This window comes from Rhodococcus sp. P4_C10 (assembly GCF_056402135.1).
In genome coordinates this window covers 1-56,978 of sequence record NZ_JBFUHZ010000015.1, presented here as the reverse complement: position 1 = coordinate 56,978, position 56,978 = coordinate 1, and the positions used below count along the sequence as shown (strand labels likewise).

At 69.9% G+C, this 56,978-nt stretch carries 52 protein-coding genes, 2 tRNA genes and 1 pseudogene (1 of these 55 running past the window's edge); 17 read left to right on the top strand and 38 right to left on the bottom strand.

What is annotated here, in order from left to right:
• The 3 genes from AC1DWC_RS12720 to AC1DWC_RS12710 all read right to left on the bottom strand — a co-directional run.
• Positions 1–757 carry the 5' portion of a vWA domain-containing protein gene (locus tag AC1DWC_RS12720; protein WP_477908503.1) on the bottom strand. The gene continues 686 nt to the left of window position 1, outside the view, so the window shows 757 of its 1,443 coding nt (coding positions 1–757); it begins with the start codon at positions 755–757; its stop codon lies beyond the left edge, outside the window.
• Between the two features lie 14 nt (positions 758–771).
• Positions 772–1,656: an AAA family ATPase gene (locus AC1DWC_RS12715; protein WP_425439075.1), complete on the bottom strand. Its 885-nt coding sequence runs from the start codon at positions 1,654–1,656 to the stop codon at positions 772–774.
• A gap of 63 nt (positions 1,657–1,719) precedes the next feature.
• Positions 1,720–2,994 (bottom strand): glutamate-5-semialdehyde dehydrogenase, encoded by a 1,275-nt coding sequence (locus tag AC1DWC_RS12710; protein WP_477908501.1) that lies wholly within the window; start codon positions 2,992–2,994, stop codon positions 1,720–1,722.
• 72 nt (positions 2,995–3,066) lie between these two features.
• Between AC1DWC_RS12710 and AC1DWC_RS12705 the strand changes: the two genes are divergently transcribed.
• Complete coding sequence (locus tag AC1DWC_RS12705; protein WP_477908499.1) at positions 3,067–4,467, top strand: amino acid permease; 1,401 nt, start codon at positions 3,067–3,069, stop codon at positions 4,465–4,467.
• A 31-nt stretch (positions 4,468–4,498) separates the two neighbouring features.
• Here the strand turns inward: AC1DWC_RS12705 and folE are convergent, their stop codons facing one another.
• A complete protein-coding gene (folE, locus tag AC1DWC_RS12700; protein ID WP_477908523.1) occupies positions 4,499–5,044 on the bottom strand; it encodes a GTP cyclohydrolase I FolE in 546 nt (181 codons plus the stop codon).
• 193 nt (positions 5,045–5,237) lie between these two features.
• Here folE and AC1DWC_RS12695 point away from each other — a divergent pair, with 193 nt between their 5' ends.
• Positions 5,238–6,185: a ribokinase gene (locus AC1DWC_RS12695; RefSeq protein ID WP_477908497.1), complete on the top strand. Its 948-nt coding sequence runs from the start codon at positions 5,238–5,240 to the stop codon at positions 6,183–6,185.
• Between the two features lie 56 nt (positions 6,186–6,241).
• Here AC1DWC_RS12695 and AC1DWC_RS12690 read toward each other — a convergent pair whose 3' ends face one another.
• Positions 6,242–6,430, bottom strand: a complete 189-nt coding sequence (locus AC1DWC_RS12690) for a DUF1918 domain-containing protein (protein WP_072845023.1) — start codon at positions 6,428–6,430, stop codon at positions 6,242–6,244.
• Positions 6,431–6,611: 181 nt separating this feature from the next.
• On the opposite strand from AC1DWC_RS12690, the gene AC1DWC_RS12685 reads away from it, so the two are divergent.
• Complete coding sequence (locus tag AC1DWC_RS12685) at positions 6,612–8,402, top strand: AMP-dependent synthetase/ligase (protein WP_477908495.1); 1,791 nt, start codon at positions 6,612–6,614, stop codon at positions 8,400–8,402.
• Between the two features lie 122 nt (positions 8,403–8,524).
• Here the strand turns inward: AC1DWC_RS12685 and AC1DWC_RS12680 are convergent, their stop codons facing one another.
• The 3 genes from AC1DWC_RS12680 to AC1DWC_RS12670 form a co-directional block, all read right to left on the bottom strand.
• On the bottom strand, positions 8,525–9,967 hold the full coding sequence (locus tag AC1DWC_RS12680; protein ID WP_477908493.1) for an FAD-dependent oxidoreductase: 1,443 nt from the start codon (positions 9,965–9,967) through the stop codon (positions 8,525–8,527).
• Positions 9,968–10,109: 142 nt separating this feature from the next.
• Positions 10,110–10,346: a hypothetical protein gene (locus AC1DWC_RS12675; RefSeq protein ID WP_477908491.1), complete on the bottom strand. Its 237-nt coding sequence runs from the start codon at positions 10,344–10,346 to the stop codon at positions 10,110–10,112.
• Entirely contained in the window at positions 10,336–10,530 is a 195-nt protein-coding gene (locus tag AC1DWC_RS12670) for a hypothetical protein (RefSeq protein WP_477908489.1), read from the bottom strand. Before AC1DWC_RS12670 ends, AC1DWC_RS12675 begins: the two co-directional genes overlap by 11 nt.
• Positions 10,531–10,775: 245 nt before the next feature.
• Between AC1DWC_RS12670 and AC1DWC_RS12665 the strand changes: the two genes are divergently transcribed.
• The 6 genes from AC1DWC_RS12665 to AC1DWC_RS12640 all read left to right on the top strand — a co-directional run bounded on the left by AC1DWC_RS12665 (position 10,776) and on the right by AC1DWC_RS12640 (position 16,541).
• The gene (locus AC1DWC_RS12665; protein ID WP_477908487.1) at positions 10,776–12,896 is read left to right on the top strand and encodes a RecQ family ATP-dependent DNA helicase; all 2,121 of its coding nucleotides are present in this window, start codon (positions 10,776–10,778) and stop codon (positions 12,894–12,896) included.
• Between the two features lie 312 nt (positions 12,897–13,208).
• On the top strand, positions 13,209–13,691 hold the full coding sequence (gene ectA, locus AC1DWC_RS12660) for a diaminobutyrate acetyltransferase (protein WP_477908521.1): 483 nt from the start codon (positions 13,209–13,211) through the stop codon (positions 13,689–13,691).
• Entirely contained in the window at positions 13,688–14,950 is a 1,263-nt protein-coding gene (ectB, locus tag AC1DWC_RS12655; protein ID WP_477908485.1) for a diaminobutyrate--2-oxoglutarate transaminase, read from the top strand. Before ectA ends, ectB begins: the two co-directional genes overlap by 4 nt.
• A gap of 19 nt (positions 14,951–14,969) precedes the next feature.
• Entirely contained in the window at positions 14,970–15,374 is a 405-nt protein-coding gene (locus AC1DWC_RS12650; protein WP_477838139.1) for an ectoine synthase, read from the top strand.
• A 138-nt stretch (positions 15,375–15,512) separates the two neighbouring features.
• Positions 15,513–16,355, top strand: coding sequence for an NAD-dependent protein deacetylase (locus AC1DWC_RS12645; RefSeq protein ID WP_477908483.1), 843 nt, complete (start codon positions 15,513–15,515; stop codon positions 16,353–16,355).
• A gap of 9 nt (positions 16,356–16,364) precedes the next feature.
• Entirely contained in the window at positions 16,365–16,541 is a 177-nt protein-coding gene (locus AC1DWC_RS12640) for a hypothetical protein (protein ID WP_477908481.1), read from the top strand.
• Here AC1DWC_RS12640 and proB read toward each other — a convergent pair.
• From proB to AC1DWC_RS12590, 10 genes are all read right to left on the bottom strand, one after another.
• Positions 16,538–17,656 (bottom strand): glutamate 5-kinase, encoded by a 1,119-nt coding sequence (gene proB / locus AC1DWC_RS12635; RefSeq protein WP_072844957.1) that lies wholly within the window; start codon positions 17,654–17,656, stop codon positions 16,538–16,540. The two genes, AC1DWC_RS12640 and proB, sit on opposite strands and share 4 nt — an antisense overlap.
• Positions 17,653–19,113 (bottom strand): GTPase ObgE, encoded by a 1,461-nt coding sequence (gene obgE / locus AC1DWC_RS12630; RefSeq protein ID WP_477838142.1) that lies wholly within the window; start codon positions 19,111–19,113, stop codon positions 17,653–17,655. The genes proB and obgE overlap by 4 nt, the downstream gene beginning before the upstream one ends.
• A gap of 129 nt (positions 19,114–19,242) precedes the next feature.
• The gene (gene rpmA / locus AC1DWC_RS12625; RefSeq protein WP_005248077.1) at positions 19,243–19,506 is read right to left on the bottom strand and encodes a 50S ribosomal protein L27; all 264 of its coding nucleotides are present in this window, start codon (positions 19,504–19,506) and stop codon (positions 19,243–19,245) included.
• A gap of 38 nt (positions 19,507–19,544) precedes the next feature.
• Positions 19,545–19,859: a 50S ribosomal protein L21 gene (gene rplU, locus AC1DWC_RS12620; RefSeq protein WP_477838143.1), complete on the bottom strand. Its 315-nt coding sequence runs from the start codon at positions 19,857–19,859 to the stop codon at positions 19,545–19,547.
• Positions 19,860–20,060: 201 nt separating this feature from the next.
• Positions 20,061–23,333, bottom strand: coding sequence for a translation initiation factor IF-2 N-terminal domain-containing protein (locus AC1DWC_RS12615; RefSeq protein ID WP_477908479.1), 3,273 nt, complete (start codon positions 23,331–23,333; stop codon positions 20,061–20,063).
• Positions 23,334–23,840: 507 nt separating this feature from the next.
• Positions 23,841–24,260, bottom strand: coding sequence for a nucleoside-diphosphate kinase (ndk, locus tag AC1DWC_RS12610; RefSeq protein ID WP_072844953.1), 420 nt, complete (start codon positions 24,258–24,260; stop codon positions 23,841–23,843).
• A gap of 18 nt (positions 24,261–24,278) precedes the next feature.
• The gene (locus tag AC1DWC_RS12605; protein WP_477908477.1) at positions 24,279–24,743 is read right to left on the bottom strand and encodes a DUF4233 domain-containing protein; all 465 of its coding nucleotides are present in this window, start codon (positions 24,741–24,743) and stop codon (positions 24,279–24,281) included.
• Entirely contained in the window at positions 24,740–26,149 is a 1,410-nt protein-coding gene (gene folC, locus AC1DWC_RS12600; RefSeq protein ID WP_477908519.1) for a bifunctional tetrahydrofolate synthase/dihydrofolate synthase, read from the bottom strand. The genes AC1DWC_RS12605 and folC overlap by 4 nt, the downstream gene beginning before the upstream one ends.
• Positions 26,150–26,151: 2 nt before the next feature.
• Entirely contained in the window at positions 26,152–28,827 is a 2,676-nt protein-coding gene (locus AC1DWC_RS12595; protein WP_477908475.1) for a valine--tRNA ligase, read from the bottom strand.
• Between the two features lie 184 nt (positions 28,828–29,011).
• Positions 29,012–29,170 (bottom strand): hypothetical protein, encoded by a 159-nt coding sequence (locus AC1DWC_RS12590; protein WP_477908473.1) that lies wholly within the window; start codon positions 29,168–29,170, stop codon positions 29,012–29,014.
• Positions 29,171–29,191: 21 nt separating this feature from the next.
• Between AC1DWC_RS12590 and AC1DWC_RS12585 the strand changes: the two genes are divergently transcribed.
• From AC1DWC_RS12585 to AC1DWC_RS12570, 4 genes are all read left to right on the top strand, one after another.
• On the top strand, positions 29,192–29,485 hold the full coding sequence (locus tag AC1DWC_RS12585; protein WP_477908471.1) for a hypothetical protein: 294 nt from the start codon (positions 29,192–29,194) through the stop codon (positions 29,483–29,485).
• Positions 29,380–30,600: an amidase gene (locus AC1DWC_RS12580; protein ID WP_477908469.1), complete on the top strand. Its 1,221-nt coding sequence runs from the start codon at positions 29,380–29,382 to the stop codon at positions 30,598–30,600. Before AC1DWC_RS12585 ends, AC1DWC_RS12580 begins: the two co-directional genes overlap by 106 nt.
• Positions 30,601–30,678: 78 nt before the next feature.
• Complete coding sequence (locus AC1DWC_RS12575) at positions 30,679–31,680, top strand: synaptic vesicle VAT-1 family membrane protein (protein ID WP_477908467.1); 1,002 nt, start codon at positions 30,679–30,681, stop codon at positions 31,678–31,680.
• Positions 31,677–32,360 carry a methyltransferase domain-containing protein gene (locus AC1DWC_RS12570; RefSeq protein ID WP_477908465.1) on the top strand — a complete coding sequence of 228 codons (684 nt, stop codon included), beginning with the start codon at positions 31,677–31,679 and terminating at the stop codon, positions 32,358–32,360. The genes AC1DWC_RS12575 and AC1DWC_RS12570 overlap by 4 nt, the downstream gene beginning before the upstream one ends.
• Before the next feature lie 28 nt (positions 32,361–32,388).
• On the opposite strand, the gene AC1DWC_RS12565 is transcribed toward AC1DWC_RS12570, so the two are convergent.
• Positions 32,389–33,396 carry an iron-siderophore ABC transporter substrate-binding protein gene (locus AC1DWC_RS12565; RefSeq protein ID WP_477908463.1) on the bottom strand — a complete coding sequence of 336 codons (1,008 nt, stop codon included), beginning with the start codon at positions 33,394–33,396 and terminating at the stop codon, positions 32,389–32,391.
• A gap of 126 nt (positions 33,397–33,522) precedes the next feature.
• Between AC1DWC_RS12565 and AC1DWC_RS12560 the strand changes: the two genes are divergently transcribed.
• The gene (locus tag AC1DWC_RS12560; protein ID WP_477908461.1) at positions 33,523–35,835 is read left to right on the top strand and encodes an FdhF/YdeP family oxidoreductase; all 2,313 of its coding nucleotides are present in this window, start codon (positions 33,523–33,525) and stop codon (positions 35,833–35,835) included.
• A complete protein-coding gene (gene fdhD / locus AC1DWC_RS12555) occupies positions 35,835–36,659 on the top strand; it encodes a formate dehydrogenase accessory sulfurtransferase FdhD (RefSeq protein WP_477908517.1) in 825 nt (274 codons plus the stop codon). The genes AC1DWC_RS12560 and fdhD overlap by 1 nt, the downstream gene beginning before the upstream one ends.
• Positions 36,660–36,739: 80 nt before the next feature.
• Here the strand turns inward: fdhD and AC1DWC_RS12550 are convergent, their stop codons facing one another.
• Positions 36,740–37,399: a hemerythrin domain-containing protein gene (locus AC1DWC_RS12550; RefSeq protein WP_477908459.1), complete on the bottom strand. Its 660-nt coding sequence runs from the start codon at positions 37,397–37,399 to the stop codon at positions 36,740–36,742.
• A 279-nt stretch (positions 37,400–37,678) separates the two neighbouring features.
• On the opposite strand from AC1DWC_RS12550, the gene AC1DWC_RS12545 reads away from it, so the two are divergent.
• Complete coding sequence (locus tag AC1DWC_RS12545; protein ID WP_477908457.1) at positions 37,679–38,317, top strand: TetR family transcriptional regulator; 639 nt, start codon at positions 37,679–37,681, stop codon at positions 38,315–38,317.
• 104 nt (positions 38,318–38,421) lie between these two features.
• Here the strand turns inward: AC1DWC_RS12545 and AC1DWC_RS12540 are convergent, their stop codons facing one another.
• The 18 genes and pseudogenes from AC1DWC_RS12540 to AC1DWC_RS12455 all read right to left on the bottom strand — a co-directional run bounded on the left by AC1DWC_RS12540 (position 38,422) and on the right by AC1DWC_RS12455 (position 56,339).
• Complete coding sequence (locus tag AC1DWC_RS12540) at positions 38,422–39,054, bottom strand: MBL fold metallo-hydrolase (protein ID WP_477908455.1); 633 nt, start codon at positions 39,052–39,054, stop codon at positions 38,422–38,424.
• A complete protein-coding gene (locus AC1DWC_RS12535; protein ID WP_072844941.1) occupies positions 39,051–40,139 on the bottom strand; it encodes an S-(hydroxymethyl)mycothiol dehydrogenase in 1,089 nt (362 codons plus the stop codon). The genes AC1DWC_RS12540 and AC1DWC_RS12535 overlap by 4 nt, the downstream gene beginning before the upstream one ends.
• A 155-nt stretch (positions 40,140–40,294) precedes the next feature.
• Positions 40,295–41,485: a helix-turn-helix transcriptional regulator gene (locus AC1DWC_RS12530; protein ID WP_477908515.1), complete on the bottom strand. Its 1,191-nt coding sequence runs from the start codon at positions 41,483–41,485 to the stop codon at positions 40,295–40,297.
• A 138-nt stretch (positions 41,486–41,623) separates the two neighbouring features.
• Positions 41,624–43,087: an aldehyde dehydrogenase family protein gene (locus AC1DWC_RS12525; RefSeq protein ID WP_477908453.1), complete on the bottom strand. Its 1,464-nt coding sequence runs from the start codon at positions 43,085–43,087 to the stop codon at positions 41,624–41,626.
• Between the two features lie 11 nt (positions 43,088–43,098).
• Positions 43,099–43,746, bottom strand: a complete 648-nt coding sequence (locus tag AC1DWC_RS12520; RefSeq protein WP_477908451.1) for an HD domain-containing protein — start codon at positions 43,744–43,746, stop codon at positions 43,099–43,101.
• A 39-nt stretch (positions 43,747–43,785) separates the two neighbouring features.
• Positions 43,786–45,054, bottom strand: coding sequence for an NAD(P)/FAD-dependent oxidoreductase (locus AC1DWC_RS12515; RefSeq protein WP_477908449.1), 1,269 nt, complete (start codon positions 45,052–45,054; stop codon positions 43,786–43,788).
• 2 nt (positions 45,055–45,056) lie between these two features.
• Positions 45,057–45,377, bottom strand: coding sequence for a 2Fe-2S iron-sulfur cluster-binding protein (locus AC1DWC_RS12510; protein WP_477841379.1), 321 nt, complete (start codon positions 45,375–45,377; stop codon positions 45,057–45,059).
• Between the two features lie 13 nt (positions 45,378–45,390).
• A complete protein-coding gene (locus AC1DWC_RS12505; protein WP_477908447.1) occupies positions 45,391–46,140 on the bottom strand; it encodes an SDR family NAD(P)-dependent oxidoreductase in 750 nt (249 codons plus the stop codon).
• Entirely contained in the window at positions 46,140–47,954 is a 1,815-nt protein-coding gene (locus AC1DWC_RS12500) for a PEP-utilizing enzyme (protein WP_477908445.1), read from the bottom strand. The genes AC1DWC_RS12505 and AC1DWC_RS12500 overlap by 1 nt, the downstream gene beginning before the upstream one ends.
• A 36-nt stretch (positions 47,955–47,990) precedes the next feature.
• Complete coding sequence (locus AC1DWC_RS12495) at positions 47,991–49,115, bottom strand: PEP/pyruvate-binding domain-containing protein (RefSeq protein ID WP_477908513.1); 1,125 nt, start codon at positions 49,113–49,115, stop codon at positions 47,991–47,993.
• Positions 49,104–50,357, bottom strand: a pseudogene (locus AC1DWC_RS12490) (cytochrome P450); the annotation flags it as partial. The pseudogene AC1DWC_RS12490 and the gene AC1DWC_RS12495, both read right to left, overlap by 12 nt.
• 123 nt (positions 50,358–50,480) lie before the next feature.
• Positions 50,481–50,687, bottom strand: coding sequence for a hypothetical protein (locus AC1DWC_RS12485; RefSeq protein ID WP_477908443.1), 207 nt, complete (start codon positions 50,685–50,687; stop codon positions 50,481–50,483).
• Between the two features lie 42 nt (positions 50,688–50,729).
• Positions 50,730–51,560 (bottom strand): IclR family transcriptional regulator, encoded by an 831-nt coding sequence (locus AC1DWC_RS12480; RefSeq protein WP_477908441.1) that lies wholly within the window; start codon positions 51,558–51,560, stop codon positions 50,730–50,732.
• A gap of 318 nt (positions 51,561–51,878) precedes the next feature.
• On the bottom strand, positions 51,879–53,156 hold the full coding sequence (gene clpX / locus AC1DWC_RS12475; protein ID WP_072844933.1) for an ATP-dependent Clp protease ATP-binding subunit ClpX: 1,278 nt from the start codon (positions 53,154–53,156) through the stop codon (positions 51,879–51,881).
• A gap of 219 nt (positions 53,157–53,375) precedes the next feature.
• Positions 53,376–54,038, bottom strand: coding sequence for an ATP-dependent Clp protease proteolytic subunit (locus tag AC1DWC_RS12470; RefSeq protein ID WP_477841387.1), 663 nt, complete (start codon positions 54,036–54,038; stop codon positions 53,376–53,378).
• A 45-nt stretch (positions 54,039–54,083) separates the two neighbouring features.
• Positions 54,084–54,671, bottom strand: coding sequence for an ATP-dependent Clp protease proteolytic subunit (locus tag AC1DWC_RS12465; protein ID WP_072844931.1), 588 nt, complete (start codon positions 54,669–54,671; stop codon positions 54,084–54,086).
• Positions 54,672–54,818: 147 nt separating this feature from the next.
• Positions 54,819–56,183, bottom strand: a complete 1,365-nt coding sequence (gene tig / locus AC1DWC_RS12460) for a trigger factor (protein ID WP_169888308.1) — start codon at positions 56,181–56,183, stop codon at positions 54,819–54,821.
• A 79-nt stretch (positions 56,184–56,262) separates the two neighbouring features.
• Positions 56,263–56,339, bottom strand: a tRNA-Pro gene (locus tag AC1DWC_RS12455).
• A 155-nt stretch (positions 56,340–56,494) separates the two neighbouring features.
• On the opposite strand from AC1DWC_RS12455, the gene AC1DWC_RS12450 reads away from it, so the two are divergent.
• Positions 56,495–56,568, top strand: a tRNA-Gly gene (locus AC1DWC_RS12450).
• Positions 56,569–56,978 lie beyond the last annotated feature (410 nt).

Below are 56,978 nucleotides of genomic sequence, written 5' to 3'. Positions count from 1 at the left end.
GCAACGCGACGAGCTCGGAGTCGGACGCCCGCAGGAAGTCGACCTCCTCGGCGAGCCGCGGCACCCCGTAGGTGGCCACCCGTTCCTTGCCGAGCTGCTCGGCGGAGCGCCGCCGGGTCTCCTGCTCGACCAGCTTCCGGAAGTCCGCGACCCGCTGCGCGGCGGTGCGACGGGCCACCTCGGTGGCGTAGTCGCCCGCGTCGTGCTCGCCTTGCACGCGGTTGCCGAGCAGCCCGTCGAGGATCCGCTCGACCAGCGTCTCCGGCGCCACGTCCCGCAACGCCTGGTACGCCGAGAACGACGGGCCCTTCGACGACTGGTACTGGCCGAGCTGCTCGACCATCTGCGCGGTCAGCTTCTCGGTGAGTTCCAGCGACTCCGCGGAGCCGTCCGCCAGCAGCCCGGCGATCAGCTCACGCAGCGCGTCGAAATCCACGGTGCCGTCGGGCCGCCGCGGAATCTGCAGGTCCACGGCGCCGCCGTCGCGCACCCCGACCGCGGCCGGGAACCACAGGTCGAACAGCGCGTCGAAGGTGGCGCGGTGCGTCGGCCGGCGCAGCAACGAGCAGGCCAGGCCCTCGCGCAGGGCCTCGCGATCCAGCAGGTCGAGCACCGACATCACCTGACCGGCGTCCACCGTCTCCGACGGGCCGACGGGAATCCCGCGTCGACGCAGCGCCTCGACGAAGTCCACGAGGTGCCCGGGCAGGCCGTACGGGGCGGCGGGTCCGCCCGAGGCGGCGGCGGTGACGGCCATGCGGGGCTCCTACGTCAGTTCAGTCGCAGTTCGGCGGCGGCGCGCTGCTGGTCGGATCGGTGCTTGAGGATCACTCCCATGGTGGCACGGACCGCGTCGTCGTCGAGGGTGTCCATCCCCAGCGCCAGCAGGGTGCGGCCCCAGTCGATGGTCTCGGCGACCGACGGCAGCTTCTTGAGCTGCATGCCGCGCAGCACCCGGACGGTGTTGACGAGCTGCTCGGCCACCGCCTCCGGCAGCTCGGGGACCCGGCTGGCCAGGATGCGGCGCTCGAGCTCCGCGTCCGGGAAGTCCAGGTGCAGGAACAGGCAGCGGCGCTTGAGCGCCTCGGACAGCTCCCGCGTCGCGTTGGAGGTGAGCACGGCGAACGGCTTGCGGGTCGCGACGATGGTGCCGAGTTCCGGCACCGTGACCGCGAAGTCGCTGAGCACCTCGAGCAGCAGGCCCTCGATCTCGACGTCGGCCTTGTCCACCTCGTCGATGAGCAGGACGGTCGGGTCCTCGCGGCGGATCGCGGTGAGCAGCGGCCGCGGCAGCAGGAACTCCTCGGAGAAGACGTCCAGCTTGGTGGCGTCCCAGCTGGCGGCGTCCCCGGCCGCCGCACCGGCCCCGCCGGCCTGGATCCGCAGGATCTGCTTGGCGTGGTTCCACTCGTAGAGGGCCCGCGACTCGTCGACGCCCTCGTAGCACTGCAGCCGCACCAGTTCGGCGCCCGCGGTCTGCGCGACGGCCCGCGACAGCTCGGTCTTGCCCACGCCGGCCGGGCCCTCGATCAGCAGCGGCTTGCCGAGCCGGTCGGCCAGGTACACCGCGGTCGCGGTCGCCTTGTCGGCCAGGTACCCGGTCTCGGCGAGCCGGGTGATCACCTCGTCGACGCTCGCGAAGATCGGCGGCGTCATCGGCAGGGCGCGGTCCACACTGGCTCCTCAGGTTTGGTCGATCAAGGTCGGGTGGTGCTCGGTTCAGACCGGGCGGACGTGCCCGTCGCCCCACACGGTCCACTTGGTGGAGGTGAGTTCGCCGAGACCCATCGGTCCGCGGGCGTGCAGCTTCTGGGTGGAGATGCCGATCTCCGCGCCGAAGCCGAACTGCTCGCCGTCGGTGAACGCGGTCGAGGCGTTGACCATCACCGCGGCGGCGTCCACCCGGGCGGTGAACTCCCGGGCCGCGGCCAGGTCGGCGGTGACGATGGCCTCGGTGTGGCCGGTGCCGTAGCGGTCGATGTGCTCGACCGCCTCGTCCAGCCCGTCGACCACCTTGAGCGCGACGTCGAGCGTCAGGTACTCCTCGGACCAGTCGGCCTCGGTGGCGGGCACCTGGCCGGGCAGGTCGCCGTGGATGACGACGCTGTGCGCCTGCAGCGCCTGGGTCAGGGCCGGCACCGCCACGTCGGCGATGGCCCGGTCCACCAGGATGGTCTCGGCGGTGTTGCACACGCTGGGCCGGCGGGTCTTGGCGTTGATCACGATCTTCTCGGCCATCGCCAGGTCCGCCGCGGCGTGCACGTAGACGTGGCAGTTGCCGACACCGGTCTCGATGGTCGGCACGGTCGCGTCCCGCACCACGGCGTTGATCAGGCCGGCGCCGCCGCGCGGGATCACCACGTCCACCAGGCCGCGGGCCTGGATCAGGTGCGTGACGCTGGATCGGTCCTCGCTGGGCAGCAACTGCACCGCGTCGGCGGGCAGACCCTGTGCGGTCAGCGCGCCGCGGAGCACCTCGACGAGCGCGGCGTTCGAGTGCGCCGCCGACGACGAACCGCGGAGCAGGGCCGCGTTGCCGGACTTGAGGGCGAGGCCGAACGCGTCGACGGTGACGTTGGGCCGAGCCTCGTAGACCATCCCGACCACCCCGAGCGGCACCCGCACCTGACGGATCTCCAGACCGTTCGGCAGCGTCGAGCCGCGGACCAGCTCGCCGACCGGGTCGGCCAGACCGGCGACCTGACGCAGCCCGGACGCGATGCCCTCGACCCGGTCCGCGGTCAGCCGCAGCCGGTCGAGCAGGCTCTCCTCGGTGCCGCCGTCCCGCGCGACGTCGATGTCGCGGGCGTTGGCGGCGAGCACCGCGTCGGTCGCGGCGAGCAGCGCGTCGGCGGCTGCGCCCAGCGCGCGGTCCTTCTCCGCGGTCGTGAGAAGGGCGAGCACGCGGGACGCCACACGGGCGCGACGCGCGGCCTCGTGCACGGCCTCACGGACGTCGCTGGTCACCTGCAGAGGTTCGTTCACCGCGGTCATGAATACAGGGTAACGACCCGACCGGCGCATAATCGACCGGCCCAACGCTCCACGCACCAACGAAGGCAGCCCATGACACAGACAACCGACGAGGCGCTCCGCGCCGACGAGTCCGAGGGCTACAGCCGCGGGTTGAACTCGCGCACCATCCAGATGATCGCCATCGGCGGCGCCATCGGAACGGGCCTGTTCTACGGCTCTGGCGCCGCCATCGAGTCGGCCGGCCCGTCGCTGATCCTGGCCTACCTCGCGGCCGGCCTGGCGGTGTTCGTGATCATGCGCGCGCTGGGCGAACTGCTCACCTACCGCGCGGTCTCGGGCAGCTTCGGCGAGTACGCGGAGGAGTTCCTCGGCCGGTTCTTCGGGTTCGTCACCGGCTGGACGTACTGGGCGGTGTGGGTCGCGACCTGCATGGCCGAGATCACCGTCGCCGGCAAGTACGTGGAGTTCTGGTTTCCGGCGGTCCCCACCTGGCTGACGGCACTGGTGGTGCTGGTGCTGCTGTTCGGCGCCAACCTGATCTCGGTGAAACTGTTCGGCGAGGCCGAGTTCTGGTTCGCGGCGATCAAGATCACCGCGATCATCGGCATGATCCTGATTGGCATCGGCGTGCTCACCCTGGGCTTCGGCCACGCCACCAATCCGACCGTGACGAACCTGTGGGCGGACGGCGGCGTGTTCCCCAACGGGTTCGGCGCCGCGCTGATGAGCCTGCAGATCGTGATGTTCGCCTACGTCGGCGTGGAGCTGATCGGGGTCACCGCGGGCGMGGCCCGCGACCCCAAGCCGACGCTGCGCAAGGCGATCAACTCGCTGCCGCTGCGGATCGGGCTGTTCTACATCGGGTCGCTGCTGGTGATCATGTCGGTGGCCAGCTGGCGCGACTTCCATGCCGGGATCAGCCCGTTCGTGGAGGTGCTGCAGCAGATCGGCATCCCGGCCGCTGCCGGGATCATGAACTTCGTGCTGCTCACCGCGGCGCTGTCGTCGTGCAACTCGGGCATCTACTCCACCGGCCGGATGCTGCGCAGCCTGTCCCTGCGCCAGGAGGCCCCGGCGGCGCTGAGCGGGCTCAGCGGACGGTCGGTGCCGCTGCCCGGCATCGCCCTGTCGGCGGGCGTGATGCTGATCGGCGTGGTGGTCAACGTGATCTCCCCGAACCGGGCCTTCCTCTACATCACGTCGGTCTCCACCGTCGGGATCATCTTCGTTTGGGGCACCATCCTGGTCTGTCACCTGCGGTACCGGAACGAGGTGCGGGCCGGCCGCCTGCCCGCGGTGGACTACCGACTGCCGGGCGCGCCGGTGACGAACTGGCTGGCGCTGGCCTTCCTCGCGGGGGTCCTGGTACTCCTGTTCTTCAGTTCCGCCGGCCGCACCGCACTGCTCGTCGGCGCGGTCTTCGCGGTGATCGTCTGCGGCGGTTACCTCCTGCTCCGGTCCCGCGAGGAGAAGGCGACGACGGCGGTCTGAGCCGTTCCCCAGCCGCCTCCCGGCAAGCCGGTCAGCCCCTGATCAGGTCGAGGAACTCGCGCCGGGCGGCCGGGTTCTCGCGCAGCGTGCCGCGCACCGCCGAGGTGACGGTCCGGGTCCCGGCGGCCTGCACGCCGCGCACCGACATGCACATGTGCTCGGCCTCGATCACCACGCCGATGCCGCGGGGCTGCAGGTGCTCGCCGAGCCAGTCCGCCACCTGCATCGTCAGCCGCTCCTGCACCTGCAGGTCCCGCGCGAACAGCTCCACCACCCGCGCCAGCTTGGACAGGCCGAGGATGCGTCCGCCCGGCAGGTAACCGACGTGGGCGACCCCGCGGAACGGCAGCAGGTGGTGCTCGCACAGCGAGATCATCGGGATGTCCCGGGCCAGCACCAGTTCGTCGTACCCCGCGTCGTTGGGGAACGTTGTCAGGTCGAAGTCGCGCGGGGTGAGCATCTCCTCGTACGACGCCGCCACCCGGCGCGGGGTGTCCGAGAGGTGGACGCCGTCGGGGTCACGCCCCAGCGCGCGGAGCAGGTCCGCGACCGCGCGCTCGGCGGCGGGCAGGTCCACGGCGGGACGTAGCCGTCCCGCCCGGACCTGCGTCGGCGGCGCGACCTCGAGGTCGAGCGCGGCACTCACCGGGTTGCCCCGTGCCCGCCGGCGTACTTGACCGCAAGGCGACCGAGTGCGGCGGCCGCGACCAGCAGGCCGAAGTCGCGCAGTGCCACGTCGTAGTAGCCGGGCATGGGTCAGCAGGTTGACGATGATCCCGGCGAGCCAGGCCACCACCAGCCAGGCACCGACCCTGGGCGCGATCGCCACGACGAGTCCGGCGGCCACCTCGACCGCCGCCACCCGTGTCGTCGTGCTCGGCAGCATCAACATGGACCTGGTCGCCGTCACCACCCGGCTCCCCCAGCCCGGCGAGACGGTGCTGGGCCAGTCCCTGCACACCGGACCCGGCGGGAAGGGTGGCAACCAGGCAGTCGCCGCGGCCCGCGCGGGCGCGGCGGTGAGCTTCCTCGGCGCGGTCGGCGACGACACCTTCGCCCTGCAACTGCGTCAGCACCTCGTCGACGCGGAGGTCGACGCCCGGCTGCTGCGGGAGACCCGCGGGCCCAGCGGCGTCGCCCTGATCACCGTCGACGCCCACGGGGAGAACAGCATCGTCGTGGTGAGCGGCGCGAACGCCACGATGACCGAACTCGACGCCGGCGAGCTCGACGCGGTCTCGGCGGCCGACCTACTGCTGTGCCAACTGGAACTGCCCATTCCAACGGTCGTCGCCGCCTGCCGCCACGCCCACGAGCACGCCGTCACCGTGATCCTCAACCCGTCCCCCGCGCAGCCGCTCCCGGCGGAACTGCTCGACTGCGTGGACGTGCTGGTGGTCAACGAGACGGAGGCCGATCAGCTCGGCGACGCCGTCCTCGGCCGGGTGCCGCACCTGGTCACCACCTTCGGCGGCCGGGGCGCGTCGCACCACGGACCCGGCGGCGCGCACGTGCACGCCGATCCGCCGGCCGTGGAGGTGCTCGACACCACCGGCGCCGGCGACGCCTTCACTGGAGAACTGGCGGCCTCGTGGCGGCTGGGGCCCGCAGTCGCCGTTCGCCGTGCGGTCGCGGCCGGTGCGCTGGCCACCACCCGGCACGGCGCGGACGCCGCACCGACGAGAGCCGAGGTCGACGCAGCACTCGAAGCGACCTGACTCCGCTGCCTCACGCACATGCCAGCCGGACTCGACAACCCGGAGCCGGCGTGGGATCAGTTTGCGGCGTGCTCCACGCTGCAATCCACGCCGGGGAACATCAGTGCCTCGTGGCCGTCGTCGAAACGCACTTGATACGGCGGCGCGCCGTCGGCACCGTGGACCTCGGTCACCTCGCCGACCTGCTCGGGTCTGCCGGTGGTCGCGCTGTGCACATGAAGTTTGTCCCCAACTGCTGCCTTCATGGTCCCAGTATGCGACCACCCGGCGTGGCTGCGCCAGGGCAGAACCACTTCTCGTCGGTTCCCGCCGGGGGCACGGGACACCCCGGAATGCGGCCGTTGGGAGCGCCGCGGAGTTAGCATCCCCACTATGCGGCCCACCGGCAGCAGGTGGTCGCACCGGGACGACGGGAGCACCTGACCGATGTACCAGACGATCGCAGGAAAAACGCTCGCAGACCTTGTTTTTCGCGCCGCCGAGGCCTACGGTGACCGGCCCGCCGCGAGGTTCCAGAGCACGCCCGACCAGTGGGACGAGATCAGCTACCGCGAGCTCGCCGAGCGGGTCACGGAGTTCGGCGCCGGACTGATCGACCTGGGTCTCGAGGTGGGCGACCGGGTGGCGGTGCTGGGCACTACCCGCCCGGACTGGTCGGTCGCGCACCTCGCCATCGTCGCCGCCGGCGCCGTGCACGTGTCGGTCTACCCGACCAACTCCGCGGACGAGTGCGCGTGGGTGGTCGGCAACTCGGAGGCCCGCGCGATCATCTGCGAGGACGCCGCGCAGGTGGCGAAGATCGCCGCCGTCCGCGACCGGTTGCCGGCGCTGGAACGGGTGGTGATCCTCGACGGCGAGGCGGACGGCACCATCCCCGCATCAGAAATACGTCGCCGGGGAAGGGAACTCGGCGCCGAGGAGCTGCGACGGCGGGCCGCGGCCGTGGCCCCGTCCGATCCGTACGTGTTCATGTACACCTCCGGGACCACCGGGCCGCCGAAGGGCTGCGTCCTCTCGCACGGCAACTACCGCGCGATCATGGAGGCGAACACCGCACTCGACGCGCGGGACAACCCGGACCCCGAGACCGACATGGTCGCGTACCTGTTCCTGCCGCTGGCGCACGCGTTCGCGCTGCTGTTCCAGTTGCTCACCTTCGACCGCGGTGGCGTCATCGCGTACTGGGGTGGCGACCCCACCAGGATCGTGCCGGAGGTGATGGCGACCCGTCCGACCCACCTGCCCTCGGTGCCCCGGGTGTTCGAGAAGATCTACACCCTGGCCGTGGGGTCCAAACCGGCTGACGAGCGCGAGCGGATGCTGGCCGCCGCGGCGGTCGGGGTCCGGGTGCGCGACCTACAGGCGCGCGGCGAGCCCGTCCCGGCGGAACTGCAGCAGCCATTCGACGCCGCCGAGGCCGCCCTGTTCCAGGGCGTGCGTGCGTTGTTCGGCGGCAACCTGAAGCTCGCCACCACCGGCGCGGCTCCCATCGCCAAGGAGATTCTGGAGTTCTTCTACGGCTGCGGGGTTCCGGTGATGGAGGGGTTCGGCATGACCGAGACCTCGACCGGCGCGACCGTCAACACCGTGCTCAACCACCGCTTCGGCACCGTGGGCCGGCCGGTGCCGGGCCTCGAGGCGCGCGTCGACGAGGACGGCGAACTGCTTCTGCGCGGCGGCAACATCTTTCAGGGCTACTACAAGATGGAGGACGCCTCGTTCGGCGCCGTGGAGGACGGCTGGCTGCGCACCGGCGACCTCGCGAGCATCGACGAGGACGGGTACGTCTCGATCATCGGGCGCAAGAAGGACATCATCGTCACCTCCGGCGGGAAGAACCTCACCCCGGCGAACCTGGAGAACGACCTCAAGCGCTCGCCCTGGATCAGCCAGGCCGTGATGCACGGCGACCGCCGGCCCTACCCCGTCGTGCTGGTGACACTGGATCCCGAGACGGTGCTGCCGTGGGCGCAGGCGCAGGGTCTGCCGGACTCGATCGCCGAACTGTCCCGGCACCCGGAGGTGATCGGGATGGTCCAGCAGGCCGTCGACGCGGCCAACGCCAAGCTCGCGACGCCGGAGCAGGCGAAGAAGTTCTTCATCGCCGACCGCGACCTCTCGCAGGAGACCGGGGAGCTGACGCCGACGCTGAAGATCAAGCGGAAGGTGGTGGGCGAGAACTTCCGAGCCCACTTCGACGCCTTGTACTACGACTGAGACCCGCCGGGCGGGTCACGTTCGGCACGGCAACGACCCGCGCACACCCGGAGCGGCGCGTCGAGAGGGCAGCCATGCCCGCGACGCACCGGACCGGCCGTGCGCATTCACCGGCGTCGTCGTCAGCTCCCAGCCCGGCCGGCGGCATGAGCACCCGACACCCGCCCGAATGCCAGCGCGTCGGCGATGTGGAAGCCGCCGTCCTTGGTCCAGCTGTAGGTGGCACTGGCCTCGCCGGCCGCGTACAGGCCCTCGATCACGTCGCCGCGGGTGTCCAGTACCCGAGAGTGCCCGTCGCGCCGCGGGCCGCCGTCACTCCAACCGAGCAGCGGGACCACGCGTAGCGAGTAGAACGGCCCCTCCGACACCGGCGCGAGCGTCTCCGGGGCGCGGCCGAAGTGGTCGTCCCGGCCCACCTCGCACGCGGCGTTGTAGTCGTCGACACTGCGCTCGAGGGTTTCCGGGTCGACGCCGATTGCCGCCGCCAACTCACGCAGCGTGTCCGCGCGTTGGATCTGCCCGTTCGCCACCTCGGCCGAGTTGTCCACGGACCAGGCAAAGTTCTCCATCAACAGCTTCCAGCCGACCGGCAGGACAGCGCTGGTCGGGCTCAACGGTCCTGCTACGCGCAGCTTTTCGTCGAAGACAATGTGGAACGGGCGGAGCGGGAACAGCTCCTCGGCCCCGTTCCGCTGCACGTGTCCGTGACGGTTGCCCTTGGTCTCGTCCGTGAATCGGCGCCCGTCCGGAGCGATGAACACGTAGTCGTGCCCGCCCCACAACGCGAGGAACAGTCCGGTCGTGTCACCGACGTCGATGCCGGTGATCGTCATCATGTTGCCCATGTGCCACATGTCCGCGCCCACCCGCTGGGCCATCCGGTGCCCGTCACCCGTGTTGTGCGGCGAGCCCCACAACACGTACTCGTCGAGTGGCAGGTAGTCCTGGACCATCCCGGGGTTCGCGGCGAATCCGCCCGTTGCCAGGACAACGCCGCCGCGCGCCCCCAGCGTCGACTCCCCGGCCGGACCTTCGACCCGGACCCCGCGGACGGCTCCGTCGACGACCGTCAATTCCTGTGCTTGGGTTTCGAATCGGATCTCGATTCCCCGCTCGGCGAGGGCCCCGACGAGGAATTCGTAGAGGAGGAACTGACCCATCTCACCGTTGATCGTGTTCATGCCGGCGTAGCAGTCGGCGCCGTCGACCTCGGAGAACTCCGCTTCGGTGTGGTAGGCGCCGGTCGGCCTGACGGTGGCCCCGAGGCCGGCCAACCAGTCCGAGTTCTTCGCAGTCTCCGATGCCCACATCTGTACGACGTCTTCCGCGACGGTGCGGGATCCGTTGAGCGCCCGCAAGAACACCGCCGCTCGCTCCGGGTTGCTGTTGATGAACCAGCCGCTTCCCGACACTCGGGTGTTGCCACCGGCGCACTCAGGCGGGCACTTCTCGACCACCACGACGCTCGCGCCGCGTTCGTGTGCACTGAGAGCGGCCGCCGCTCCGGCCGCACCGACGCCGATGACGACAACGTCGAACTGCTCGTCAAATTCATTGTGTTCCATGGAAACTCCCGGTGCATTCACGTGAGACGAGCCGTAGTTCGCTCAACCCTGGGGTCGGCCGGCGCCCGTGCACATGGGTCGTCCCACCAAGCGGGACAACAGGTCCGGCCCGGCGCGCGCCTCGCCGGTTCCCTCACGTTGCTCAGTCGAGCCACTCCACCGCCGCCGCCACCAGCGCCGCGACCGTCCGACTCGACCCCGGCGCGTCGTTGACGGTCAACGGGAAGCTGGTGAGTTCGGTGATCTCGGGCGGTCGCGGCGCCCGGGACGCCGCCGACTCCGCGTTCGCGATCCAGCTGATGCCCTCGACGAGTCGCTCCGCGACGTGGGTGTCGAACGAGCGGGTGTTGATCTTCCGCACAGCTTCGTCAGGGATCACGTTCTCCTTGGTCCCCGCCCGGAACGACCCGACCGTCACCACCGCGGGTGGGGGCCGGCGAGATCTCCCGCGACACCAGGGTGCGCCACCAGGGTGCCCGCCAGTGCCCGCTCCCCCGCGTCAGCAGGTCCGCGGCGACCAGCAGGCAGGTCACGTGCATGTCGTGCCCGCAGGCATGCATCACCGGAACCTCCTCGTCTGGCAGCCCGATGCCGCGAGCCGCTCGGCGACGATGGCCGCGGTCGCATGCTCCTGATGGACAGCTCGGGATGTGCGTGCAGGTGCCGGCACAGCGACTCGAGGTCGGCAGCGGGATCGAGATCGCCCATGTCGATTCCTCTCGGCGGAGACGGCTGGCTGCTGTCAGGCCTGCCACAGCGGATCCTCACAACGGGTTCGATGTCGGCGCGGACGGGCATGATGGCAGGCATGAGCGCGAACACCACCACCGCCGACCCCACCACCGGCGCGGACCTGCGCGCCGAGGCCGAGGGCCTGCTGCGTGAACTCGCCGGACCCGAGGCCCGACTGCGGGAGGACCAGTGGACGGCGATCGAGGCGCTGGTCGTCCAGCGCCGACGCGCACTGGTGGTCCAGCGGACCGGCTGGGGCAAGTCCGCCGTCTACTTCATCGCCGCCAAGCTGCTGAGGGCCCGCGGGCACGGACCCACCGTGATCGTCTCGCCGCTGCTCGCACTGATGCGCAACCAGGTGTCCTCGGCGGAGCGGGCCGGGGTCCGCGCGGCGACCATCAACTCCGGCAACGTCACGGAGTGGGACGAGATCCACCGCCAGATCGCCGACGGCGACGTCGATGTGCTGCTGGTCAGCCCCGAGCGACTGAACAACCCCGACTTCCGCGACCAGGTACTGCCCTCGCTCGCCGCCGACGCCGGCCTCGTGGTCGTCGACGAGGCGCACTGCGTCTCCGACTGGGGCCACGACTTCCGTCCCGACTACCGCCGGATCCGGACGCTGATCGGCGAGCTCGGCGAGGGCATCCCGGTGCTGGCCACGACCGCGACGGCGAACGACCGGGTAGTCGCCGACGTCTCCGCCCAGCTCGGGGTCGGGGGCGCCGAGACGCTGGTGCTGCGCGGCGGTCTCGAACGCGAGTCGCTGCGGATGTCCGTCGTCCAGATCGACGAGGCCACCAAGCGCGCGGCGTGGCTCGGCCAGCAACTGAACCGGCTGCCCGGCTCCGGCATCATCTACACCCTCACGGTGTCCGCCGCACGAGACCTGGCCGGCCTGCTCTCCGACCAGGGGCACGCCGTCGCCGCGTACACCGGGCAAACCGATCCCGCCGAGCGCGAGTCGCTCGAGGCCGACCTGCTCGGCAACCGGGTCAAGGCGCTCGTCGCGACCTCCGCGCTCGGCATGGGTTTCGACAAGCCGGACCTGGGGTTCGTGGTGCACCTCGGCGCACCGTCCTCGCCGATCTCCTACTACCAGCAGGTCGGTCGCGCCGGCCGCTCCACGGACAGCGCGGAGGTGGTGCTGCTCCCCGGCCACGAGGACCGGCAGATCTGGAGCTACTTCGCCAGCGTCGCGTTCCCGCGCGAACACGTGGTGCGCCGGGTGATCGAGGTGCTCGACACCGAGCGGCCGCAGTCCACGCAGGCACTCGAGCCGCAGGTGGAGCTCAACCGGTCCCGGCTCGAGATGGTGCTCAAGGTCCTCGACGTGGACGGCGCGGTCCGCCGGGTCCGCGGCGGCTGGGTCGGCACCGGTCAGCCGTGGGAGTACGACGCGCCGCGCTACGAACGGCTCGAACAGGCCCGTGCGTCCGAGCAGCAGGCCATGGTCGACTACCAGCGCACCACCATGTGCCGGATGGAGTTCCTGCGCCGCCAACTCGACGACCCGGGCCTCACCGCGGAACCGCAGCCGTGCGGGCGGTGCGACAACTGTGCCGGTCCCACCCTCACCGCCGACGTCGACGAGCAGGCGCTCTCGCAGGCCCGCGCCCGACTGGACCGCCCGGGCGTCGACCTGCTGCCGCGCAAGCAGTGGCCGACCGGTCTCGCCAAGCTCGGGGTACCGCTGTCCGGCAAGATCACCGACGGTCCGCAGCCGGGTCGGGTGCTCGGCCGCCTCACCGACCTCGGCTGGGGCCAGCGGCTGCGGGCGCTGTTCGACGGACCCGACGGACCGGTCCCGGACGCGGTCGTCGACGCGTGCGTCAAGGTCCTCGCCGCCTGGGACTGGGACCAGCGGCCCACGTCGGTGCTGGCCATGGAGTCCGCAACCCGTCCGCAGCTGGTGGGCTCGCTCGCCCGCCGACTGGCCGAGGTGGGACGGCTCACCGACCTGGGCTCGCTCGCCCGGACGCCGGGCCATCCCCCGGTGTCCGCCGCCAATTCCGCCTACCGGGTGGCGGGCCTCGCCGGGGCGTGGTTGGCACCGGAGCTCGGCCATCTCGACGGCCCGGTGCTGCTGCTCGACGACCTCACCGACACCGGCTGGACATTGACGATGGCGGCGCGAGAACTGCGTGCCGTGGGCGCTCCGGCGGTTCTGCCGTTTGCCCTGGCGAGCGTCAACTGAGCACGCCGATGTGACCAGGCTCACACTGCTGCGCTCACCAGTGCCGACGCCGGGTTCTCGGGTGGACCCGGCGGCAGGAAGCTGAAATCCGTTGGGCCCATTGTTACGTTCGTTTGACCAATGACGCCCGTTACAGAAAGTGCGACCCCAATTTCAGTTCCCCCCACGGGGACCCGACAACGACACGGCGCAAAGCGCCCCGACGAGCACGGCGCAGTGCGCCCAGACCTACCCGGCGCGGTGCGCCAAGAAGAGCCCGGCGCGGTGCGCCCGGAACACCCCGGCGCGACGAGCCCGAACGACACGCCGACCCTGCGTCGGCCCGCAGTCTCCGACGCGGCCCGACTGTGGGAGATCGCCCGCGACACCGAGGTCCTCGACCTGAACTCGAGCTACTCCTACCTGCTGTGGTGCAGGGACTTTGCGGAAACCTCCGTGGTGGCCGAGCACGACGGCCGGGTCGGGGGCTTCGTCACCGGATTCGTCCGGCCGACGGACCCGACGACCGTCTTCGTGTGGCAGGTTGCCGTCGACGACGCCCTGCGCGGCCGCGGCGTCGCCTCCGCGATGCTGAACTTCCTTCTCGATCACCTTGCACATCAAGGTGTCTCAACGCTGGAGACGACGATCAGTCCCGACAACACCGGATCGCAGGCGCTCTTCGCCTCGGTCGCGCGCAGTCGGTACACCAGCATCTCAACCCGTAAATTGTTCGACTCCAACGACTTTCCCGACCAGCACGAACCCGAAGAGCTTTACGTCATCGGCGACGACAGCAACAGAGGAGAGCAGTGAACACCCTCGAAGAGACCAACATCTTCGCCAGCCTGGAGTCCGAGGTCCGCAGCTACAGCAGGTCGTGGCCGGCGGTCTTCAGTTCCGCCTCCGGATCCTGGATCCGTTCCGAGGACGGCCGCGACTACCTCGACTTCTTCGCAGGCGCAGGCGCGCTGAACTACGGACACAACAACCCGGTGATGAAGGAGGCGCTGCTCGACTACCTGATCGGCGACGGAATCACCCACGGCCTCGACATGAACACCGTCGCCAAGCGCCGGTTCCTCGAGACCTTCCAGCGCAACATCCTCGAACCGCGGGGCCTGGACTACAAGGTGCAGTTCCCCGGACCCACCGGCACCAACGCCGTCGAGGCTGCCCTCAAGCTGGCCCGTAAGGTCACCGGCCGCGAGTCGATCATCAACTTCACCAATGCCTTTCACGGAATGACCCTCGGGTCGCTCTCGGTCACCGGCAACTCGATGAAGCGGGCCGGGGCCGGCGTCCCGCTGGTCCACGCCACCCCGATGCCGTTCGACAACTACTTCAACGGCGTCACCGAGGACTTCCACTGGTTCGAGCGGGTCCTCGACGACTCCGGCAGCGGACTCAACCGACCCGCCGCCGTGATCGTCGAGACGGTCCAGGGCGAGGGTGGCGTCAACGTGGCCCGGCCCGAGTGGCTGCGGGCGCTCGCCGACCTGTGCTCGAGCCGCGGGATCCTGCTGATCGTCGACGACGTGCAGATGGGCTGCGGCCGCACCGGCCCGTTCTTCTCGTTCGAGGTCGCCGGCATCACCCCCGACATCGTGACGCTGTCGAAGTCGATCGGCGGCTACGGCCTGCCGATGGCGCTGACCCTGATGCGGCCCGAACTCGACGTCTGGGCCCCTGGCGAGCACAACGGCACCTTCCGAGGCAACAACCCTGCCTTCGTCACGGCGACCGCAGCGCTCGACCACTACTGGTCCGACGACGCGCTCAGCCGCTCGACCGCCGCCAAGGGCAAGCGCATCCACGAGATCTTCGCGAACCTGTCGGACCGCTTCGCCGGGGTGTCCACCCGCGGGCGTGGCATGGTGCAGGGCCTGGTCTTCGACGACCCGGGGCACGCGGTCAAGGTCTGCGGGCTCGCCTACGACGAGGGCCTGCTCGCCGAGACCTCCGGGCCGTCCGACGAGGTGGTCAAGCTGCTGCCGCCGCTGACCGTCACCGACGCCGAACTCGACCACGGACTGAGCATTCTCGCCGAGGCCACCGCCAAGGTCTGCGCCTGAACCGCGAAGGAGCAACCCCATGATCGTGCGCACCACCGAAGAGATCACCGGCACCGACCGGGACGTCACCAGCGCCGACGGCAACTGGCGCAGCAAGCGCATCGTCCTCGGCGGGGACGGCGTGGGATTCTCGTTCCACGAGACCACCATCCGCGCCGGCTCGGTCAACGAGTTCCACTACGCCAACCACGTCGAGGCGGTCTGGCTGATCGAGGGCGACGGCATCCTCACCGACCTCGACAACGGCGAGGTCCACGAGCTGCGTCCCGGCTCGATGTACCTGCTCGACGGCCACGAGCGGCACCGGGTCGAGCCGGTCACCCAGATGCGGATGCTGTGCGTCTTCAACCCCCCGGTTACCGGACGCGAGGTGCACGACGAGAACGGGGTGTACCCGCTGGTCGAGGTGCCGAGCCGGGTCTGACGCCTCGGGCCCGGGAACTCGGCGACGAGCTTGGCCCCGGGAACTCGGCGGCGAACTTGGCCCCGGGAACTCGGCGGAGAGCTTGGCCCCGGCGACCGCACGGGCATGCCCACCCGGGACACGGCTAACCTGGTGGGCATGTCCGTTTCGGCCCTGGAACCCGAGACCGGGTTCGCCCGGCTCGCCGCACTGGTGGACGGCCGGCGGGTGGTTGCGTTGACCGGCGCCGGCATGTCCACCGACTCGGGAATTCCCGACTACCGCGGCCCGGACTCGCCGCCGCGGAACCCGATGACGTACCAGCAGTTCATGGGCGACGCCTCGTTCCGGCGGCACTACTGGGCGCGCAACCACCTGGGCTGGCGGTTCATGGACGCCACCGTGCCCAACTCCGGCCACCGCGCACTCGCCGCCCTCGAACGGTCCGGGACGGTCACCGGGGTGCTCACCCAGAACGTGGACCTGCTGCACACCAAGGCCGGCAGCCGCGCGGTCGTCGACCTGCACGGCAGCTACGCGCAGGTGCGCTGCATGACCTGCGAGCACCGGGTCTCCCGCATCTCGCTGGCCGAGCGGCTCACCGCGGCCAACCCCGGCTTCGCCGAATCCGTCTCCGCGGCAACGGGAGTCGAGATCGCCCCGGACGCCGACGCGGTGATCGAGGAGACCGCGCACTTCCGGGTGGTGGACTGCGACCGCTGCGGCGGCATCCTCAAACCAGACATCGTGTACTTCGGCGAGAGCGTGCCGAAGCCACGGGTGGCGGCGGCCTACGCGATGGTCGACGCCGCCGACCTGGTGCTGGTACTCGGCTCGTCGCTGACCGTGATGTCCGGGCTGCGGTTCGTCCGGCACGCGGCCAAGCACGGCACACCGGTCGCGATCGTGAACCGGGGCGCCACCCGCGGCGACGAGTTCGCCACGGTCAAACTGGATGCCGGGTGCTCGCAGACCCTCGCCGCCCTGGGCGCACATCCGTAGACTCCGGGCATGTCGAAGTTCAGCGACAAGGTGAAATCACTCTTCAGCAGGCGCAAACCTGTCACCCCCGAGGATGCCGCCGACATCTCCGAATGGGTGAACGAGGGCGGCGCACTGCACCCCGAAGGACCACCCAAGGTCGTCGGCGACCCGCAGGACAAGCCGCCGAAGGCTCCTGACCGCTAGAGCGGCACCAGGTCGTCCGCATGCACGACCGGACGCTGCAGCTCCGACGGCAACTCCAGGGTGGACCGGCCGAGCATCTCGCCGAGCTCGTCGAAGTCGTACGCCACCACCCCGCGCGCCACCGGGACGGCGTCCGGACCGACCAGCGACACCACGTCGCCGCCGTGGAACCGCCCGACCACACCGGTGATGCCGGCGGGCAACAGCGAGCGCCGGCGATCCACCACGGCCCGGACCGCACCCGCGTCCAGCTCCAGCGCGCCCTGGGTGTCGGCCGCGTGCCGCACCCAGAACTTGCGTGCCGACATCCGATTCGGGCGTGCCGCGAAGGCCGTGCCGACGCCCGCGGTGGTCAGCGCCGCCGCGGCATCGGTGGCGGCGGCGAGCAGCACCGGCACCCCCGAGTCCGCCGCGAGCCGGGCCGCGGACAGCTTCGAGGCCATGCCGCCGGTGCCGAGCGCTCCCCCGGAGCCCGCGACCACGCCGTCGAGGTCCTCGGGGCTGGTCACCTCCGGGATCAGGGTGGCGCCGCCGCGACGGGGGTCACCGTCGTAGAGCCCGTCGACGTCCGAGAGCAGCACCAGCGCGTCGGCCTGCACCAGGTGCGCGACCATCGCGGCCAGCCGGTCGTTGTCGCCGAACCGCAGCTCGGTGGTCGCCACCGTGTCGTTCTCGTTCACGATCGCCACCGCGTGCAGCACCCGCAGCCGGTCCAGGGTCCGCTGCGCGTTGCGGTGCTGGGTGCGTCGGGCCAGGTCGTCGGCGGTGAGCAGCACCTGCCCGACCGTGCGCCCGTACCGCCCGAAGGAGGTCCCCCAGGCATGCGCCAGGGCCAACTGGCCGACGCTGGCCGCGGCCTGCTTGGTGGCCAGGTCCCGCGGCCGCTTGGACAGTCCCAGCGGGGCGATGCCCGCGCCCACCGCACCCGAGGAGACCACCACGACGTCGGAGCCGGCGCGCATCCGCGCCTCGATCGCGTCCGCGAGGGTGTCGAGTGCCGCGTGGTCGAGCCCCTCCTCGAGGCTGGTCAGCGCCGAGGACCCGATCTTCACGACGATGCTGCGCGCCGTGGCGATCGCCGACCTGGTGTCCGAGGCGGCCGCGGTCGCCGTCACTGCTCTTCGGGGTCCAGGCCCTCGAGCCCACGCCGGATCCGGTGCGCATGCTTGCGCTCGGACGCGCCGATGCGCTCCACCTGGTCGAGCCGTGCGTCGGTGCCGCGGCCGGTGCGGGTCAGGTCGACGCCCGCCGGGGTCTGCGGCTCCCAGTCGAAGCTCACGTCCCCGATGGTCACCGAGCAACCCGGCTGCGCACCGTGCTTGACCAGCGCGGCCTCCACGCCGAGCCGGGCGAGCCGGTCCGCGAGGTAGCCGACGGCCTCGTCGTTGTCGAACGCGGTCTGACGAACCCAGCGTTCCGGCCGGATTCCGCGCACGATGAATCCACCGGGCGACTCGGGGTCCGCGATCACGGTGAAGTCGGCCTGGTTGGCCGCCACCGGACGGAGGATCTGACGCTTCGGCTCCGGCTTCGGATGCGCCTCGCGGTAGTCTGCAACCATCTTGGCAAGCGCAAAGGTCAACGGGCGCAAGCCGTCCCGGCTGACGGCCGAGATGGTGAAGACCGGCCAACCACGCTTCTCGAAGTCGGGGGTGACCATCTCGGCCAGTTCCGCCGCCTCGGGCACGTCGGCCTTGTTGAGGATCACGATTCGCGGCCGGTTGGCGAGGTCACCGAGGCTGACGTCCTCCGACAGGGCCGGCTTGTACGCCGCCAGCTCCGCCTCGAGGGCGTCGACGTCGGAGACCGGGTCGCGGCCGGGCTCGAGGGTCGCGCAGTCCACCACATGGGCGAGCACCGCGGTGCGCTCGATGTGCCGCAGGAAGTCCAGGCCCAGGCCTCGGCCCTCGCTGGCGCCGGGGATCAGGCCGGGGACGTCGGCGATGGTGAAGGTGGTGTCGCCGCTGGACACCACGCCCAGGTTCGGACGCAGCGTGGTGAACGGGTAGTCGGCGATCTTCGGCTTGGCGGCCGAGAGCACGGACACCAGCGACGACTTGCCCGCGGACGGGAAGCCGACCAGGCCGACGTCGGCGACCGACTTGAGCTCCAGGACGAGGTCGCGTTCGACACCGTCCTCGCCGAGCAGCGCGAAACCGGGCGCCTTGCGGGCCCGCGAGGAGAGCGCGGCGTTGCCGAGCCCACCACGGCCGCCGGGCGCAGCGGCGAACCGGGTGCCGGCACCGATGAGGTCGGCGATGACATTGCCCTCGCTGTCCAGCACGACGGTGCCGTCGGGCACCCGCAGGATCAGGTCCTCGCCGTTGGCACCCTCACGGTTGCTGCCGGCGCCCTGCTTGCCGTTGCCGGCCTTGGCGTGGGGGTGGAAGTGGAAGTCCAGCAGCGTGTGCACGTTGGGGTCGACCTCGAGCACGACGTCACCGCCACGGCCTCCGTTGCCACCGTCGGGTCCGCCTAGCGGCTTGAACTTCTCGCGGTGAACGGAGGCGCAGCCATTGCCGCCATTTCCGGCGCTGACGTGCAGCACCACGCGGTCAATGAATCGGGACATGACTGCCGGATCCTTCCTCAGTCTGTAAATAGCAGTAGGGGCGGGCTGGGTATGAGACCCTGGCCCGCCCCTACTGGGAGCTTAGCGTCACTCCGCGACATCAGTCGCGAGGCGATATTCGCAGCAGAATCAGGCCTCTGCCGCGGCCGGAACGATGTTGACGGTCTTGCGGCCACGCTTGGTGCCGAACTCGACCGCACCCGCGGAGAGCGCGAACAGCGTGTCGTCGCCGCCACGTCCGACGTTCACGCCGGGGTGGAAGTGGGTTCCGCGCTGACGCACCAGGATCTCGCCGGCGCTGACGGACTGACCGCCGAAGCGCTTCACGCCGAGTCGCTGTGCGTTCGAATCGCGACCGTTACGGGAGCTGGATGCACCCTTCTTATGTGCCATGTTGTTGACCCTCCTCGGGCAAACTAAGTCTAGAAGAACTAGTTGTTGATACCGGTGACCTTGAGGACCGTCAGCTTCTGACGGTGACCCTGGCGCTTGTGGTAGCCGGTCTTGTTCTTGAACTTGTGGATGCGGATCTTCGGACCCTTGGTGTGCTCGACGACCTCGCCGGTGACCGTGACCTTGGCCAGCTTGTCGGCGTCGGTGGTCAGCTCGGATCCGTCGACGACGAGGACCGGGGCCAGCGAGACAGAAGTGCCGGGCTCACCCTCGATCTTCTCGACCTTGACGAGGTCACCAACAGCGACCTTGTACTGCTTTCCGCCGGTCTTGACGATCGCGTACGTTGCCATCGGAGGGCTACCCCTTGCTTCTTCGAACGTGCTCGCGCGGCTTGAGCCGAGCGACTGGTCTGGTGTGCTTGCTACCTCAGGCGCGCCCGCCGCTGCCCTGTTGGGCGCAGCCGAGCGTTATCGCCGAGTAGCGACCGGTCAAGATTACGGGATGGCGGCGGCCAGGGTCAAACTGGCTCCGCCACCCCGAACTCGTCCGGCCTACGCGTCCGCCGGCGGACCCGCGGGACGTGCCGACGCACGGCGACGGGGACGGCGCGCGGGCGCCTTGACCTCGCCGTCGGACTTCACCGGTGCGGCGGCCTCGGGCTCCGCGACAACCGGCTCGACGACCGTCTCGACGACTACGGGCTCGGCGACAACCGGCGCCTCGACGACGGACGCCGCGACCGGCTCCGGCGTCGGGACCACCAGCACCGCAACGGCATCCGACTCCTCGGCCACCGGGGCCGCAGCGGACCGGCTGGACCGCCGCGAACGACGACGTCCCCGCGTGGGCGCGGAGACCTCTGCCGCCGGCTTCTCGGCGACCTCTGCCTCGGCAACCTCGGACTCGGCGACCTCAGCCGCGACCTCGACAACCGGAGCTTCGACAACCGGGGCCTCGAGCACTGCGACCTCTGCCACGGCGGGCGCCTCGTCGACCTTCACGTCGGAGGCACCGGCCTCGGCCGCCGCCTCGGCCGCCTTCGGCTCGGCCTCATGACCCTGCTCGGCCTCATGACCCTGCTCGTCGTCGTGGAGGTGCGAGGCCATCGCCAGCGCGACCGGATGCGCACGCTTGACCGTCGCGTCCGCGTCGTGCACGTCCTCGTGACCGTTCTTGGCCTCCGGCGCCTCGGGCTGCGTGGCCGCCTTCTCGCCACGTCCACGCCGCTTACGGGTGCCGGACTCGCCCTTCGACGCAGCGGCCCGCGAGCCGTCGTCGCCGGACTTCTCCTCGATCGGGTCGGCGTGGACGATGATGCCGCGTCCATGGCAGTGCTCACAGGTGGTGGAGAACGCCTCGACCAGCCCCGTGCCCAGCTTCTTACGGGTCATCTGGACCAGGCCGAGCGAGGTGACCTCGGAGACCTGATGACGCGTCCGGTCGCGACCGAGCGCCTCGGTGAGCCGGCGCAGGACCAGGTCCCGGTTCGACTCGAGCACCATGTCGATGAAGTCGACGACGATCATGCCGCCGATGTCCCGCAGGCGCATCTGCCGCACGATCTCCTCGGCCGCCTCCAGGTTGTTCCGGGTGACGGTCTCCTCGAGGTTGCCGCCGGCGCCGGTGAACTTGCCGGTGTTGACGTCGACCACGGTCATCGCCTCGGTGCGGTCGATCACCAGGGTGCCGCCCGAGGGCAGCCACACCTTGCGGTCGAGCGCCTTGGCGAGCTGCTCGTCGATCCGCTTGACCTCGAACACGTCGGGGCCGCCGGCGGACGGCGAGTAGCGCTCGACCCGCGGCAGCAGGTCGGGTGCCACGGCAGCGATGTAGTTCTGCACCGTCGACCAGGACTTCTCGCCCTCGATGACGATCTTGGCGAAGTCCTCGTTGAACAGGTCACGGACGACCTTGACCAGCATGTCCGGCTCTTCGTACAGCGCCTTCGGGCTGCTCGACTTGCTCTTGTCCGCGTCGGCGGCCTGCTTCTCGATGTCCGCCCACTGGCTCTGCAGCCGGGTGACGTCACGCGCGAGCTCTTCCGCACTGACTCCCTCGGAGGCGGTGCGGATGATGACGCCTGCCTCCGGCGGCACGATCTCGCGCAGGATCTCCTTGAGACGCTTGCGCTCGGTGTCGGGCAGCTTGCGGCTGATGCCGGTGGAGCTGCCGCCTGGCACGTACACGAGGAAGCGACCGGCCAGCGAGATCTGCGTGGTCAGGCGGGCACCCTTGTGGCCGACCGGGTCCTTGCTGACCTGGACGAGCACCTGGTCGCCCGGACGCAGCGCCTGCTCGATCTTGCGGCTGTTGCCGCCGAGGCCGGCGGCCTCCCAGTTGACCTCGCCGGCGTACAGCACACCGTTGCGGCCGCGGCCGATGTCGATGAACGCGGCCTCCATGGAGGGCAGCACGTTCTGGACGCGGCCGAGGTAGACGTTGCCGACCATCGACGCGGACGCCGAACTGGTGACGAAGTGCTCGACGAGGATGCCGTCCTCGAGGACCGCGACCTGGGTCAGTCCGGACTGGTGCCCGGCGCCGGTCTTCTCGCGGACCACCATCACCCGGTCGACGGACTCACGGCGGGCCAGGAACTCGGACTCGGTCAGGATCGGCGGCCGACGACGGCCGGCGTCGCGACCGTCGCGGCGACGCTGACGCTTCGCCTCGAGCCGGGTGGAGCCGGAAATGCCCTGGACCTCGTCCTTGACGCGGGCCTTGGTACGCGGCTCGCGCTCGTGCACGACCGTGGCGACGCCGTCTTCCTCGGATCCGGCCTCGGCGCCCTCACCGCTGCCCTTGCGGCGGCGGCGACGACGACGGCGACGGCTCGAACCGTCTCCGGCCTCCTCGGCCTCCTCCGACTCGCCTGCCTCGGACTCCGGCTCCGCGACCTCGACAGCTGCCTCGGCCTCGGCCTCGGCCGCTGCGACCTCGGTGCGCTCGTCGGTCGTCGCCTCCTCGGCGGACTCCTCCTCGGTCGTCGGCTGCTCGTCGCCGCCCTGCTCGCCACGGCCACGGCCGCGGCCACGACGGCCACGACGGCGACGACGGCTCTGCGCGTCGCCCTCCTCGTCGGACTCGGCGGCGTGCTGATCCTCGACCACGGCGGTGTCGGCCGCGGGGGCCTCGACTGCGGCGGTGTCCTCCTCGGTCGGCGCCGGGGCCTCGACCTCGGTGACCGCCATCGACGGCTCGACGGTGGTGACCTCGATGGGAGCGTTCTCGTCCGGTGCCGCGGCCTCGCGGCGGGCACGGCGTCGACGCGGGGCGGGCTCCGCCTCGGGCTGCAGGAACAGCGGCGCCTGGAACACAGGTGCGCTCTCGGCCGCGGCCGGCACGTGCGCATGCGGCTTGTCGAGGTTCGTGAACAGCCCCTGCTGGGCCTCGGCCGCGGGGGCCGCGACCTCGGGCACCTCGGCGGCCGGGACCTCGGCAACGGGCGCCTCGGCCTGGGGTGCCTCGGACTTCGCGGCCTTGGCCCGGGAGGCCCGACGCCTGGGCGCCTTGGCCTTGGGCTCCTCGGCAACCGGGGTCTCGACCTCGGCGGCCGGGGTCTCGACCGCGACGACCTCGGTCGACGGGGCTGCCGTCTCCGCGGCGCCGCTCAGCGCCGCGTGAACCTGCTCGGCGAGCGAACGATCGACGCTGGACTGCGCGCTGCGCAGCTCCGAGCCGAGCTCGGCGACCTGGGCAAGCACCTGCTTGCTGGTCACACCGAGCAGTTTCGCCAGTGCGTGCACCCGGATCTTGTCCGGGAAGGTCGGTGCCGCATCTGCTGCGGCGGAAGTCTGTGATTCGAGCGGCGCTTTGTCGGCCACGTAAGTCTCCTCGGGCCCCCGGGCGCGTCCACCTTGACTTTCCGGGTGTGACGCGGCCACGCGAGGGCACTGCTATGTGTACCCACGACGGTGGACGTGGGATTGTCTGGTTCTCGCCCCGCGCGGTTGGCAGTGAACCGTTGTTCACTGCCAGTTCGTGCGACGCCTGGCTGGATGGCGGTGCTCCGTGATCCGCGCGCCTGATCATCCAGCGTGCCGTGGTGTACGGGGTGTCCGCACACCGTGGCAGCGATGAGGGCATCGAACCGTGGTGTCATCCGGCCGGACCCGCGTGTTGCAAATGTGAGTCCGACCGATACCAGTATCCCACACCGCAACGACCGGCCGCGCCAAGGCGCACCGGTGGGGCCCGCCTCGCCCGACCACTCGGTCGGCCCGGTGTGACTGCCGGGGCGTTTGGATGACACGGCCCGAGGTTGGGTGCGGGTACCAGTTCGCCCCGCCGGCTGTCACCGACGGGGCGAGAGGGGGTGTACGAAAAGGAAACTAGCCGCGGGCCAGGTGCGGGAACCAGAGCGCGATCTCCCGCTCGGCCGACTCGACGGAGTCGGAGCCGTGCACCAGGTTCTGCTGGCCGTCCAATGCCAGGTCGGCGCGGATGGAACCCGGGACGGCCTTCTCGACCGGGTCGGTGCCGCCCGCGAGCTGCCGGAACGCCGCGATCGCCCGCGGGCCCTCGAGCACCGCCGCGACCAGCGGCCCGGAGGTGATGAACTCCAGCAGTCCCGGGTAGAAGGGCCTGCCTTCGTGCTCGGCGTAGTGCGTGGCGGCGATCGCCTCGTCCGCGGTCTTGAGCTCGAGGGCTGTGATGGACAGCCCCTTGCGCTCGACACGGCCGAGGATCTCGCCGACGAAACGCCGGGCCACTCCGTCGGGCTTGATCAGTACCAGGGTCCGCTCAGTCACAGCACTCAGCCTAGAACGTCAGTCCCGTTGACCCGGAAGCAGTCCCTTTTCCATCCGGTCCAGGATGTCGCGGCGCAGGTACAGCAGGTACGCCCAGACCGACGAGAACACCAGTCCCATCACGCCGATCGAGATGTGCACGGCGAAGCCGGCCACCAGCGCGACCTGCAGCACGATGTTGAACGCCATCCCCCACGACCGGCCCTGCACACCCGCCCCGAGGATCATCAGCAGCGCGAGCACGACGAGGTAGGTCCCGCTGGCCGCGGTCAGTCCCCCGCCGACGGTCGCGACCACCGGGATCGCCAGCAGCACAACGATTGCCTCCAGGATCAGCGTGCCCGCGCAGACCCCGCGGAAGCTCTTCCACGGGTCCTTCGTCGGCGGCTTGAAGCCCGTTCCCTCAGCCGGCGCATGTCCCTCGACGTGCGGTTGCCCCTCGCCGCCCCCTTCGGGTGCGGTCGAGTTGTCAGGTGTGCTCACGCCGGTTCCTTTCCGAACAGGGTGCGGGCCATGCCCGCGGTGACGACGGATCCGGTGACCACGACGCCGGCGCCGGAGACGGACTCACCGGGTTCGGCGACCTCCTCGGCCAGCTCGATGGCGGTCTCGAGCGCGTCGGGCAGCGTCGACGCCACCACCACGCGCTCGTCGCCGAACCGCGCGACCGCGATGTTCGCCAACTCCTCGACGTCCATCCCGCGCGGCGAGCCGTTGTGGGTCACCACGATCTCGTCGAAGACGGGCTCGAACGCGGTCAGCAGACCCTCGACGTCCTTGTCCGCCATCACCGCGACGACGCCGACGAGCTTGCGGAAGTCGAACTCGTCGGCCAGCGCGGTGGCCAGCGCGCGAGCGCCGTCCGGGTTGTGCGCGGCGTCGAGGAACACCGTCGGTGCGCTGCGGACACGCTCGAGTCGACCCGGATTCGTCAGGGAGGCAAAGCCTTCCCGGACCGCGTCGATGTCGAGCTGGCGGTCCGCACCCGCCCCGAAGAACGCCTCCACCGCGGCCAGCGCCAGCGCGGCGTTGCGGGCCTGGTGCTCGCCGTGCATGGGCAGGAAGATGTCGGTGTACACGCCGCCGAGGCCCTGCAGTTCGAGCTGCTGGCCGCCGACCGCGATCCGGCGGGCGAGCACCCGGAACTCCGAGTTCTCGCGCGCCACCGCGGCATCGGCCTCGACCGCGCGCCGCAGCAGCACCTCCGCGACCTCCGGGGTCTGCTCGGCGAGGATCGCGACGGTGTCGCGTGGCACCAGCGACTCCGGCGCCTTCTTGATGATCCCGGCCTTCTCCGCCGCGATGCCGGCGAGGTCGCTGCCGAGGAACTCGACGTGGTCGAGGCTGATCGGGGTGATCACCGCGACCTGACCGTCGATCACGTTGGTGGCGTCCCACTTCCCGCCGAGCCCGACCTCGATGACGGCGACGTCAACCGGGGCTTCGGCGAAGGCCGCGAACGCCATCGCGGTGAGCACCTCGAACTTGCTCATCGCCGGCCCGCCCGCCGCCTGCGACTGGGCGTCGACCATGCCGATGTACGGCTCGAGCTCCCGGTAGGTGTCGACGTAGAGCCGCGGCGAGATGGGCTTGCCGTCGATGCTGATGCGCTCGGTGGCGATCTGCAGGTGCGGGCTGGTGGTCCGGCCCACCCGCCGGTGCATCCGGGTGAGCAGCGCATCGATCATCCGGGTCACCGACGTCTTGCCGTTGGTGCCGGCGACATGGATCGCCGGGTAGCCGTGCTGCGGCGAACCCAGCAGGTCCATCAGGGCAGCGATCCGGGTGAGCGACGGCTCGATCTTCGTCTCGGGCCAACGCTTGTCGAGTTCGGCCTCGACCTGCGCGAGCTCGGCGAGGTCCACCGCCGCGGACTCGGAGCCGGGCATGCTCACGCCTTCCCCAGATCCTCGAGCCGGGCGGTGATCCGCGCGACTTCCTCGGTGGCGAAACTCTGGCGCCCGCGGATCTTGTCGACGACGGCGTCGGGCGCCTTCGCCAGGAAGGCCTCGTTGCCGAGCTTGGCGGCGGTGCCGGCCAGCTCCTTCTCCGCTGCGGCCAGGTCCTTCTCGAGCCGCTTGCGCTCGGCGACCAGGTCGACGGTGCCGGAGGTGTCGAGCTCGACGGTGACGGTGCCCGCGCTCAGCCGGACTTCGAGTGAAGCTGTGGCGGTGAAGTCGTCGGCGGGCTCGGTGAGCTTGCCCAGCGACGCCACCGACGACTGCTGTCCGTCCAGGTCTGCCGTGGCGATGCCGGTCAGCCGGGCCGCGACCTTCTGGCCCGGGTTCAGGCCCTGGTCACTGCGGAAGCGCCGGATCTCGGTGACGAGGCGCTGCACGTCCGCGATCCGCTGCGCGGCGACGCCGTCGACGGCCTCGCCGGACGCCTCCGGCCAGCTCGCGACGACGACGGACTCGCCGCCGGCGAGCACCTTCCACAGGCTCTCGGTGACGAACGGCATGACCGGGTGCAGCATCCGCAGCAGCGCGTCCAGCACGTTGCCGAGCACCGCGCGGGTGGCCTCGGCCTGCTCCCCCGCGAACTGCACCTTGGCCAGCTCGAGGTACCAGTCGCAGACCTCGTCCCAGGCGAAGTGGTACAGCGCCTCGCAGGCCTTGCCGAACTCGTACCGGTCGAAGGCGCCGTCGACCTCCGCGCGCACCTGGTCGAGCCGGTCGAGGATCCAGCGGTCAGCGTCGGTGAGTTCGTCGCGGGCCGGCAGCGGGGCCGGCGCGGCGCCGTTCATCAGCGCGAACTTGGTGGCGTTGAACAGCTTGGTGGCGAAGCTGCGGGAGGACTTCGCGTGGTCCTCGCCGACGGACAGGTCGCTGCCCGGGTTGGCGCCGCGGGCCAGCGTGAATCGCAGTGCGTCGGCACCGAATTCGCGGACCCAGTCCAGCGGGTCGATGCCGTTGCCCTTGGACTTCGACATCTTCTTGCCGAACTCGTCGCGGACCAGGCCGTGCAGGAAGACGTCCTTGAACGGCATCTGCGGCCCGGACTTGCCCTCGCCGGCGGTGATCGCCTCGTCCTGCGAGACGAAGGTGCCGAACATCATCATCCGCGCCACCCAGAAGAACAGGATGTCGTAGCCGGTGACGAGAACGCTGGTGGGATAGAACTTCTCGAGCTCCGGGGTCTTGTCCGGCCAGCCCATCGTGGAGAAGGGCCACAGGCCGGAGGAGAACCAGGTGTCGAGGACGTCGGGGTCCTGCGTCCAGCCCTCGGGTGCGGTCTCGTCGGGTCCGACGCAGCGGACCTCGCCGTCCGGGCCGTACCAGATCGGGATGCGGTGGCCCCACCACAGCTGACGCGAGATGCACCAGTCGTGCATGTTGTCGACCCAGCCGAACCAGCGCGGCTCCAGGCTGGCGGGGTGAATCGTGGTGTCGCCGTTACGGACCGCGTCACCGGCGGCCTTGGCGAGGGTGTCCACCTTGACCCACCACTGCAGCGACAGCCGCGGCTCGATGGACTCACCGCTGCGCTCGGAGTGCCCGACGCTGTGCAGGTACGGACGCTTCTCGGCGACGACGCGGCCCTGCTCGGCCAGCGCCTCGCGGACCTTGACCCGCGCCTCGAACCGGTCCATGCCGTCGAACGGCGTTCCGGTGTCGGCGATCCTGCCGGTCTTGTCCATGATGGTCGGCATCGGCAGGTTGTGCCGCATGCCCATCTCGAAGTCGTTCGGGTCGTGCGCGGGGGTGATCTTCACGGCGCCGGTGCCGAACTCGGGGTCGACGTAGTCGTCGGCGACGATCGGGATCTGGCGACCGGTGATCGGGTGCTCGAGCGTGGTGCCGAGCAGGTGCTTGTAGCGCTCGTCCTCGGGGTGCACGGCGACCGCGGTGTCGCCCAGCATCGTCTCCACACGCGTGGTGGCGACGATGACGTGCGGCTCGTCGTCGTTCAGGGAGCCGTAGCGCAGCGAGACCAGTTCGCCCTCGACGTCCTCGAACTTGACCTCGATGTCGGAGATGGCGGTCTGCAGCACCGGCGACCAGTTGACCAGCCGCTCGGCGCGGTAGATCAGGCCGGCGTCGTACATCCGCTTGAAGATGGTCTGGACGGCGCGGGAGAGACCGTCGTCCATGGTGAACCGGTCGCGGCTCCAGTCCACGCCGTCGCCGAGGCTGCGCATCTGGCCGCCGATGGTGCCGCCGGACTCACGCTTCCAGTCCCACACCCGCTCGATGAACGCCTCGCGGCCGAGGTCTTCCTTCTTCTTGCCCTCGGCGGCCAGCTGCTTCTCCACCACGTTCTGGGTGGCGATGCCCGCGTGGTCCATGCCCGGAAGCCACAGCACCTCGAAGCCCTGCATCCGCTTGCGGCGGGAGAGCACGTCCATCAGGGTGTGGTCGAGAGCGTGGCCCATGTGCAGGCTGCCCGTGACGTTCGGGGGCGGCAGCACGATCGAGTAGCCGGGCTTGTCGCTGGCAGGGTCCGGGGTGAAGTAGCCGGCCGCCACCCAGCCCTCGTACAGCTCCTGCTCCACGGTGCTGGGGTCCCAGCTCTTGGGGAGGGCGTCGGCGGCGGTCTTGGGGTCTTGCGGCGCGGCACTGGTCACCCAGTGATTCTAGAGAACGCGGCTACCGCGCCGCCCGCCACATGGTCCACAGCGTCGGACCGCCGCCCGGGAGCACGATCTCGTCGGTCGCCTCGAGGCCGAAGCGCTGGTGGTAGGGCACATTCTCCTGTTTGCCCGACTCCAGGCAGGCGGGGGCGTGCTCGCGGTCACAGCGCTCGAGCCGCTAGTTCATCGACGCCCTGCCGTGGCCCGCGCCCCGCGCCGAGGGCAGGGTGCCGATGGTGCTCGGGCACCGGTGCGGCTCCGCCGGATGCACCCGCTCCATCACCTCGGACACGGCCCCGCGGCGCCCCCACGGAAAACCGGTGGCGTCGACCGGCACCGGCGGCCAGACTGACCGGCCATGGAACCTGCCGAGTACGCCGACCACGACGCGGTCGGGCTGCGCGCCCTGATCGTCGCCGGCAAGGTGAGCGCCGCCGAGGTCGAGGCCGCGGCCCGGCGGGCTCTGGACTCGGTGAACCCGGACCTGAACGCGCTGACGCTGCCGCTGTTCGAGCCGGCGCTGACCCCGACGGCCCGCTGGCGGGTGTGCCGCTGGTCGTCAAGGACAGCGGCCCGATGGCCCGCGGGGTGCCGTTCACCCTCGGCAGCCGCGCCCTCCGCGTCGCGGTCGCGGGCGTCGACCACGAACTGATGACCCGGTTCCGGGCGGCGGGACTGGTGACGCTGGGCCAGAGCACCGCACCGGAGTTCGGGCTGAACTTCGCGACCGAGTCCCGGCGGTACGGGCCGACCCGCAACCCGTGGGACCTGCGCCGCGGGGTGGGCGGGTCGAGCGGCGGGGCGGCCGCGCTGGTCGCCGCCGGGGCGGTGCCGCTCGCGCACGCCAACGACGCGGGCGGGTCGATTCGGGTGCCGGCGTCGTGCTGCGGGCTGGTCGGTCTGAAGCCGGGGCGCGGGCGCACCCCGTCCGGTCCGCTCGTCGGGGAGGCCGGGTTCGGGCAGATCGCCGAGTTCGGGCTCACCCGGACCGTCCGGGACGCCGCCCACCTCCTCGACGCCGTCTCAGGGCCGATCGTCGGCGAGAAGTACGCGGCGGCCCCGCCGTCGCGCCCGTACGCGGAGTCGATCCGCGCGGACCCCGGGCGGCTGCGGGTGGCCGTGACCACCGACGCCTGGTCCGGGGTCCCGGTGGACCCGCAGGTCCGGGACGCCACGGTCGCCGCGGCGCAGGTGCTCGAGTGGATCGGGCACACGGTGACGCCGGCGAGCCCCGGCCTGGCCGCCGAGGACGTGGTGGAGGCGGCGATGCTGGTGGTGGTCTCGACGGGGGCCGCGATCCTGCGCGCGCCCCGCCGACCGGACCCGAACCTGCTCGAGGCCACGTCCCGGCGGGTCCTGTCCGAGACGCAGGTGTTCACCGCGCTCGAGGTGATGGCCGCGCTCGACGCCCAACACCGGGTGACCCGTGCCGTCGGACTGTTCCTCACCGGCTACGACCTGCTGGTGACGCCGACCGTCGGGCAGCTGCCGCCGCCGCACGGCACGCTCGACTACGACGACGACGCCCCCGGGCAGTCGGCACGATCCTGGATCCGGCGGATCTTCGAGGTGGGGCCGTTCACCGCGGCGTTCAACGTCTCCGGGAACCCGGCGGTCAGCCTGCCGCTCGGGCAGAGCCGCGAGGGCCTGCCGATCGGGGTGCAGTTGGTGGCCGCCCACGGCCGGGAGGACCTGCTGCTTCGGGTGGCGGCGCAGCTCGAGCAGGCGGTGCCGTGGTCCGGGCGGCGGCCGTCGATCTCTGTGTAGCCGCGCGTGGTTCCGCCGTCGGGCGGGAGTGCCGCCGATGACCGGCCGCGACGGCCGCGCACGGCTACCCTCCACAACATGCGCGCAGTGGTGATCACCCGGCACGGCGAGGCCGACGTCCTCCAGGTCCAGCAACGGCCCTCCCCGACGCTCGCGCCCGGCGGTCTGCGCATCGAGGTCCGTGCTGCCGGGGTCAACTTCGCCGACGTGATGGCCCGACTTGGGCTGTATGCCGACGCCCCTCCCCTGCCCAGCGTCGTCGGTTACGAGGTGTCGGGCATCGTCACCGAGATCGCCTCGGACGTCACCGATTTCGCCGTCGGCGACCGCGTCTTCGCCGGCACCCGGTTCGGCGGCTACGCCGAGGAGGTCTGCGTTCGGCAGCAGGACGCGGTGCCGCTGCCGACCGCACTGAGCTTCGAGCAGGGCGCGGCCATCCCGGTCAACTACGCGACCGCGTGGGCCGGCCTGATCGGCTACGGCAACCTGCAGGCAGGCGAGCGGGTGCTGATCCACGCGGCCGCGGGCGGCGTCGGCATCGCGTCCACGCAGATCGCCGCCCGACACGGCGCGCAGGTGTACGGCACCTCGTCACCCGGAAAGCACGACGCCATCCGAGGTTTCGGCGTCGAGGTGGCCCTGGACTACAGAAAGCGGGGCTGGGAGAAAAACCTTCCGCCGATGGACGTGGTGATGGACGCGCTCGGCGGCGCGTCGCTGCGCCGCAGCTACCGACTGCTGCGGCCGGGCGGACGACTGGTCGCGTTCGGCGCCAGTTCGGTGGTCTCCGGCGACAAGCGCAATCTGCTCAAGGCCCTGCCCCAGGCGCTGAACATGATCCGTGGGTTCAACGCCATGGACCAGATGACCGAGTCCAAGGCGGTGATCGGGCTGAACATGCTGCGGCTGTGGGACGACCGCGGCACCCTCGAGCCGTGGATCACCCCGCTGAGGGCCCTGATCGACGACGGCACCGTCGCGCCGGTGGTCTCCGACGTGGTCCCATTCGACCGGGCGGCCGAGGCACACCGCATCCTCACCGAGCGTCGCAACGTCGGCAAGGTGGTGCTGGTGCCGTGAGCATTCCAAGCATCGGCGCCACGCTGGTGACGTCCCGCTCTTTCGAGGAGTACGTGGCGATGTTCGCGCTGGACAGCGACGACCTGTCCGGCACGGTGCTCGACTGCCCCGCCGGGGCGTCGTCGTTCACCGCGACCGCGCACGAGGCGGGCACGCGAGCCACCGCCTGCGACAGCGCATACGGGGACCGGCAGTCGCTCCTGGACTCGGTGCGCCCCGAGGTCGAGCGCGGCAACCGCTACATCGCGGAGCACCACGAGGGCTTCTCCGACCGGTTCTTCGCCACCCCGGACGAGCACCTCGGCCACCGGCTCACCGCGGCCGACGTGTTCGTCCGGGACTTCGTCGACCGCCCCGGGTCGTACGTTCACGCCGCGCTGCCGGAACTGCCCTTCGGCGACCGGTCCTTCGACCTGGTGCTGTCCTCGCACCTGCTCTTCAGCTACGCCGACCGCCTCGACCTCGACACCCATCTCGCGTACCTGACCGAACTGGTCCGGGTGGCCCGCGACCAGGTCCGCGTCTTCCCGCTGGTGCCGACGGGCAGCACGGCCCGCTACCCGCACCTGGGCGAGCTCCGCGACCGACTCGCCGCCCGCGGCGTCGACACGACCGTCACCGCCGTCGACTACGAGTTCCAGCGCGGCGCCGACGAAATGCTGGTGTGCCGGCGCCCCTGACAGCAGCGGCACACCAGCGTCGTGGTCGCTACTTGGCGAGCAGCGGCGCGATCCGCGGCGGGATCTGGTCGAGCGCGTACGGCAACGACAGCACCGTGCTCCAGGTCATCGCCTCGGCGGCCTCGTCCTCGAGGATGATGGCGCGGCCGTCCTTGACGACCTCCAGTTCCTGGTAGACCGGCGTCGCCGCCAGCTCGGCGCGCAGCTTGTCGCCGTATCCGCCGCCCGCGTACCAGACGAGAAGGTCCGCGTCGGCCAGTGAGAGCTGCTCGGTACTGATCGGCGCGAAGTTGGTGGTGGTGATCTGCTGGGTGACCGGCGGGTTCACGAAGCCGAGCTCGGTGAAGAAGCGGACCTTCGGGTCCTCCGGGCCGTAGACACCGAACTGGCCGGGGCCCTTGAGCGCGCCGACGATGACGGTCTTGCCCTTGAACGACGGGTTCGCGGCCGCGACGGAGGCGAACTTGTCCTGCACCCCCGTGACCAGTTCCTCCGCCTTGTCCGAACGGCCCAGCGCCTTGCCGACGATCCGGGTCTGGTCCTGCCACGGCACGCCGTAGTCCGCGTAGTCCGCGGGCTGGGCGACGGTGGGCGCGAGGGCACTGAGCTTGTCGTACTCGCTCTTCGTGATGCCGGAGTAGGTGCCGACGATCAGGTCCGGGTTGGTGGCCGCGACCTTCTCGATGTTGATGCCGGTGCTGGCGGTGCCGACGATCGCGGGAGTGGCGCCGGCGAGCAGGTCGTGGGCCCACGGCCACACCGCGTCGGGCTGGTTGCCGTACCAGTCGAAGACACCGACGGGCACCGTGCCGAGCGCGAGGATCGCGTCCTGGTCGTTGTAGCCGACGCTCGCCACCCGCTGGGGGTCGGCGCCGACCTCGGTCTGCCCGTACTTGTTGGTCAGGGTCGCCCCGGACCCGCCGGCGGAACCGCCGTCACCGTCACCGCTGCTGCTGCAGGCGGCGGCGAACGCGAGCAGCGCACCGGACGTCCCGATCAGAAATCCCCGACGCGTCAACCGTCCAACGTCTGCCATCGACTCTCCTCCGTCGTGCCACAAAACCCTCCGGTCCTCACCGAAGCGAGGTAAGGCTAGCCGAAATGAGGGGCCATTTGTCGCGGTCCGTGTCCGGCCGTTCACCGGCGAGTCCACTATGGACGCATGACGCGCAAGGGACCCGACGCCGACATCGACGAATCCGACCTGGTGATCACCCCACACATGGACCACGCGGCCGGTGTGCCGGCGGTGCTGGTCTCGCTGCAGCGCTCCGTCGAGCAGATGGGTGTGGTGCGCACCGCGCAGACCCTCACCCGGCTCAACCAGCGACACGGATTCGACTGCCCCGGCTGCGCCTGGCCCGAGACGCCCGGCCACCGCCGGCCCGCCGAGTTCTGCGAGAACGGCGCCAAGGCCGTTGCCGAGGAGGCCACCCTGCGCCGCGTCGGACCCGAGTTCTTCGCCGAGCACTCGGTGGCCGAACTCGCCACCAAGACCGACTTCTGGCTCGGCCAGCAGGGTCGGCTGGCGGAGCCGATGGTGCTGCGCGAGGGCGCGACGCACTACGCCCCGATCGGCTGGAACGACGCGTACCGGATGATCGCCGACGAACTGCGGGCGCTGCCCAGCCCGGACGGCGCCGTCTTCTACACCTCGGGACGCACCAGCAACGAGGCGGCGTTCCTGTACCAGTTGATGATTCGCAGTTTCGGCACCAACAACATGCCGGACTGCTCGAACATGTGCCACGAGTCCTCCGGCAGCGCGCTCACCGAGTCCATCGGCATCGGCAAGGGCTCGGTCACCGTGCCGGACCTCGAGTTCGCCGACCTCATCCTCGTCGCCGGCCAGAACCCCGGCACCAACCACCCGCGGATGCTCTCCACCCTGGAGGCCGCGAAGCGCAACGGCGCCAAGATCATCGCGATCAACCCGCTGCGGGAGGCCGGGCTGCGCCGGTTCAAGGACCCGCAGCGGGTCGGCGGCGTCGTCGGCCGCGGCACCGACATCGCCGACGAGTTCCTGCAGATCCGGCTCGGCGGCGACATGGCGCTGTTCCAGGGACTCGGGCGGCTGCTGCTGGAGGCCGACGACGCCGCCCCCGGCACCGTGGTCGATCGCGAGTTCGTCGCGCGGCACTGCGCCGGATTCGACGAGTACGAGAAGCGGGTCCGCGCGGTCGATCTCGACGTCGTGCTCGAGGCGACCGGTCTGACGTCGGCGCAGCTGCACGAGACGGCGGCCGCGATGGCCCGGTCCGAACGGACCATCGCCTGCTGGGCGATGGGCCTGACCCAGCAGACCCACGGGGTGGCGACCATCCAGGAGATCACCAACCTGCTGCTCATGCGCGGCATGATGGGCAAGCCCGGCGCCGGCGTCTGCCCGGTCCGCGGCCACTCCAACGTCCAGGGCGACCGCACCATGGGCATCTGGGAGCGGATGCCCGACGCCTTCCTCGACGCCCTCGACCGCGAGTTCTCCATCACCAGTCCCCGGGCTCACGGCTGGGACACCGTCGAGGCGATTCGCGGCATGCGCGACGGCAGGGCCGGCGTGTTCATGGCCATGGGCGGCAACTTCACCCGCGCGACCCCGGACACGGCGGCCACCGAGGACGCGCTGCGCCGCTGCGCCCTGACGGTGCAGGTGTCCACCAAGCTGAATCGCTCGCACGTGGTCACCGGGCGCACCGCGCTGATCCTGCCGACCCTCGGACGCACCGACAAGGACATCCAGGCCGGCGGGAAACAACTTGTCTCCGTAGAGGACTCGATGTCGATGGTGCACCTGTCCCGCGGCAACCTCACGCCGGTCAGCGAGCACCTCCGCAGCGAAGTCTCGATCGTCTGCGATCTCGCCCAGGAGCTGCTCGGCCCCGGTCACCCGGTCCCGTGGGCCACGTTCACCGCCGACTACGACCGGGTCCGCGACTCGATCTCACGGGTGGTGCCGGGCTGCGAGAACTACAACGAACGGGTGCGCAGGCCGGACGGCTTCCAGTTGCCGCACCCGCCGCGCGACCGGCGCGAGTTCCCCACCCGCACCGGCAAGGCGAACTTCGCCAGCAACGAACTGCGCTGGGTGCCCACTCCCCCCGGCCGGCTGATCCTGCAGACCCTGCGCAGCCACGACCAGTACAACACCACCATCTACGGCCTCGACGACCGCTACCGCGGCGTCAAGGGCGGCCGCCGGGTGATCTTCGTGTCCGCCGCCGACCTCGCCGAACTGGGCCTGACCGACGGCGCCGCCGTGGACATCGTCTCGGAGTGGACGGCGGCCGACGGTACCGTCGAGGAGCGCCGGGTCAGCGACTTCCGGGTGGTCGAGTACGACACCCCGAAGGGCAACGCCGCCGCCTACTACCCGGAGACCAACCCACTGGTGCCGCTCGATCACGTTGCCGCCAAGTCGAACACCCCCGTGTCCAAGGCCGTGCTGGTGCGCCTCGAACCCGCCGGGAGCCGATGATGGGCCGCGTCACCGCGCGACGGTCGGTGCTGCGCGTGAGCGCCACCGGGACCGTCCGGCGTCCGGACAGCCTCGCCGTCGAGGAGCCGCTGGAGATCCGGATCGGCGGGCGGTCGCTGTCCGTCACCATGCGCACCCCGGGCCACGACATCGACCTGGTCCACGGCTTCCTCCTCGGCGAGGGCATCATCACCTCGGCGCAGGACGTCTCGGTGATCCGGTACTGCGACGGGGTGGACGCCGACGGCGCCAACACCTACAACGTGCTCGACGTGGCGCTCGCCCCGGGAACGCCGGAACCCGTTGTCGCGGAGCGGAACTTCTTGACCACCTCGGCGTGCGGGGTGTGCGGCAAGGCCTCGCTCGAGGCGGTGCGGGTGCGCGCGCCGTACGACCTCACCGCCTCGACGCTCACCGTCGCCACCGCGGTGCTGGCGTCGATGCCGCCGACCATGCGGACCCGGCAACAGGTCTTCGAGCGCACCGGCGGCCTGCACGCCGCCGGCCTGTTCACCGCGGACGGCGCGCTGCTGGCGGTCCGCGAGGACGTCGGCAGGCACAACGCCGTCGACAAGGTGCTCGGCTGGGCGCTCACCGCGGGCGGCGTCCCGCTGTCCGAGGCGGTGCTGGTGGTCAGCGGTCGCGCCTCGTTCGAACTGGTGCAGAAGGCCGTCGTGGCCGGGGTCCCGATGCTGGCCGCGGTGTCTGCGCCGTCCTCGCTGGCCGTCGACCTCGCCGCGGAGTCCGGCCTGACCCTGGTCGGGTTCCTCCGCGGCGAGACGATGAACATCTACACCGGCGAGCAGCGCATCAAGCTGGCGTGAGGTCCCGAGTCCGGCCGATCATGGCCCCCACCCCTCGGGAGGCCGCATCGGGTCCTGCGGCGCTGCCAAACCTCGCGAGGTCAGGCCGGCGAGAGCTTGAGCGACGGCACGGCAGCCGCCGGTCCGTCCCCCCACAGCAGGGCAGACCTGCGGTGGTAACCCGGTCCGAAACCGTGCAGGAGTACGAAGCGGGGAACGGCGGGGATCACGCCCATGATCACCTCGCGGTCCTCCGGCGAGAGTCCGTCGACGATCCAGGGCGCTTCGGCTCCCAGTTCCCTGAAGCCCTTCGGCTTGACGAAGTACTCCTTCTCGACGGCGAGGTACTCGTCGGTCGTCAGTGCGGCTCCGACGACTGGCATCGTCTCCCGTTCTTCACGCCTCAGATGTGGCAGAAGGACGTCGCCGAGTCCGGCGAGCGCCGCAAGCACGCCTTCCCGCGTGGACCCGTCGTCGCGGTAGGCCCGTGCGGCCTCCTCCACCCGGCGCATCGCGGGAGCGATCCGCTTGTGGTCGGCATCCATTTCGTCGAGCAGTGCACCCGCCGACGGATTCTTGACCCGGATCAGCGGCCACAACCCGACGTCCTCTGCGGTGTGGTGCAGGTGCAGGACGTTCATCACCCACAGGACGTGCAATGCCAGCGCTCGACGGCGTCTCCGCTCCGGGTACGGCTGAGTCTCGAGTGTGAGGCGGATTCGTTCCAGGTCGCGGCGCAGCGCGCTGTGAATGATCCCCATGTTTCGCATCTTGGCGGCGGTGCGCAGATCGGTATCACGGCGATCCCCTCTCCTCGCCCTCATGGCACACTCCTTCCCTTCGTCCGCGCCGAACGATCAAAGGCGAATCGAATGCGTCCCGACCCCGCCCTGTTGACCACGTTCTCGAAGGCGCACCGGACATCACGGCCATAGCGGTCGACCCCGCTGAAAGAGACGGGTCGACCAGTGGAATGACGTGGCATTCGGGATTACGTATATTGAGTTCCACTAGGTTGCACCTAAAGTATGGGAGCGGTAATGGCCGACGTCAAGAGGCGCTACGACGCATCCGGCAGGCAGCGGCAGTCTCGCGACAGACGGCGCGCGGTGGTAGTCGCCGCACGGGAGTTGTTCGAGCGTGACGGCTTCCGGGCCACCACAATGGCTGCGGTCGCCGATCGGGCGGGCGTCTCGGTGAAGGGCCTGTACAAAGCTTTCGGGAGCAAGGCTTCGCTGGCGAAGGCGGTGTTCGATCTCGCGATCGCCGGTGACGACGAGCCGGTGTCTGTCGCGGACCGACCCGAGCAGCAGGCGATGTTCGCCGAGCCGGATGTGCGCCGCAAGATCGAGATGTTCGTCCACGGTCTGGCACGGCGCCAGCAGCGGTCCGCCAAGGTGCTGATCCTGATTCGCGACGGACGGCACGTGGACGACTCGCTGATCCCGGTCTGGCAGCAACTGAACGATGAAGGCCTGACCGGAATGGAGATGCTCGGACGTCACCTGCTGGCGACCGGCCGACTTCGCCCCGGCATCGAAGTCGACGAGGTGCGCGATGTGCTGTGGATCTACCTCGCGATCGACATCTACGAGCGGCTCGTCCTCGAAAGGGGATGGACGCTCAACAGGTATGCGGACTGGATGACACGAACGGTCATCGCCGCCATCTGCCCGTAGCCGTGTTCGCATCGCCGGGCACCGTGAGGGCCGGACCCGCCACCGCCGTTCTGACGGTCGACGTGCCGCCGCCGGTGCACAGCACTGGCGGCGGCACATTCGCGTCAGTTGCCGCGGGCGATCCACTCCTCGAGGTGCGGGGCCTCGGTGCCGATGGTGGTGCCGTCGCCGTGCCCGGTCCGCACCGTCGTCTCGGCCGGCAGGGCGAAAAGCCGGTCCCGGATCGAGCCGATGATCGTCGGGAAGTCCGAGTAGGAGCGGCCGGTGGCGCCGGGTCCGCCGGAGAACAGCGTGTCGCCGGAGAACAACTCCCCCGCCTCCGGCAGGTACAGGCAGGTCGAGCCCGGCGAGTGACCGGGCGTGTGGATCGCCTGGATCTCGGTGCCCGCCACCGCGATCCGCTGCCCGTCCTCGAGCGACCGGTGCGTGACCTCGGGGTGCGTCATTCGCCAGAGCACGTCGTCGGCCGGGTGCAGCAGGATCGGGGCGTCGAGCCGCTCCGCCAGTTCCGGTGCGACGGTGACGTGGTCGTTGTGGCCGTGGGTGCAGACGATCGCGACCACCTTCCGCCCACCGACCGCGTCGACGATCGGCTGCGCGGTGTGGGCGGCGTCGACGATCACCACCTCCGAGTCGTCACCGATCAGCCAGATGTTGTTGTCCACCTCCCAGGTTCCGCCGTCGAGTTCGAACGTCCCGGAGGTGACGACGCGGTCCACCCGCAGTGCGCCACTCACAGCACGACCACCGAACGCAGCACCTCGCCGCGGTGCATGGACTCGAACGCCTGCTCCACCTGGTCCAGCGCGATCCGCTCGGTGACGAACTTCTCCAGCGGCAGCCGACCCTGCTGGTAGAGGTCGACGAGCATCGGGAAGTCGCGCTCGGGCAGGCAGTCTCCGTACCAGGACGACTTGAGCGAGCCGCCGCGGGAGAAGAAGTCGACCAGCGGCATCTCGAGCGTCATGTCGGGGGTGGGCACGCCGACCAGGACGACGGTGCCGGCGAGGTCGCGGGCGTAGAACGCCTGCTTCCAGGTCTCCGGGCGGCCGACCGCGTCGACGACGACGTCGGCGCCGAATCCGCCGGTGAGCTCCTGCACGGCCTCGACGACGTCCTCGACCTCGGAGGCGTTGATCGTGTGGGTGGCACCGAGTTCCGTCGCCCACTCGAGCTTGCGGGGGTCACGGTCGATCGCGATGATCGTGCCCGCGCCCGCCAGTCGCGAGCCCATGATCGCCGCGTCGCCGACGCCGCCGCAGCCGATCACGGCCACCGAGTCGCCGCGGCCGACGTTGCCGGTGTTCATCGCCGCGCCCATGCCCGCCATCACGCCGCAGCCGAGCAGTCCGACGACGGCCGGGTCCGCGGACGGGTCGACCTTGGTGCACTGTCCCGCGTGGACGAGGGTCTTGTCCGCGAACGCGCCGATCCCCAGCGCGGGCGAGAGCTCGGTGCCGTCCTCGAGCGTCATCTTCTGCGTCGCGTTGAAGGTGTCGAAACAGTACTGCGGGCGGCCGCGCTTGCACGCCCGGCACTGACCGCACACGGCCCGCCAGTTGAGCACGACGAAATCGCCGACCTCGACGGAATCGACTCCCTCACCGATGCTTTCGACGACTCCCGCGGCCTCGTGACCGAGCAGGAAGGGGTACTCGTCGTTGATCCCGCCGTCGCGGTAGGTCAGGTCGGTGTGGCACACGCCGCACGAGGCGACGGCGACGACGACCTCGCCCGGGCCTGGATCGGGAATCGTGATCTCCGCGATCTCCACCGGTGCGCCCTTGGCGCGCGCGATCACTCCCCGTACCTGCTGCGGCATGGCCTGGTCTCCTCAATTGTCGACGGCGCGAGTGCGCACATTGCGATACCCGCATGTCGACCGTAACGCGGCCGGCATGCCCCGACGACCTGACCGAAAGGACGGTGTCGCCTGACCGAACTGCGGGGTGGACGGGTCCGGTTTGTCGAGTCGGGTCAGGGCGCCGGGCGGACCCCGGCCTCCACCGCGACCGCCGCCGCCTCGCCCCGGGTACCCACGTCGAGCTTGCGGAGCACCGCCGCGACGTGGAACTTGACGGTGCTCTCGCTGACCTGAAGCCGCTCCGCGATCACCCGGTTGCGCCGGCCCGCGACGAGATGCTCGAGTACCTCCACCTCGCGCGGCCCCAGTACCGACAGCGTGTGCCGGCTCCCCGCCTCCGGCGGATCCAGCGGCAGCACCGCCGACAGTCGTGACCCCCACCCGGGCGTCGATTCCGACTCGTACGTGCCGCCGAGGGTGTCGATGCGGGGCCGCAGCTGCCTGTCCAACTCAGCGAGGTCCGCGACGCCGCGGCCGTCGTCGCGGACATCGATCAGCAGGCTCGCGCCGTCGCAGCCCCACGACACCCGCAGCCGACGCAGCTCGGGCTGTACCACCAGACCCAGCACAGCGCCCCGCACCACCGCGCGGGCGGCGTGGGCGACCTCCCCGGGAAGGCCCCGGCCGCCCACCGGTGGTTCCACCAGCTCGACGTCGACACCCTCCGGAACCAGCCCACGCAGTTCGCCGCGCAGCCGGGCGAACGCGGTGGTCGCCGCCTCCTCCGCCAGCTCCCGATGCCGATCGACCGCCGAACGCAGCCCGATCAGCGCCGACGTCGCGGACTCTCGCGCGGTGACCCGGGCCCGGGCATCGTCGAGGTCGGGCGAGCGCAGCGTCGCAAGAATCGTCTCGAGCGTCGCCGCATGCGCCCCGGTGAGTTCGGCGATGGTGCGGGCTCGCTCGGCCGACGCCGCCCGCGACTCGGCGAGGTAGGCGGGGCTCGCGTGCCCGACCTGGAGGGTGATGCCGAGCGCGACGACCGCGAACAGCGACGCCAGCAGGTCCGTGTCCGTGTCCGTATCGGTGTCCGCGACGTCGCCCGGCACGATCACGAGGAGGGTGTCGGTGCGGTCGAGAATCGCGAGCGTCGGGTGTTCGCGCCCGGCGAGGACCGCGCCCCCGCGCCGTGCCCGCGACGAATCCCGCTGCGCCGGACCGAGTTCGGTCCGTAGCCGATCCAGCTCGGCGACCGTCACCCGCCCGGTGATCCGCGGATCACCCGCCACCTTGCGGGGCCGGCCGGTGCACTCGCGGGTGAAGATCACCAGCGCCGAGTGCGGGAACAGTGGCGCCAGCAGCATCGAGAACCGGCGACCGATCTCCGGCAGCGGGCCGACGAGAACACTGCGCAGCCCGTCGAGGAGGGGCTTCTCGGCGCTCCACGTCGCGTTGATCCCGGTCGTACTGCTCACGCGCTGCACCCTATCGGCAGCCGCCCCTCAGCCTGTCCGGTGCACCGACTGCGGCGTCAGGTAGGCACCCAGGCCCTCGATCCCGAACTCGACCCCGAGCCCGGAGTCCCCGCGACCACCGAAGGGGGCGCTGTGGTTGGAGGCGAAGAAGTTGATGCCGATCGACCCGGTGTCGACGCGGCGCGCCACCGCCATCGCGGCGCCGGTGTCTCGCCCGAACACGATGCCGCCCAGACCGAATTCGGTGTCGTTGGCCAGGGCCACCGCCTCGTCCACGGTGTCGTAACGCGTGACGGTGACGACGGGTCCGAAGATCTCCTCGCGGGCCACACGCATGTCTGGGGTCACATCGGCGAGTACGGTCGGCACGACGAACCAGCCGCGCTCGGTCTCTGCCTTCGTGCCACCGGTCGTGACCCGAGCGCCCTCCACACGCGCCGACTCCAGGAGTCCGAGCACGATCTCGTGCTGGTCCGCGGTCGCGGACGGGCCGAACTCGGTGTCCTCGTCGAACGGGTCGCCCTGCTTCGCGGCCGCCACGGTGCGGGTGACCATGTCCACCACCTCGTCGTAGCGCTGCGCCGGCGCGAGGATGCGCGTGGCGATGTAGCAGGTCTGGCCGGTGTTGCGCATGCAGGACCGGATCAACACCTTCGACATCGCGTCGAGATCGGCGTCCGGGAGCACGATCGCCGACGATTTCCCGCCGAGCTCGAGGGTCACCGGGCGCAGCAGTTCACCGCACGCGGCCGCGATCCGGCGGCCGACCGCGGTGGAACCGGTGAACGCCACCTTGCGCACCTTCGGGTGCCGCACCAGCAGGTCGCCGGTCCGTCCCGCCCCCGTGACGAGGTTGATCACTCCGGCCGGAATCCCGGCGGCCAGCGCGGCGTCCACCACGAAGCGGATCGACAACGGCGTGGTCTGCGCCGGCTTGATCACGACCGTGCACCCGGCGATCAGGGCCGGCGCCAGCTTCGCGACGACCAGGTTGATCGGGAAGTTCCACGGCGCGATCAGTGCGCACACCCCGACCGGATCACGATGGACGACGGTCTCCCCCGGCCGGTTCGGGTACGGACGGACATCCGGGGCCTCGAGGAACGGCGCCAGCGACGCGAAGTAGCGCAGGATCCCCGCCGCGTTCGCCGCCGCGCCGCCGGTCTCCGCGATCGGGCTGCCGTTCTCGCGGGTGTTGGTCCAGGACAACGGTTCCGCGCGCTTGACCACCTCGTCGGCGAAACGCCGCAGGTACTCCGCCCGCGCCGACGGCGCGAGGTCGGACCACCCGGCGCCGCGGAACGCGCGGTCCGCGGCGTCGACCGCGCGGTCCACGTCCTCCGCGGAGGCGTCGGGCACCGAGCCCCACACCTCCTCGGTGGCCGGGTCGACGACGTCGATGCGCTCGCCGCCGCTCACCCGCACCCACTCCCCGTCGACGAAGATGTCGTCGACGCGGGTGTACGGCAGGTCCAACGAGTCGCGCTTCACCGCAGCACCCTTCACCGCAGTACCTCCGTCTTGAGCAGTGCCCGCGAGCGGTCCAGGTCCGCCGCCGCGATCGCGACCGCGGCCTCGGTCTTGAACTCCGGAACGATCTCGCTCTCGAGCCGATCGCAGTAGCGGGCGGGGGTCAGCGCGAACCACGACGACGCCAGCGCGATTCCCGTGGAGCAGAACCGCCACAACCGGTCCGCGTCCCGCACCAGTGCGTCCTCGAGCGACTTCGCGTCGGGACGGGTGTCGTGACCGTCGACTATCGCACAGACCCGGCCGACGAAGTCGGCGTCGTAGCCGAGTGGAGGCAGCACCTCCTCGGCGATGAGGCAGCCCTGCCGCTCGTGCTCGAAGCGGATCTCGGCCTTGCGCCAGTCACCGCTGAATCCCTCGGAGATGATGCGTGATTCGTCGACGCGGCCCCAGCCTGTGTCGTGCAGCAGGATCGACACCCGCACCAGGAGTGCGTCCGCCTCCGGATGGGCGGCGCAGAGCCGTTCGGCGTAGGCGAGCGAGATCGGAAGGTGAATGTCGTTGCCGCGCGCGCGGGTCTCGGGAATCACCGACTTCCAGATCCGGTCGAGGTCGGTGCCGGCCGCCGCGGACAGCTCGATCGGCGAGGTGTCGACGGGACGGTTGGTGGTGATGAGCATGGTGTTCCTCGGTTCTCGTGGCCGGTGGGCCAGGTGCGATCAGGCCGCGGTCGTGACGGCCTTCAGGGCAGTGGTGGAGTCGGCGGCCAGGCCGGCGGGAATGTTCCCGCGCTTGGCCAGGGCGTTCTTGACCGCCATGAAGTCGAGCGGGTGGTTCACGCAGTCCGCGGCGACGATCTGCCCGGACCGGTAGTAGAGGACGGAGAACTTGCCCTTGGTGTCGTCGCGGCGGACCACGGTGTGGTCGTATCCCGTCGACAGCCCGGCGATCTGCAGCTTCAGGTCGGCCTGGTTCGACCAGAACCACGGAATCCCCGCGTATTCCGACCTCCGCCCGGTGAGCGAGTAGGCCGCGACCTTGGCGTGCTCGATCGCGTTGTTGACGCTCTCGATGCGGATCCGGTCGCCCGCCGGCGCGCCGGGCACCGGGTTCGGCATGTTCGCGCAGTCCCCGACCGCGACGGTCACGCCGTCGGAGGCCAGCGCGTACTCGTCGACACGAATTCCGTTGTCGCACAGCAGTCCGAGCGACTGTGCCAGCTCGACGTTGGGAATCACCCCGATGCCCACGAGCACGATCTGCGCCGCGATGACCCGGCCGTCGGCCATCCGGACCGCGGTGACGGCGCCGTCGACACCCTCGACGGCCGCGATCTGCGCGTCCAGTTCGATGTCGAGGCCCCGCCGGCGGTGCGCGTCGAGGAAGAACTCGGAGGTCTCCGGGCCGACGGCGCGCCCCACCAGCCGCGGTCCGGCCTCCAGAACGGTGACCCGCTTGCCCATCTTCAGTGCGCTCGCGGCCGCCTCGAGCCCGATGAACCCGCCGCCGATCACGACGACGTCGGTCGCGCCCGGCATGAGCGCCTTCAGTGCCAGCGCGTCGTCGGCGTTGCGCAGGTACACGACCCCGGACAGCTCGCTGCCCTCGAGGTCCAGGTGCCGGGCGCGCGCACCGACCGTCAGGGCCAGGCGGTCGAACGGGAAGCGCGCCCCCGATGCGGCCGTGGCGACGCCCGAACCGTCCGACTCCCTGTCGATCGCCGTGATCCGCTCGCCCTTGACGAGGCGGATCCGGTGCTCCTCCCAGTACTCGGCCGTCCGGAAGATCAGCGACTCCGAATCCACCGTGCCCTGCAGGAAGTCCTTGGACAGCGCCGGACGCTGGTAGGGACGGTGGTCCTCCTCGCCGAGCAGGGTGATCGGCGGCTCGTAGCCGAGGGCCCGCAGTGAACCCGCCAACTGCACGCCCGCCTGGCTGGCGCCGATGATCAGCAGGCCGGTGTTCGACTTCTCCGTAGTGGTGTCCATTTCTACACTTGCGTTTCCGGCGTGCTCACGTGCAGATCCGAGTCCGCGGTGAGCTTGATCTGGCAGGACAGGCGGGAGCAGTCCTCCCGGTCGATCGCGGTGCCGTAGAGCATCTCGTCCTCCATCTCGTCCAACGCGGGGAGCCCGGCGAAGTCGTCCTCGCGGACGAAGACGTGGCAGGTGGCGCAGGACAGCGAACCACCGCACTCGGCGACGATTCCCGGGATCCCGTTCTTCATCGCGAGCTCCATCACGGATTCGCCGACGTTGCCGTCGACCACGCGGGTGGCGCCGCCGTGATCGGTGAAGGTGACCTTGGGCATGGGTGTCTCACTCCTAGATGAACTGGCGTCCGCCGTCGACGACGAGGGTCTGCCCGGTGATGTACTTGCTGTCGGGACCGGCGAGAAAAAGTGCGGCACCGACGATGTCGTCCGGCTGGCTCGCACGCTTCAGTGCGCCCCGCTCGACGCCGTAGTTCTCGGCGCCCTCGATCAGGCCGTGGCTGGCCTCGGTGAGGGTGAAGCCGGGGGCGATGACGTTGACGGTGATCGACCGGCGGCCGAGCTCCTTGGCCATCACCCGCGTCAGCGCCACCACCCCGCCCTTCGAGGCGACGTAGTGCATCCACTGCTCCGAACCGCTGAGGATCGTCGCCGACGAGACGTTGACGACGGCCCCGCCTTCGCGCAGGTACGGACTGCACGCTCGCGCACACATCCACGGCCCCTTGAGGTTCACCGCCATCACCCGGTCCCATTCGGCGGGGTCGATCTGCTCGAACGGACTGCGGGTCACCGCGGCGTAGATGGCGGCGTTGTTGACGAGCACGTCGATCCCGCCGCCGCCGAACTCGGCGACCTCCGACGCCATCTCGTCCGTGGACTCGACCGAGATGACGTCGACGGTCACCGCGACGGCGTCCGCGCCGCGGTCGGCGACCAGGCCGGCCGTCTCCCTCGCGCCGGCGCCGTCGATGTCCGCGACCGCCACCCGGTATCCCCGCTCCGCGAAGCCCAGGGCGAACGCCCGCCCCAATCCGCCTGCGGCGCCGGTGATCAGCACGGTCCTCACGTCGTCCGACATCACGACTCCAGGATCGTGACGACGCCGGTGCCGCCGTCGACGCGCAGCAGCTGACCGGTCACGATCTGCGTCGACGCCGAGCCGGTGCCGGTGACGGCGGGCAGCCCGTACTCGCGGCAGACGATCGCGGCGTGGCTCATCATGCCGCCGATGTCGGTGACCGTCGCCCTGATCTTGCCGAAGATCGGCCCCCAGGACGGGGCGGTGATCGGCGCGACGAGGATCTCGCCCTCCTGGACCTCGGACAGCTCGTCCGCGCTGGTCACCACGCGGGCGACACCCTCGACGACACCGGGCGAGGCGGCCATGCCGCGCAACCCGCCGGAGGTGTCCTCGTCGTCGCTGAGCCACTGCTGCACCTGCTCGGTGGTGATCCCGTACAGCATGCTGGTGAACGGTTCGGTGATGAACTCCGGCGGCGTGTTCAACGCCGGCTCGGGTCGCCGCGACTTCAGCGCGTCGACGATCCCGCGTCGGCGCTCGATCTCCCGGGGCCAGTAGCTCGGACCGATCGGGGCCGCGCCCACGCCCCAGCCGGTGGCGAGGTCGAACAGCGCCTCGCGGACCTCACCGCGGCTCAGGTACAGCAGGTCGTCCGGCTGCTCCCAGAAGCCCTCCTCGTGCATCATCCGCGACAGTTCGCGGACCTTGCGCCAGAACACCCCCATCGTCCAGTGCTCGATGTAGAAGTTGTGGTTCTCCACGTACGGGTATGCGGTGCGCGCCAATTCGAGCTTGGCGTCGAACGTGTCCCGGTCCTCGCCGCTCAGCAGGTCGCGGTACTCGGCGGCGACTCGGACCCGCTCCGCCGCCAGCTGCTCGACCGGCCGCATGATGTCCTGCCCGGCCAGCAGCCGGCGAATGTAGTCGGCGATGTAGGCGAGGGGGATGTCCTGGTGCTCGATCCAGTACTTGTCGTGGCCGTAGAAGCCGTTGCCGACAGTGAAGTTGAACCACGGGTCCTGCGCGGCCCGGTAGGTGGCGAGCCACTTCTCGCCATTCGCCGCGGCCGCGATCCGGCCGAGGGTGCCGTCGACATCGCTCGGGTCGTCGAACAACCCGTCCAGACCGAGCTCGACGGCCAGCGTCGCCAGCGTCTTCAGCTCGTCGTCGGGCCGGAACAGCTCCATGTCCACGCCCTGCACCATCATTGCGATCGCCTGATCCGGGATGTTCGGGAACACCTCCTTGCAGAAGCCGAAGAAGTCGAGATACGCGATGTACCCGAGGTTGAGGAACTCGAAGTGGTACTGCCAGTTCTGGTAGCACAGCTGGATCAGCCGGTCGAAGTTCTCCAGCAGCACCTCGCTGCCGTCCTTCGCCTTGCCGGACGTGATGTCCTCCATCGGCACCATGTCGGGCAGCTTCGCGAACTCCAGCCCGGCCATCTCGTCGATGGTGGTGCGCACCTTCTTGTGCCACTCCTCGAGCAGTCGCTCCCAGTTCTGGTAGTAGTACGCCGCCCGCGCCTCGAAATGCGGTACCCGCGCCTCGAACTCCTCCTCGGGCGCCGGGATCGGCGACATGTACAGGTAGCCCAGATGAATGCGGAACTCGATGCCGTTCGAGTTCGGGATCAACAGGTGCCGAGTGTTGTACTGGCCCAGGCACTTGACGGCGAACTCGCCGCCGATGGTCTCGAACGGCTTGAACACCGTCGGCCAGTGCTGACTGTCGCAGAACCAGAACTTCTTGTCCTCGGCCTCCTTCAGGCTGTCCTGGAAGACCATGTTGTACGGGTACAGCTCCTGCCACCCCTGCGCGCCCTCGGGCGTCTCGAGGTCGAAGGGGCTGGGGAAGGACTTCATCGACATGGGATGTTCCTCAGGGTTCTCGGGATTGGGTGTGGGTCAGCGATGGGAGTGGGGGCGGGCCATCGACCTGGTGATACCGGACATGACCAAGCCGGCTCGCGGCTTCGCCGGAGCGTCCGTGGGCGGGGTCGCCGACGCAACGGACACGGCGGGCTTCGACGACCAGACCGTCTCCGGGCGGGACTGCAGCAGCAGCAGGTTCTCGCCGTCGGGCAGGTCCGCGTCGAGGGCCCATTCGATGTCCTGCGGGCACCCGTAGTGCTTCTCGGCGCGCTTGGCGATCGTCGCCACCGTCCGCAGGTCGGCATCGGACATGCACCGGCACTCACGGCGCCGCGGTTCCACCTCCCGCTCGATCAGACTGTGGGACTCGGCATCCGGGATCAGCTCGGCGTGCTTGGCGCCGACCGTCTCGGCCACCACGGTGAGCATCACCTTGTCCAGGACGATGTTGTCCGGGGTGACCAGACCGGAGACCACCATCTCCCCGACGCCGTAGGAGGCGTCGACGACGATCTTCGACCGGTCGCCGTTGGTGGGGTCGAGGGTCATCGCGACACCGGCGACCTTGGCGTTGACCATCTTCTGCACGGCGACCGCCATCGACAGGCCCTCGTCCGGGATGTTGTTCTTCAGTCGGTAGGTGATCGCGCGGCTCGTGTACAGCGACGCCCAGCACCGGCGGATGTGCTCGGCCACCGACTCGCGGTCGGTCAACCACAGGTAGGTGTCCTGCTGGCCGGCGAAGCTCGCGTCGGGCAGGTCCTCGGCGGTCGCGGAGGATCGCACCGCCACCGGAACGGGCTCGTCGAAATGCGACTGCAGGCGCTCGTAGGCCTCGATCGTCGACTGTCGCAGACGGTCCGGGACCGGTCGCGAGGTGATCGCGTCGCGGATCCGGGCCGAGACCGCGTCCACCTGCGCGACGTCGTCCGGGTCGAGATCTGCCAGCAGTCGCGCGATACCGTCGCCGATACCGGATTCGGCGACGAAGTCGTCGTACAGTGCGGTGGTGACCGCGAACCCGGGCGGGACCGGCATGCCGGCCTGAGTCATCGACACCAGCGATGCGCACTTGCCGCCGAGCAACTCGTGCCGCGGCGCGGTGTCGTCGTCGAAGAACTGGATGTAGGGACGCTCGTCCGTTCCGTCCCACCGCACCGGCACCGCGGTGGGCACCCGGAACGACAGGTTGTCGCCGAACGTGATTGCCTCGGGATCGACAAGCTCGAGGTCCGGGGCCAGCGTCAGCACCTGCTCCACCGCGATCCGCGCCTGCAGCTTGGCGAGCATGTTGCCGAGGCAGTAGTGGATGCCGAAGCCGAACGCCAGGTGCTCACGTGCGTTGCCGCGGGAGATGTCGAAGACCTCCGGGTCCTCGAAACGGGCGTCGTCCCGGTTCGCGGACCCCATCAACAGCAGCACGTTCGCGCCCTCTGGGATCGTGGTCCCCCCGATCCCGCTGTTCCGCAGCGCCTTCCGTCGCCACCCGACGATGGACGGGCTGAACCGCAGCACCTCGTCGATGGCGGCGGGGATTCGCTTCGGGTCCGCCGCGAGCGCCTCCCACTGGTCGCGGTGCGCGAGCAGCAGGCGCAGCGTGTTGGAGATCAGCGTCGTCGTGGTCTCGTGGCCGGCGAACAGCAGGCTGTAGCAGACCGACGCGATCTCGTGGTCGCTGATCGGATCTCCGTCCTGCTGTGCACGCACCAGGTCCGCGACCAGGCTGTCGCCGCCGTGCGCATGCGCCTGCGCCACGAGCCGCAAGCACTCCTGCCAGTACTCGACGAGGTTGTGCGCGTGTGGGATCTGCTCCTCGTCGGTCAGGTCGCCCCACGTCATCGCGGCCCGCGAGTCGGACCAGCGCTTGAAGGTGTCCACCTTGCCCGTGTCCGCGCCGATCAGCGTCAGGATGGTGACGGTCGGCACCTCGTAGGCGAGGTCCCGCAGCAGGTCACCACGCCGCTCCGGTCGCGCGAGCATCGCCCGCAACTGGGTGTCGACGTTGTCGCGGATGAACGGTTCGAGGGCCTTGTACCGGCGCGGGGTGAACGCCTTCGACACCACCTTGCGGATCCGGGTGTGCTCCGGGGGAATCCGCGCCGACAGACCGGAGTACGCGGTGAATCCCCCGTCCTCCATGATCTTTCGTGCCTGCGGACCGCGCTCTCGGACCGGCGCCTGGGCGTTCTCACTGCTGAAGGTCTCCCAGTCGTCGAAGACAGCCTTGACGTCCTCGTACCGGGTGACCACCCAGCAGTCGATCCGCTCGTCGTACATCACCGGTTCGTCGGCGCGCAGCTGGGCGTAGGCGGGGAAGGGGTCGGTCATCGAGAACGGCTCGTAGCCGTGGTGAGCGACGGGGCAACCGACGGCGGGCTCGTGATCGGTCGGGGCAGACATGCGAACTCCTGAAATCGGGTCGGGTACGACACGTGCGATGGACGTGGCGAAAGTCATTGCAGGACAACCTCTTCGAGGAACGTCACTGCGGGGAGAGGTCGATCGGGGCGATCCGAGCGAGGCTCACGCCATCGCTCGGGCCGGCTCGGCGTAGAGGCGCTCCTGGGTCCGGGCAGCGGTTGGTCGCGGGGCCCGGTCGGACCCGAGGCCCAACCAGCGCTGCACCGTCGCGAGCCCGTGTGGGGTGAGCGCGATGCCGAACGCGCACACGTCACGGCCGAGCGGTCCGAAGTCGGCGACCGACCCCGCCGCCGTGATGTTTCTCTCCATGCAAGCCTCCTTGTGATGACCACCACTGTGGCCTGAGGAGGGTCACTCACCAAGCAAATGATTCCGTTCAACGGAAGGGCCGAGCCAGAAGCTACGTATTGCCTGTTCAACAGACTGCGGCAGGCCACAGAAGAGCTTCTCGATGCGGGTCGCCGTGCCGCGCATCGCCGGAAGGAATCGGGGAGTCTCGGCGAACCGCGCGCTCGGCAACACGATTCCGAGCGACGCGACGACGTCTCCCTGAGGGGCGTGCACCGGCACCGCGACCGAACACAGACCCAGCGCGATCTCCTCCTGCGTCTGCGCATAGCCGAGCTCGCGCACGGACTCCAGTTCGCGCGCCAGCCTGCGCGAATCGGTGATGGTGTAACGGGACCTCCGTTCGAGGACCGTCGAGAGGTAGGCCTGCCGGAACCAGTCGTCCTCGTGCGCGAGCAGGACCTTCCCGACCGCGGTGGGGTGCAGCGGCAGCCTGCCCCCGACCCGCGCGATCCGCGGCACCCGCCGGCTGCCGTAGATCCGGTCCACATAGATGACTTCGGTGCCGCGCCGGACCGCGAAGTGGACGGTCTCGTGCGTCAGGTCGAACAGGTCCTGGAGCGGCGAGTGGACGATGTCTCGCAGCCGCCGGCCGGCGTTCTGGCCGATCTCCCACAGCCGGATGCCCACCTGATAGCGCCCGTCCGGACCGCGCTGAAGTGCACCCCACTGCTCGAGCTCGGCGACGAGGCGGTGCACCGTGCTCAGCGGCAGTCCCGCAGTAGTCGCGATGTCGGTCAGCTGCAGCGGCCCCGGCGCGGATTCGAAGGTCCCGAGGATCGCCAGCACACGGGAGGTCGTGGTCCGCCCCGGCTCGCGTGGTTGTCCGGCCATTGTCACCTCTGTCCTGTCGACTGATCTGCGTCAGCCGTTCCGTCGTTATCCTGTCGCGGGTCCGGACCCGCCGACGACGGCGCCCCGGCAGAGTGGCCGAGGCGCCGCGCGCGGAGGTCGTGGACCGGTGTCGGCAAGCAGATGACCCGCTGCGAGCCGTGCACCAGCCCATGGATCGTCGCGAGTCACGCTACGGCCTCGAGACCATGTGCATCGGTGGCGGGCAGGGCCTTGCCCCCGTCTTCGAGAGCCTGGTTGCAAGAAGGAACACCGAAGGCCCCCACTCGATCGAGTGGGGGCCTTCGGCGGCAGTTCGACCTACGCCGACTTGTCGCGACGCTCGCGTTCCGGCTTGCGCGGCACGATCGTCGGCAGCACGTTGTCGTTGACCGTCTCCGCGGTGACGACCACCTTGGCGACGTCGTCGCGGCTCGGGATGTCGTACATCACCGGCAGCAGGACCTCTTCCATGATGGCCCGCAGCCCACGGGCACCGGTGCCGCGCAGGATCGCCTGGTCGGCGATCGCCTCGAGCGCGTCGGAGGAGAACTCGAGTTCCACCCCGTCCATCTCGAACAGCCGCATGTACTGCTTGACCAGTGCGTTCTTCGGCTCCGACAGGATCTGGACCAGCGAGTCCTTGTCGAGGTTGGTCACCGAGGCCAGCACCGGCAGACGCCCGATGAACTCGGGGATCAGACCGAACTTGATCAGGTCCTCCGGCATCACCTCGGCGAAGCGGTCCTGGGTGTCGAGCTCCGCCTTCGAGTGCACCTCGGCGCCGAATCCGATGCCGCGCTTGCCCACTCGGTCCGAGACGATCTTCTCGAGACCCGCGAACGCACCCGCCACGATGAACAGCACGTTGGTGGTGTCGATCTGGATGAACTCCTGGTGCGGGTGCTTGCGTCCGCCCTGCGGCGGCACGCTGGCCTGAGTGCCCTCGAGGATCTTCAGCAGCGCCTGCTGGACACCCTCGCCGGACACGTCCCGGGTGATGGACGGGTTCTCGCTCTTGCGGGCGATCTTGTCGACCTCGTCGATGTAGATGATGCCGGTCTCGGCGCGCTTGACGTCGTAGTCGGCGGCCTGGATCAGCTTGAGCAGGATGTTCTCGACGTCCTCGCCGACGTAGCCGGCCTCGGTCAGCGCCGTCGCATCGGCGATCGCGAACGGGACGTTGAGCATCTTCGCCAGCGTCTGCGCGAGGTACGTCTTGCCGCAGCCGGTGGGGCCCAACATCAGGATGTTCGACTTCGCCAGCTCGACGGTCTCGCCCCGCACCTCCCGGCCCTTGTCCCCGGCCTGGATGCGCTTGTAGTGGTTGTAGACCGCGACCGCGAGGGTCCGCTTGGCCGCGTCCTGGCCGATCACGTAGTTCTCGAGGAAGTCCCGGATCTCGGCCGGTTTGGGCAGCTCGTCGAGCTTGACCTCACTCGACTCGGCGAGCTCTTCCTCGATGATCTCGTTGCACAGGTCGATGCACTCGTCGCAGATGTACACACCCGGCCCCGCGATGAGCTTCTTCACTTGCTTCTGGCTCTTGCCACAGAAAGAGCATTTCAGCAGGTCGCCGCCGTCACCGATGCGTGCCATCTCGTCAGGTCCCTACTTCCTTCTCAGCTGCACTAGCTACGGAGCCCGCCGGACTCCGCGAGCGGACGGGTCTCGAATCCCGGACCCTCCGCGGGCGAATGCCCCTCATGTGACGGTACCCGCACTCCGGGAACCAGGTCACTTCTTGGCGGGGTTTCGCGCCGCCTGTCGCGGCGGCGCGCGCCCCSGACCCGTGACGGGKCCGGGCGGCGCGGACGACTACTTCTGCGCGGATAGCTTCCGGTACTCGAGCACGTCGTCGATGATTCCGTACTCCTTGGCCTGCGCGGCCGTGAGGATCTTGTCGCGGTCGGTGTCCTTGCGGATCACCTCGGCGTCCTTGCCGGTGTGCCGGGCGAGGGTGTCCTCCATCAGGCGACGCATGCGCTCGATCTCGGCGGCCTGGATCTCGAGATCCGAAACCTGACCCTGGATTCCGCCGCTCGACGGCTGATGGATCAGCACGCGGGCGTTCGGCAGGGCCAGGCGCTTGCCGGGGGTACCGGCCGCCAGCAGCACCGCGGCCGCGGACGCCGCCTGGCCGAGGCAGACGGTGGTGATGTCGGCGCGCACGTACTGCATCGTGTCGTAGATCGCCATCAGCGAGGTGAACGAGCCACCGGGCGAGTTGATGTACATGGTGATGTCGCGGTCGGGATCGAGCGACTCGAGCACCAGCAGCTGCGCCATCACGTCGTTCGCGGAGGCGTCGTCAACCTGCACGCCGAGGAAGATGATGCGCTCCTCGAACAGCTTGTTGTACGGGTTGGACTCCTTGACGCCGTAGCTGGAGTGCTCGATGAACGACGGCAGGATGTAACGGGACTGCGGCGCGGCCGGTGCCTGGCCGCCTAGAGCGCGGGGATCGAAGAGGTTGCTCATCAGTTCTCCAATGGATGAAGTGGACGCAGGACGGGGCGGGCCGGCTCAGTTGCCGGCGCCACCGGCCTCGCGTGCGCGGGAGACGACGTGGTCGACGAAGCCGTAGTCGAGGGCTTCCTGCGCCGTGAACCAGCGGTCACGATCCGAGTCGATGGTGATCTGCTCGAGCGTCTGACCGGTGTGCTCGGCGATCAGCTCGGCCATCTCGCGCTTGGTGTGCTTGAACTGCTCCGCCATGATCGCGATGTCGCTGGCCGAGCCGCCGATTCCGGCCGACGGCTGGTGCATCATGATCCGCGCGTGCGGCAGGGCGTAGCGCTTGCCCTTGGTGCCTGCCGAGAGCAGGAACTGCCCCATCGACGCGGCCAGGCCCATGCCGAAGGTCGCGATGTCGCACTCCGCGAACTGCATGGTGTCGAAGATCGCCATGCCGGCGGTGACCGAGCCGCCCGGCGAGTTGATGTACAGGGAGATGTCGCGCGTCGGGTCCTCCGCCGAGAGCAGCAGGATCTGGGCGCAGAGCTTGTTGGCGATGTCGTCGTCGACCTGGGTACCGAGGAAGATGATGCGCTCGCGCAGCAGGCGCTCGAACACCGAGTCGCTGAGGTTCAGGCCCGAAGTGGCCGAAGTCATGGCGGGACTCTGAAAAGTCCCCGGGTTCTGTGAAGTCACGGTACCTGCCTTCTCCATAACTGAAACGTTGGTTCTTGTCACTGACACTAACGAACAGGGACGGCCCCGGAGTCCCGGTGCCGTCCCTGTTCGCTGTAGGCGTGAAACCTAGCTCTCGTCGGACTCCGCGGCCTCGGCCGAGTCGTCGGCCTTGCCGTTGCCGAACATCTCGGCGGTGTCGACGGTCTCGCCGGCGGTGTCGGTCACGGTGAACTTCTCGACGACCGAGGCCAGCGCCTTGCCGCGACGGACGTCGGCGAACACCGCGCCGAGCTGACCGGCCTGCTGGACCTGCTGGATGAACTGGTCGGGCGAGATGCCGTAGCGCTGCGCCTGGAAGATGATCCGCTCGGTCAGCTCCTGCTGGTCGACCTGCGTGCCCTCGGCCTCGGCGATCGCGTCGAGCAGCAGCTGGGTCTTGACGCTGCGCTCGGCGGCGTCGGTGGTGTCCTTGTTGAACTCCTCGCGGCTGCTGCCCTGCTCCTCGAGCAGCTTGTCGAGGGCGGCCTCGTCGTGGTCCAGGCCGTGCACGGCGTCGTGCAGTGCGGCGTCGACCTCGGCCTTGACGATGGCCTCGGGCAGCGGGACCTCGACGGTCTCGAGCAGGGTCTCGAGGACCTTGTCGCGGATCTGACCGGCCTGCTCGACCTTGCGGACGCGACCGACACGCTCGGTCAGGTCTGCCTTGAGCTCCTCGAGGGTGTCGAACTCGCTCGCCAGCTGGGCGAACTCGTCGTCGGCCTCGGGCAGCTCGCGCTCCTTGACGGTGCCGACGGTGACCGTGACGACGGCCTCCTTGCCGGCGTGCTCACCGGCGACCAGCGTGGAGGTGAACTCCTTGGACTCGCCGGCCTTCAGACCGATGAGCGCCTCGTCGAGGCCCTGGATCAGCTGACCCGAGCCCACCTCGTGGGACAGGCCGCTCGCGGTGGCCTCCGGGACGGCCTCGCCGTCGACGGTCGCGGCGAGGTCGATGGAGACGAAGTCGCCGTCCTGCACGCCCCGCTCGACACCCGTGAGGGTGCCGAAACGCTGACGCAGCGAGAGCAGCTGCTCGTCGACGGCCTCGTCGGTGATCTCGACCGGGTCGACGGTGACGGTGAGCGCGCTGTAGTCGGGCAGCTCGATCTCGGGGCGGACGTCCACCTCGGCGGTGAAGGTCAGCTGCTCGCCGTCCTCCAGCTTGGTGATCTCGATCTCGGGCTGGCCGATGACCTTGACCTGGCCGGCCTCGACAGCCTCGGAGTAACGCGAGGGCAGTGCGTCGTTGACGACCTGCTCCAGCACGGCACCACGGCCGACGCGGGCCTCGAGCAGCTTGGCCGGAGCCTTGCCGGGACGGAAGCCGGGGAGACGGATCTGCTGCGCGAGGGCCTTGTATGCCTTGTCGAAGTCAGGCTTGAGCTCCGCGAAGGGCACCTCGACGTTGATACGGACCCGTGTCGGGCTCAGCTGCTCGACGGTGCTCTTCACGGACATGCTCCTTCGTGTGGTCTTACTAGTTGCCATGCGGCACTGATCTTCAGCACCGCACATGTTGCGTCGTTGTTCCTGGTCGGGGTGACAGGATTTGAACCTGCGACCCTCCGCTCCCAAAGCGGATGCGCTACCAAGCTGCGCTACACCCCGTTAGGTCCGCGAGGCTCCGGCGACCGCGATCTTGCGCTGCGACGACGACTCCGTGAAGGAATCCTACGGGCACCCGATTGGCGATGACAAAGCGAGGTTATGTACAGTCTGACTCGCAGACGACATCAGTGGCGATCCCAGGTTGTCGTATGCGCGGGGATGTAGCTTAGTGGTAAAGCCTCTGCCTTCCAAGCAGATGATGCGGGTTCGATTCCCGTCATCCCCTCCATAGGGTGTTCACCCATCAGCGCTCGCTTCGTTCACCTAGTTGGACCTGCGGACGGTTTTCGAACGCCGATTCCCCCTCGACTGCGCCTCGCCGGCCCGATTCGGCGCATCTCCGACCTGATTGCGGCGCGATTCGCATCCAGACTGAGCCGAGTGTCGCTCCTGACTCAGCTACGGACGGCCGCTTCCGCGATGTGGTCGAGGTCGAGCCGCGGAATCCATGGATTTCGCTGTCGGTGCGGGATCGCTGTCTGCCGGACCTGGCGGCTACCAGGGACTCCTCGTGCCGCACGGAGGCGAAGAGTCACGCCGCCGCCGAATTTCGGTTAGCGCCCCTTGCAAGAATTCAGATCGCATCGGGCTGGGTGCCGCTTTGCGCTCTGACCCCACGGTGGCGGGCAAAGCCGGCAG

Coding starts and splice junctions, on each gene's coding strand:
- AC1DWC_RS12715 (WP_425439075.1), bottom strand. CDS start 1,656: ATGACGCCGCCGATCTTCGCGAGCGTCGACGAGGTGATCACCCGGCTC.
- AC1DWC_RS12710 (WP_477908501.1), bottom strand. CDS start 2,994: ATGACCGCGGTGAACGAACCTCTGCAGGTGACCAGCGACGTCCGTGAG.
- AC1DWC_RS12695 (WP_477908497.1), top strand. CDS start 5,238: ATGATCCCGGCGAGCCAGGCCACCACCAGCCAGGCACCGACCCTGGGC.
- AC1DWC_RS12690 (WP_072845023.1), bottom strand. CDS start 6,430: ATGAAGGCAGCAGTTGGGGACAAACTTCATGTGCACAGCGCGACCACC.
- AC1DWC_RS12685 (WP_477908495.1), top strand. CDS start 6,612: ATGTACCAGACGATCGCAGGAAAAACGCTCGCAGACCTTGTTTTTCGC.
- AC1DWC_RS12680 (WP_477908493.1), bottom strand. CDS start 9,967: ATGGAACACAATGAATTTGACGAGCAGTTCGACGTTGTCGTCATCGGC.
- AC1DWC_RS12665 (WP_477908487.1), top strand. CDS start 10,776: ATGAGCGCGAACACCACCACCGCCGACCCCACCACCGGCGCGGACCTG.
- AC1DWC_RS12650 (WP_477838139.1), top strand. CDS start 14,970: ATGATCGTGCGCACCACCGAAGAGATCACCGGCACCGACCGGGACGTC.
- AC1DWC_RS12645 (WP_477908483.1), top strand. CDS start 15,513: ATGTCCGTTTCGGCCCTGGAACCCGAGACCGGGTTCGCCCGGCTCGCC.
- AC1DWC_RS12640 (WP_477908481.1), top strand. CDS start 16,365: ATGTCGAAGTTCAGCGACAAGGTGAAATCACTCTTCAGCAGGCGCAAA.
- obgE (WP_477838142.1), bottom strand. CDS start 19,113: ATGTCCCGATTCATTGACCGCGTGGTGCTGCACGTCAGCGCCGGAAAT.
- rpmA (WP_005248077.1), bottom strand. CDS start 19,506: ATGGCACATAAGAAGGGTGCATCCAGCTCCCGTAACGGTCGCGATTCG.
- rplU (WP_477838143.1), bottom strand. CDS start 19,859: ATGGCAACGTACGCGATCGTCAAGACCGGCGGAAAGCAGTACAAGGTC.
- folC (WP_477908519.1), bottom strand. CDS start 26,149: ATGCCCGGCTCCGAGTCCGCGGCGGTGGACCTCGCCGAGCTCGCGCAG.
- AC1DWC_RS12585 (WP_477908471.1), top strand. CDS start 29,192: ATGGAACCTGCCGAGTACGCCGACCACGACGCGGTCGGGCTGCGCGCC.
- AC1DWC_RS12575 (WP_477908467.1), top strand. CDS start 30,679: ATGCGCGCAGTGGTGATCACCCGGCACGGCGAGGCCGACGTCCTCCAG.
- AC1DWC_RS12565 (WP_477908463.1), bottom strand. CDS start 33,396: ATGGCAGACGTTGGACGGTTGACGCGTCGGGGATTTCTGATCGGGACG.
- AC1DWC_RS12560 (WP_477908461.1), top strand. CDS start 33,523: ATGACGCGCAAGGGACCCGACGCCGACATCGACGAATCCGACCTGGTG.
- fdhD (WP_477908517.1), top strand. CDS start 35,835: ATGGGCCGCGTCACCGCGCGACGGTCGGTGCTGCGCGTGAGCGCCACC.
- AC1DWC_RS12550 (WP_477908459.1), bottom strand. CDS start 37,399: ATGGGGATCATTCACAGCGCGCTGCGCCGCGACCTGGAACGAATCCGC.
- AC1DWC_RS12545 (WP_477908457.1), top strand. CDS start 37,679: ATGGCCGACGTCAAGAGGCGCTACGACGCATCCGGCAGGCAGCGGCAG.
- AC1DWC_RS12535 (WP_072844941.1), bottom strand. CDS start 40,139: ATGCCGCAGCAGGTACGGGGAGTGATCGCGCGCGCCAAGGGCGCACCG.
- AC1DWC_RS12530 (WP_477908515.1), bottom strand. CDS start 41,485: ATGCTGCTGGCGCCACTGTTCCCGCACTCGGCGCTGGTGATCTTCACC.
- AC1DWC_RS12520 (WP_477908451.1), bottom strand. CDS start 43,746: ATGCTCATCACCACCAACCGTCCCGTCGACACCTCGCCGATCGAGCTG.
- AC1DWC_RS12515 (WP_477908449.1), bottom strand. CDS start 45,054: ATGGACACCACTACGGAGAAGTCGAACACCGGCCTGCTGATCATCGGC.
- AC1DWC_RS12510 (WP_477841379.1), bottom strand. CDS start 45,377: ATGCCCAAGGTCACCTTCACCGATCACGGCGGCGCCACCCGCGTGGTC.
- AC1DWC_RS12505 (WP_477908447.1), bottom strand. CDS start 46,140: ATGTCGGACGACGTGAGGACCGTGCTGATCACCGGCGCCGCAGGCGGA.
- AC1DWC_RS12500 (WP_477908445.1), bottom strand. CDS start 47,954: ATGTCGATGAAGTCCTTCCCCAGCCCCTTCGACCTCGAGACGCCCGAG.
- AC1DWC_RS12485 (WP_477908443.1), bottom strand. CDS start 50,687: ATGGAGAGAAACATCACGGCGGCGGGGTCGGTCGCCGACTTCGGACCG.
- AC1DWC_RS12480 (WP_477908441.1), bottom strand. CDS start 51,560: ATGGCCGGACAACCACGCGAGCCGGGGCGGACCACGACCTCCCGTGTG.
- clpX (WP_072844933.1), bottom strand. CDS start 53,156: ATGGCACGCATCGGTGACGGCGGCGACCTGCTGAAATGCTCTTTCTGT.
- AC1DWC_RS12470 (WP_477841387.1), bottom strand. CDS start 54,038: ATGAGCAACCTCTTCGATCCCCGCGCTCTAGGCGGCCAGGCACCGGCC.
- AC1DWC_RS12465 (WP_072844931.1), bottom strand. CDS start 54,671: ATGACTTCGGCCACTTCGGGCCTGAACCTCAGCGACTCGGTGTTCGAG.